Consider the following 57,671-nt stretch of genomic DNA (forward strand, 5'->3'; position numbering starts at 1 on the left):
CTTGATAAAGCTGATGCTGCGGCTGCGGAAAAATTCTTCAACCTTACGATTACTAAAATTGGTTTTGTAGAAAAGGCTGAATTGAATGAAGAGTTCTTCAAAGGCATTTACCCGGAGGGAAATGTAACCAACGAAGAAGAATTCCGCAATGCTGTAAAAGCAGACATCCAGAAATATTACGATGCCCAAAGCAGTAACCAGTTACAGGACCAGCTATATCACCATTTGATTGATCATGTGCAGGTTGAATTTCCTGAGAATTTCCTGAAGCGCTGGCTGGAAGTAGGTTCTGAGAAAGCAAAAACGCCTGATGAAGCCGAAAAAGAATTGCCTTCATTTTTAAACCAGCTTAAATGGACATTGATCAGCAGCAAGCTAATTAATGAGAATGCCATAACGGTTGAACGCGATGAGGTTAAAGATTATGCCATAAGGCAGATAAGCAGTTATATGCAGGGGCAGAGCCTGGGTGATATGCCCTGGCTGGATGAATATGCCAACCGCATGCTGAACGATCAGAAATTTGTAGAGGAAACGTATATGCGCCTTCAAACAGAAAAACTGTTTAAGCTCCTGGAAGAAAAAGCCAGTAAAACTGAAGAACCGATTTCGCTGGAAGAATTTGAGAAAAAGGTGCATGACCACCACCATCATCATTAAAAATATTTTTAGAATTAAAAATCCCCCAGATACAGCTTAAGTATTAGGGGATTTTTTTTATGTATGAATATTTATTATAACAGATTATCTCATCTCCAAAAAACTAATCCGGCAAATATCAATTTGCTCTATAAGTAGGCTTGTCAAATATGAAGCTAGATTATACTTTATAAATTTTTGTTTAGCATTTCTAATATTTCTTTTTCATTTTGGGGTGTTATACCCGTGCCCCTATAAATGATAATCCCTTCTTTATTTATCAGGATAGTTGTTGGAATCGCAGTTACCCCAAATAAATTCGTTATTGCGTCATTTTCATCCCAAATATTTCTCCACTTAATGTTTTTATTTGTAACCGTGTTTTGCAATCCTTTAAAACTTAAATCACGGTTTATGCCAATGATTTCAAGCTTGTTTTCGGAGTAATCATTCCGTAATTTTTTAATAAAAGGTAAAGCTTCCATACAAGGCCCGCACCATGTGGCCCGAAAAATCAAGCAGCACATACTTTCCTTTATAATTGTTCATATCTATAATAGAACCAAATATGTCTTTACCGGTAAAAAGTGGGGCGAATTTGTTTTTTAGATAAGGATGAATTAGCCCGTCTAAATAACTAACAATATACTTACCTCCGGGGCTATTAATATATTTATCCGGGAAAACAGATTCAGCTGTTTCCAACAAATATTTTAAAAAAGCAGAATCGTTTCCAAGCAAGGCAATGGAAGGAGGAATTACGTGGTTGGTAAAATACCAGAAGGAAAAATAATCTTCCGAATAATTTTTTAAAAAAGAAACTGTCCGTTCAGTAAAAGCCTTGTAGGTTTGAGCAAATACATTTTGAAGCGAATCATTGTCATAACGGCCATAACCATTCTTGCTAAAAAAATCATCCACAGCCCGTGCTTCTTTTCTCCTGTACACCAATAATTTCCCAAATAACTTATTGGAACTAGTGTCAAAAACAGGTCTAACATTTTCCATGTTTTTGTATTTTAATTCACCTGTATCATAATAAAACGAGATGCTTGCAGGGCTTTCATTAATAAGGTAAGTATTTGAATATAGGGTATGCCCATCATGATTATACCTTATTTGAAAAGAAGGATATTCTGAAAAAAAATTTTCTTTAAACGCTAACTGACTATTGAAAAAAGTATCGGTAGCAAAAATTTCTTTTACGCCATTGAAATAAACAAAAGATACTTCCTGTGGAACGATTGTAGAATCCAGAATAATTTTTAAGTAGAACGTTTTTTGTGAGTAGCATTTTTGGCTGAAAACTATCGTTGCTAGTAAAAATATTAAACAAACTTTCATGAAAAAAAGATGCACTAAATATGAGGGTTTATTAAGTGTTTTCATCTTATTTTAAAATTTGACAATACGGTGTATCAGCCATAAATCCCATCAATCACCTTCTTAAATTTTTCCAGCACCACTTTTCTTTTCAGGCTCATTTTGGGCGTCATTTCGCCGGTTTCGAGGCTCCACTCGGCGGGCAGCAATTCAAACTTTTTAATTTGCTCCACATGGTTGAATTGCTGGTTCAGTTCTTCCACAACCGTTTCATATTTCTTTAATACTTCAGCATTTTTTACCGTATCGGCATTAGAGGTGAAAGGAATATTATGCAATTCCATCCACGTTTTTAAATAAGCAAAGGCAGGAACAATCAAAGCGCTTACAAATTTTTTGCCTTCACCTATCACCATTATCTGTTCAATAAAAGGGCTGCCTTTAAATACATTTTCAAGCGCCTGCGGTGCCACATATTTGCCGCCGCTTGTTTTAAAGATTTCTTTTTTGCGGTCAGTTATTTTCAGGAATTTATTATCTACCCAGGTCCCGATATCGCCGGTATGCAGCCATCCGTCGATCACAGTATCGGCTGTAAGGTCGGGGCGTTTGTAATATCCCTTCATTACAGTAGGCCCCTTTACGCAAATTTCACCATCTTCAGCAAGTTTTACTTCAATGCCTTCAATTGCAGGCCCAACAGTTCCTATAAGCGAATCTGCCGGCGAACTCCACCGGTTTACAGCAATAACAGGGCTGTTTTCCGTGGGGCCGTATCCTTCATACACGGGTATTTTTGCGGCATTAAAAATGCGCAGCAGTTTTACCTGACAGGCAGCACCGCCGGTAATAATGAATTTGATATTGCCTCCCAATGCTTCACGCCATTTGCTTAACACAAGTTTATTGGCAATGGCCAGCTTAAATTTATAGAATGGAGAATCAGCTGCGGGTGTTGCATATTGTTCGGCAAGGTTTACACTCCAGAAAAACAATTGCTTTTTAATGCCGGTTAGCTGGCGGCCGGTTGTCATAATCCGTTCGAAAACTTTTTCCAGCAACCGCGGCACCGTTGTAAAACCATCGGGTTTAATTTCTTTTAAATTGGCGCCGATGGTATCAAGGCTTTCGGCATAATAAATGCCATTGCCGCTGAACAAATAAATGTAGCTAACACATTTTTCAAAAATATGATTCAGGGGTAAAAAGCTCAGCACCTTGTATTGTGGCGCATCAATAAACGGGAAGCTTTGCTTGCTGAAAATTGCATTGGTATAAATATTTTTATGCGTGAGCATTACGCCTTTTGGCGTACCGGTAGTGCCTGATGTATAAATTATTGTTGTTAGGTTTTCGGGCGAAATGGTTTGCTTAAGTTCTTCCAATCTGGCGCGGGACGCATCTGTAGCCAACGCTGAAATGGCGGTCCATTTTTCAACGCCTTCAATATCATCAAAGCTGTAAATTTTTTGCAAGGATGGAACATTGGGTTTAATGCTGTTGATTTTATCATACAATTCTTTACTGCTTACAAACATATATTTAACCAATGCATCATTCAGTATAAATTGTATTTCGTTTATGCCGGTTGTTGGGTACAAAGGCACCAGTACTGCACCGGTTTGTTGTACGGCCAGATCTGTAAATATCCATTCGGGGCGGTTATTGCTTATTATACCTATTTTATCAGTGCCTTCATCACTGTAATCATTGCCGCCAATGCCCAGTTCAATGAGGCCGGCACTGAATTCATCAACAATATTTTTTACTTCCTGCGTGCTGTAAGTTTTCCATTGTCCATTCTCTTTGGCAGCAAGCATATCCTGTTTGGGAAAATGTTGTAACTGGTGGCCGATGCAATCGAACAAGCGTTTTATTTCCATTCTCAATCGTTGAAAAATAAAAATACAACTTTTGGCCGTTGGAAACAGGGCAAGGCATTTTAATTATGGATGGATGAAAATGCCGGTTTGAAATGCGGTAACCTGCTCGCTGTTAAATAATTATAACATTTTCGCCATTCAAAAAAATTTAAACAGTTGTTTAAATCCATTTCCTATTTTTGCGCCTTATTTTAATTTTCGTTTTATGCTTTTCGGTATAAAACCAAGTTTTACAAAGGGATGGAGTTATGATCAAGCAACCGGTAATAATTTTATTGGCTTTATATTTCTTTGTTAACCCCACGCAGGCACAACAAACACAGGACTCAACTTTAACGGCAGCAACATTAAATGAATGCGTGCAATATGCTTTAGCGCATCAGCCACGCATACAGCAGTCGTTAATTGATGAGCAGATAGTTGATGCCAATATAAAAACAAAACTGTCGGAGTGGTATCCGCAGCTTAACCTTGATTATTCGCTGCAGCATTATTTTAAAACCCCGGTTTCTGTAATAAATGGCACGCCGGTTTCTACTGCACCCAAAAATTTTTCAACGGCTTATTTTTCTGCAACACAGAATATTTTTAACAGGGATGTTTTGCTGGCCAGCCAAACTGCAAAGCATGTACGCACAGAAGCTTCGCAACTTACCACAAACAATAAAATTTATTTGACGCTGAATGTAAGCAAAGCCTTTTATGATGTATTGCTTTCGCAGCAGCAGATTGATTTGGTTGACCAGGATATAGCGCGTTTAAGCAGGAGTGTAAGAGATGCTTATAATCAATATAAAGCAGGCGTAGTTGATAAAACAGATTATAAGCGGGCGCAAATTTTACTCAACAATGCGCAGGCGGAAAAAAAGCAATATGCTGAAGCTGTTAAGGCGAAATTTTCAGTTTTAAAACTGCTGATGGGCTACCCGCAAAACAATGGTTTTTCGCTGGTGTATGACAGTGTTCAGTTAAAGAATGAAATTTTTATCGATACGCTTCAGCAGGTAAATTATGAAACCCGCATCGAGTATCAAATATTAAAAACGGAACAAAGCCTTCTGCAGTCAAACCTCAAATATTATAAATGGGGTTTTATACCTAACATTTCTGCATACGGCAATTATAATTTCTATTATGCCAACAATGATTTTTCCAAATTATATAAGAACGATTTTCCATCTTCTTTTGTAGGCATTTCCTTAGGCTTTCCTATTTTCCAGGGCTTTAAACGTACATCGCAAATACGTAGCGCTCAACTAACGCTCGACAGGCTGCAATATAATTTTCAGTCGCTTCGGGATTCTATTCAATCAGAATATACTCAAACGCTGGCAGCCTATAAGTCTGTTTTAAACGATTACAATGTGCAGCGCGAAAACCTTGACCTTGCAAACGATGTTTATAATACGATCAACCTGCAATACAAGGCAGGGGTAAAAACCTATCTCGAAGTAATTGTGGCGGAAAGCGATCTGCGGGCGGCGCAGGTTAATTACCTGAATGCATTGTATGAAGTGTTGAGCAGCAAACTTGATGTACAAAAAGCACTGGGCATTTTAACTTATTAAGTATGAAACAAGCAGCACAATTTTTAGTTTTTTCGACGATGATGGCAGTTGCAGTTGCCTGCGGCTCAAAGCAAAATAATCAGCCGCCACAGGCTGCGCCGCCTGTATCTGTAAATATTGATACCGTGCAGCAGGCGCCGGCACTTTATTACGATCAATATCCCGCCACCATAAATGCTTTGAACCAGGTTGATATTCATGCACAGGTGAGCGGTTATATAACCGGCATTTATTTTAAAGACGGGCAGCACGTAACCAAAGGCCAGCGGCTTTATTCCATAGACCAGCAGAAATATGCCGGCGATTATAACCAGGCTATTGCTAATTTGAATGTATCAAAGGCAAACCTGGTTAAAGCACAGAAAAACGCCGACCGTTATCTTGAGCTTGATAAAAACGACGCCATTGCAAAACAAACTGTTGATAATGCCTTGGCCGATTTAGAAGCAGCAAAAATGTCTGTAGAAGCTGCAAAGGCAAGCGCCGCTGCCGTTGAAACCAATCTTCGCTATTCAAATATTTATGCGCCGTTCAGCGGCGTAATTGGCATTTCCCAGGTTAAACTGGGTTCTGCTGTTTCGCCGGGCACCACTGTATTAAATACTATTTCAGCAGAAAATTCACTGGCTGTGGATTTTGCTGTGGATGAAAAAGCAATTCCCCGCTTTGTAAAACTGCAGCAAGAGGGCGGCGCTGTTGCGGATTCCATTTTTACCATTGCACTGCCCGATGGCAGCATTTACGATAAGCCGGGCAAGATTGTATTGCTCGACCGCGCCGTTGACCCGCAAACAGGCACCATCCGGGCCAGGCTTGAATTTACCAATCCGGAGGGTGTGTTAAAACCGGGTATGACGTGCAATGTGCGCATTAAAAGCTTTAACAAAAGTGCCATTCTTATACCCACAAAAGCCATTACAGAGCAAATGGGAGAATATTTTGTTTACGTGGTGGGTGACAGTAATAAAGCGCTTCAGACAAAGATTGTTCCCGGCATGCAAATAATGGAAAAGACCGTTGTAAAAGATGGATTAAAAGCAGGTGAAAAGATTATAACGGATGGCGTGCAGAAAGTGAGAAGCGGTTCTGTTGTAAAACCGGCACCTGATTCGGCACAGGCTCATTAAGCTTAACAGGATTATGCAGTACAAGTGATGCGACGCAACCGTGCTTAACCGGCGTACTGCAGCCGGTAACCAAATAATTATTAAGAAGATTAGAAATGATTGCAGATACTTTTATAAAGAGGCCTGTAACGGCAATAGTTATTTCAATTGTGATTGTGTTGGTGGGTTTGCTGGCAATACTGAATTTGCCGGTAAGCCAGTACCCTGAAATTACGCCGCCACAGGTGCAGATAACAGGAAGTTTTACCGGGGCTGATGCGCAAACCGTGGAGCAAACGGTAACCACACCCATAGAATCGCAGGTGAATGGTTCGCCGGGCATGACGTACATGCAAAGCAACAGTACCAGCGATGGCCGCACAACCATTAATGCGTATTTTGACCTGAAAACCGATCCGAACATCGCCACGCTCGATGTGCAGAACCGGGTGAGCATTGCCTCTCCACGCCTGCCGGATGAAGTAAAACAGTTGGGCATAACCGTTCGTAAACGCAATCCAAGCATCCTCATGCTGGTGGCTATGTATTCTCCCCAGAGTACTCACAGCGTGCCCTTTGTTGACAACTATACTAATATTTACATCAGGGATGCCTTATTGCGTGTGCCGGGTGTGGGTGATATTTTTACCCGCGCTGATGATTTCAGCATGCGTATATGGCTACAGCCTGATAAAATGGGGCAGCTTGGTTTAACGGCATCTGATATTACCAATGCCTTAAGGTCACAAAACGTTCAGATTGCCGCCGGCTCGGTAGGTGCGCCACCGCAGCAGGGCAGCCAGGCTTTTGAATACACGGTACTTACCAACAGCCGCTTAAGCACAGAGGAAGAATTTAGAAATGTTATTATAAGAACAAACCCTTCAACCGGTGCTATTACTTATTTAAAAGATGTGGCAAGGGTGCAACTGGGTAAATTCAGCTATACCAGTAATTCTTTTGTTGATGGAAAAAAGGCTTCTTATCTGCTGATTTACCAGGCGCCGGGCAGCAATGCCCTTGATGTGGCCGAAGGTATTACCAAACAGATGGAAGTATTGAAAAAGTCTTTTCCACATGACATAGATTATGTGGTTCCGTTTGAATCCGTATCTGTGGTGAAGGTTTCCATTGACGAAGTGGCGAAGACCTTGTTAGAAGCGTTGGCGCTGGTAACCCTGGTTGTGTTTTTATTTCTGCAGAACTGGAGGGCAACTTTAATTCCCGTGCTTGCCATACCGGTTTCTATTATCGGTACATTCATATTCTTTATTCCGCTCGGATTTACAGTTAATACACTCACCATGTTTGGCTTTGTGCTGGCTATTGGTATTGTGGTGGATGATGCTATTGTGGTGGTGGAAGCAGTGCAGCATTATATTGATTCGGAAAAAATATCCGCCAAAGATGCCACGGCCAAAGCGATGCGGGATATATCGGGGCCTGTTGTGGCAATAGCATTAATATTGGCTGCCGTGTTTGTGCCGGTAGGCTTTATACCGGGAATTGTAGGCCGGTTGTACCAGCAGTTCGCGATCACCATTGCTATTTCTGTATTGATATCGGCATTTGTGGCTTTATCACTTACACCTGCCTTGTGTTCAATAATGCTAAAACCCGAGCATCGGAAAGGCTCCTCCCGCAACTGGTTAAACAGGTTTTTTTATAGTTTCAATAACTGGTTTCAGCGAACAACTTATAAATATTCAAACGGCGTACTAAAATCAATCAAGTATTCACGTTATGTAGTTATAATATTGGTTTGTATTGCAGTTGGCACTGTGTTGCTTTTCAAATCAAAACCCACAGGGTTTTTACCACAGGAAGATGAAGGCCGCCTATACATTACTTACGAATTACCGGAAGCTTCTTCTACGGCCCGCAGCCTGGAAACATTGCAGAAGATGATGGATATTGTTGGCTCTACGCCCGGTGTTGCCCACTTTGCAGCTTTGGGCGGCTTGAACGTAGTAACCTTTTCCAGCAAGAGCAACAGCGGCACCATCTTCACCCAGCTAAAACCTTGGGATACAAGAAAAGATAAGGCGGAACAGTTAAGCGGTATCATTGCATCGCTGCAAAAACAATTTGCCGGAATTAAGGAAGCGAATGTTGTTGTAATACCACCGCCGGCCATACCTGGCCTGGGCCAAACAGGCGGATTTACCTTTGAATTGCAGCAACAGGAAAGCACAGACAGCATCAAGCAATTTGAACAGGTGGTGCAATCTTTTGTAGGTGCCTTGAACCAGCGGCCTGAAATAAGCCGTGCATTTAGCTTTTTCACGGCTAAAACACCTGGTTACCAGGTTAAGGTTGACCGGGAAAAATGTGAAAAAATGGGGATAAACATTTCAGATGTTTACAATACACTTTCCACTTTTTTAGGCAGCAGTTATATAAACGACTTTACCATCTATGGCAGAAATTTCCGTGTAATGGCGCAGGCCGACAGTACGTACCGGGAAAACATCCAGAACCTTAATACCTATTATGTGCGTAACCAACAGGGTACCATGGTGCCTTTAAGCACACTAATCTCTTATACCACGGTTGAAAACCCGCCGCTGATCTCGCATTTTAATATGTTTAGAACGGCTGAAATAAACGGTAATGCAGCGCCGGGATACAGCAGCGGCGATGCCATTACTGCTTTGCGGGAAACAGCCGATAAAGTTTTGCCGGCCGGCTATGGATATGAGTTTGGCGGTTTATCAAGAGAAGAAGTGAATGCAGGCAGCCAGTCAACTTTGATATTTGCCCTGTCAATTGTATTTGTCTTTCTTTTCCTTGCGGCTTTATATGAAAGCTGGAGCGTACCATTTTCCGTATTGCTGGCAGTGCCGCTCGGTGCCTTTGGCGCTATACTTACACTGAAATTTACACCAAGCCTTTCCAATAATGTGTATGCGCAGATCGGGTTGATAACGCTCATTGGCCTTGCAGCCAAGAATGCCATCCTTATTGTTGAATTTGCCAAAGAACGTGTGGACAATGGAATGGAATTAGTTAAAGCAACCATTGAAGCGGTGCGGTTGCGGTTGCGGCCGATATTAATGACGTCTTTTGCATTTATCCTGGGCGTATTGCCGCTGGCATTGGCTACCGGTGCCGGCGCACAGGCCCGTTCTACAATTGGATTTACAGTATTGGGCGGTATGTTTTTTGCCACCCTACTCGGTATTTTTATAATACCTGTATTATATGTGCTGATTACAAAAGTGGCTTACAGGAAGCGTTTAAAACAAAAGCGGGAAATAAGCTTAAGTGAGTAAATAAAAAATAAGAACAGGCCATAAACGTTACCCTTATTTATTGAAAAAACAAGATTGTATAAAGAAGAAGGCATCCGGCGGGATGCTTTCTTCTTTATTTGTTCAGGAAATTTCTATTCAACAGAATTTTGATGCGCTAATTCATTTTCTTTTTCAGGCTGCTAACCTGTTCCTGCAAATTGTTTACGAGGCCTGCAAGCTGGTTTACATCCCAGCGTTGCTGTGTATTAGCTTTTGTAATTACCATCTGCGCTTTCCAAACCTCAAGAATATCATCGGGATTAACATGGTAAGGCTCGTATTGCGGGTTATCGCTCACAAGTGTGAGCTTGTTTTTATAGCGGTTGTTTTTCATAATACGTTTATATACGATGCCTTCGTTTTTAGAAACAACTATATAAGTATTGTTGGCCCTTATGTCATCCATTGCGGCAACCCTTTCACCCACAATTACGCTGCCGCTTGGCGTGGGCAGCATACTGTCGCCGATTATTTCAAAAGCGCGGTATTCGCCGGGCGCCAGCATAGGCAGCGTGAAAGTGTTGAGTTCATCTATAAATTCCGGGTCGGCATAACCGGCAAGATAACCCGCGGCGGCTTTAACCGGCACAAACTGTATTTCATTAATATCACCTTGCAGCTTTAACTGGCGGCGTTTATCAATATAAGAGCCGCCACCCTTAAGCGCTGTAAGGTCTTTAAGCAGCAATTCATCAAGGCTTAATTTGAAAATACTGCATAAATTTTCCAGTACGTCAAGCCTTGGTTCGGCGCGTTCTTCTTCATACGCGCCCACAAGCGAACGCTTAATTTTCAATTTATGCGCAAACTCTTCCTGCGTCCATCCGCGCAGCTTACGCAAATACTTCAGGTTTTTTCCGGCATAACTCATAGCTAATGCATTTAGCATGCAAAATACTAATTATTTTAGTTTAAAATATTGTTTTGATAAAATTTTCATGTTTATTAAAGAAAAAGCCACGTCGTAATAAAACAGACGCGGCTTACGGGCTTAGTGTTCACAGTATTAAGCTTTTGGCTGTTTCTTTTCGCCAAGCATTAATATTTCGTTTACCTGGACTTCGGTAACATATCGCTTGTTGCCCTCTTTATCGGTATAATTCCGGTTTACAAGCTTTCCTTCCAAAGCAATTTCACTGCCTTTAGATAAAAACTGCTCGGCTATTTCTGCCACTTTTCCCCAGGCGATAACATTATGCCATTGCGTTTCTGTTATCTTTTCACCTTTAGCGCTGCGGTAGGTTTCATCGGTAGCAAGACTAAAACGGGCCATTTTTTTGCCGCTTTCTGTAGTGCGGATTTCAGGTTTATTACCCAGGTTTCCAATAAGCTGAACTTTGTTTTTAAGTGCGTACATAAAATAATTTTTACGGTTTTTAATTTGTTTATTTCAATCAGCGGTGGCGCCTTGCCGGTTGACGATACAAAGATGATGTGGGTTAAAAGCCTTAATCCTATTTTATTCGTTTACTCACGGATGTAACCGTTTGTAAACGTTTGTATGTGTGAAGTGATTATCTTTATAATGAATGATTGTATATGGAAGAACCTAAAACCTGCCTGCATTGCGGTAAAACCATAAGAGGCCGCTCTGATAAAAAATTCTGTGACGATTACTGCCGCAACAATTATAATAACCAGCTAAAAGCCTTGCCTAATAATTATGTACGCAACATTAATAACACACTTGGCAAAAACCGGCGGATATTAGAATCATTCCTTAATGATGCAGGAGAAATGGGCAAAGCCCCCAAACAGCATCTGCTGCAGCAAGGCTTCTCCTTTAAATACATTACACATACATACATAAACAAAAAAGGGAACATTTATTTCTTCTGTTACGATTATGGCTACCTGCCGCTTGATAACGACTGGTATCTTATTGTTCACAGAAAGAAGGAATAATGATACAGGCACTTCTTAGGGGAAATACGCTAACTCTGAAAAACAAATGGTGCCTTCAACCAATTTTTACAACCAAAATCTTTCTAATTAATAATGCTGTACGGGCTTAATCAAAGCGCTGGAAAAAATGTGCTGAAACCTAAAGCTCCCGATACATTATAATTCACCTGCTTATCAAGCTTCAAAAATATTTTTCACCTTAAAGCTTATCATTATTTAAAATAATAATATATTTAGTGTCTTCTTCTCAATCTATACAATTTCAAGTACCGCCTTATGGAAACTAATACCAATGATCTTATTGTAGATAATTTAATTATATACTTCCTGAAACTCGAAGGTGTAAAGTACATTTTCGGCGTACCTGGCGGTGGGTTAGTGAATATATTAAACACTCTAAAAAACAGTATAGACGACTTTACATACATCATTGGCCGGCATGAAACAGGCGCTTCTTACATGGCTGATGGCTATTACCGCGCCACAGGTAACCTGGGCGTGGTAATGGTAACAACGGGACCCGGCGCCACCAATGCACTTACCGGCATAATGAATGCACAGGCAGATGGCTCGGCAGTGTTATTAATTACCGGCGAAATAGACCAGCAGTTTTATGGTAAAGGCTATTTGCAGGAAGGCATTGATGCCACGCTGGATATCAAAGCCATTTATACTGCTGCTACAGGTTACAGCTCTGTTATCACAAGTGGTTCAGATGCCGCTACTATTTTTAAGCAGGCCTTACGAGATGCGCTGGGCATTCCGAGACAGGCCGTTCATTTAAGCCTCCCTGTAAATGTCTCACTTGAGCCGGTTACAAATACATTACTTCCTCATAATACCAATGCTTACAGAACCAACCCTAAAGGCGCACCGCTGGAAGATGTAAAAACAGCTATGGCTGCCTTTCTTGCGGCAAAAAGACCGCTGTTATTACTGGGTAATGGCTGCAGGCAGGCACTTTCCGATGCTACCACTTACAAAAGCCTTCTACAATTTGTAGAAACATACAGCATTCCCGTTATAACCACGGCTGATGGCAAAGGCATTTTTTCTGAATTGCATGATCTTTCCTTTCGTGTATATGGCATTGCCGATTGCATGTGGCCTTATTATTATTTTACCGATAAAGAAACACCGTATGATGGCCTGATGGTAATTGGCTCTTCCCTTGGAGAACTATCTACCAATTCCTGGTCACAAATCCTTGTACCGCAGGTTGAAAATGCGCCTTTAATACAGGTGGATATTAACCAGAAAATAATTGCCCGTTCTTTTGAGGTAACACAAGGTGTTGTGGGTGAAGCAGGCGCATTTATTATTGACCTGGCCAGCTTGATTCCTCAATTTCCGCCAGATGAAGAAGCGGTAACATTAAGAAAACAGGCAATTGCTAAAATAAAAAATACCTATTCGCCTTTTGTAGATCCCGGTTTTGATTATAATTCAAACGCAAGCCCCATAAAACCTGCCGCATTAATGCGGGTGCTTCAATCAGGCCTGCCGCCCGACAGTAAAATTTTTATAGACGCAGGTAATTGTGTGGGTTGGTCGGTTCATTTTCTTGCCATCGAACCACCGGCTTCCATATTCACGGCACTTTCCATGGGGCCGATGGGATTTGCCGTAGGTGCTGTTGTGGGCGCCAAAATAGGCTGTCCGGATGTTATCTGTGTAGGTATTGTTGGAGATGGCGCCATGCTGATGTTTGGCGCAGAAGTATCAACCGCGGCGCATTATAAAGCAGGTGCCATCTGGGTTGTGCTTAACGATAATAACCTCAACATGGTTAGCCAGGGTATGGAGCATTTTTATCCTGATAAAACAAATCCTGGCGTATGGACGGAATTATACGAATTGGGCAACCCTGATATTGCAGGCTTTGCCAGGAGTCTCGGTGCTGAAGCTTATATTGTTAATTCACCGCAAGACCTTGAAAACGTGCTGCCAACTATATTAAGCAGGGCAAATAACGATGGCATACCGCAGGTGATTGTTGCCAATATCGACCGTACTGCTATTCCACCTTATTATAATGCTGAATACATCGTAACTGCATCTTCTCAAAATAATTAATCACTTCTCATTTTAAAAATATGACTACGACTTTACCTGATTATGATATTGCCATAGTTGGTGGCGGAACATCAGGAATTTACACTGCATGGCGCATGCTGCTTGAAGCAGACAGTTCGCCAAAACTTAAGGAATGGAAAGAAAAACGTGGCCGGTTAAAGATTGGCATTTTTGAAAAAAGCAAACGCATTGGCGGAAGAATCCTATCGGCAAAAGCACCCGGCTTACCGGATGTTGTATGCGAGATAGGAGGCATGCGTTTTGTTTCTTCGCAACAACTTGTGCAGGGGCTTGTTCAAAACAAACTTAAACTGCCGGTGCATGAACAAACAGTTGACGATCCGCATAACCTAATCCTGCTTCGGGGTAAATACCTGCGCGAAAACCAGCTTTCAGATCCGGATGTGTTGCCCTACCAGTTCACCGATGAAGAAACGCAATGGCTAAAAAGCGGTAATAATAATGCTGCGAGTAACTTTTTAGGTTATGCCATCGAAAAATTATTGCCTGATATTTTAAAACATATCGGGCCTGGTTTGCGCGATTACCTCGATGCACAAACAATTGATGGCATTCCATTATACAAGCATGGTTTCTGGAATGTTATAGCGCCTTATTTAAGTCACGAAGCTTACAGGATAGCTGTAACTACTGTGGGTTATGATTGCCTCGGTTTTAATACCAACGCAGTTGACGCTATTTGTGAATACTTCGATTTTACGCCGGGCGTAAAATATTACTTGCTGAATGAAGGATATGAATCGGTTTTCTGGATACTTCAAAAGCAATTTGTACAGCACGGCGGCGAAGTAATAATGGAAAAATCCCTCACAAGTTTTGACAGCAACAAATTAGAAGATGGTTCTGATGGCGTATGTCTTCATTTCGAAAAACAAACACAACCCATATCCGCGAGGGCGGTTGTGCTGGCCATGCCCCGCCGAAGCCTTGAACTGCTGGAACAGAAAGGGCCTGTTTTAGATCCACAGCTTGCCCCGCATTTCCAGTTCCTGCTTAATTCGGTTGCACCTATTCATTTATACAAAATGTTTATAGCCTATAACGAACCCTGGTGGGAAAAAGAAGGCGTTGCCATCGGCCGTTCCTTAACGGATATTCCAATCAGGCAATGTTATTATTGGGGAACTGAAGGCAAACAAGAAGGCGCAGATCCTAATAATACAAATGCCATTCTTATGGTATATAATGATGCGTTGAGCTCTGATTTCTGGGGCGGGTTAAGGCATATACCGCTTGGCCCCGGCGATGCAAAACTTGAAGATTCTCCAATGGCTTTTAAACCGAAAACCAATTTGCTTCATACAGCGGCAGCAAAACAAAGCGAATGGGATAACAGGCTTAATGCTAACTGGAAAAAATGTGTTGCGCCCAAAGCAATGGTGAAGGAGATGCACAGGCAGCTAATGATATTGCATAATGTAACCGATGCACCGGAGCCACTTGAAGCAGCATTTGTAGATTGGGGAGATGACCCGTTTGGAGGCGCCGTACATTTCTGGAATCCCGGCTATCAGTCTTCAAAAATATTAAAGGAAATGATACAGCCGGTAGAAGGTTGCCCCTGTTATATCTGCGGCGAAGCCTATTCCACCAATCAAACCTGGGTGGAAGGGGCGCTTCAGACTGCCGAACTTGTTTTAAGAAAATTTGATATTTCCGAACCTGACTGGATTACAAAATCATGAGTACTTTAATTCCCCGCATAACCGGTACAGGATGGTCTGTGCCATCTGCCATACGAAAAAATGAAGATCCCATTTTTGACTGGCTGCGCAAAAATTTGCCTGACCAGGATATGTTTGAAGGATATGATGAACGCCATGTGCTTCAGCCTAACGAAGGATTGATTGATATTATGGTTCCTGCAGCAATTATGGCGCTTGAGAATGCCGGTAAAAAACCCGGCGATATTGATATATTGCTGGGCCTTGGCTCCATCAGCGAATACGTTCAGCCGAATATGCTTACGCAGGTGCATAAAGAATTAGGCTTATCCTCCAATGCCTGGGTAATACCTATAGGAGATGATTATTCCAATTATGCTTCCTGCCTTTTATTGGCCGATGCATTGGTAAGGGCCGGAAAAGCAGCGAATGTTCTTATCTGCATTGGCGGCAACTGGACGAGAAATGTGGATTATCACACGCCCCAGTCAATAAGCGCCGCAGATGGCGCCGGTGCAGCCGTTGTAAGCTTAAGCGATGATGCTTCCAAATGGTTTGTGGCAGATTATTGTACGGTAACCAACAGCGCTAATTATGGAACCATGTTTACAAAGGCGGCGGAATATGCTGTTTCTGATTTGATTGGTTATCCTAAAATATATTCAAATCACTTTTTCCAGATAACAAAAGAAGGTTTAAAAGATTTTGGCACATTCGGTATGCAGCAAGCCATTACAGCCGTGCTTGAACTTTTAAAGAAAAATAATCTCTCAGGCGCTGATATAAGTTTTATGCCTCATCAAACATCACAGGTTTTGGTTGATTACTGGTTAAAGCAGATAGTGCCGCAGCCTGCACAATGTTTGAGCACCATGAAAAAATTTGCTAACGTTACGGTTGCAACACATGCTTTAAACCTTGCCTGGTTCGAAGAAAATAAATCAATACAAAAAGATAACCTCGTGATGCTCGCATTAGGCCCCGACATGCATGCCAATGCGATGCTGTTAAAAAGAAACGCTTAAATGTTTTATACAGCAACCTGCTGTTTTAAGTATTCTATTTTTGCGGCAGCGCCCCAGTTTCCATAAGCTTTAAGGGCACGCTGCAGGCTCCTTTTATAATCAAGGTTATGTTTCTTTTGCATACGCATTAAATGCTCCCAGGCCAATGCACTGTCTTGTATAAATCCTGCTTTGTCTGCATTGGCTGCAGCATCGGCAAACATTTTTTCAGCTACATTAAGCTTATTATCTGCTGCAGCTTTTATAGCCTGTAATAATAATGCTTTGTGTAAAAAATTACCAGGGCAATGTTTCATCCATGCATTAAATTTTTCAATGCTTTTATCAGCAGCATCCATCATGGTATCAGCGTCTTCTTTATTATTCATTGCCATATATAAAGCGGCTATTGCGTAATACTGCTCCAGTTCCATATAACCCGGCTGGCTGAAAAATGCAGGTAATAACGGCAGCGCTTTATTTCCCCATTCAATGGCTTCTGTCCAGTTGCCGGCATGCACATGCAACTTTAGTTTTGAAACATAATAATAAGCCACCTGGTTAAACAAATCGGTTTCGCAAATACTTGCAATATCTTTTTCTTCATCATACTTTTCATCAGTAAGCGATGTGAGCGAACTGGTGAGTCCTTTCAAAGCTTTGGCCACCTGTTCTTCATGTTTAAGATGAAATGCTGCATTTACCACCATTTGATTATTTCTTCCGGCATTATCCACAGCCGTTTTAATAACATCATCAAGCACAACGCCTGCTGTGCTTTTAAGCACAACCGTTAGTGATAAATTAAAGCAGGCATAAGTAATATCGCCTGATTTAAATCCTGCATCGGCGCCCTGCTGCGATTGGGAAATAAGTTTTCTTAATGGCTGCATCCACAAAGCAATAAACCAGCAATGAATAAATGTGACCCTCGCCTGCAATGCAAAACCACTTTTTTTATCAACAGCTATTGCCAGGTTGCTCCATGCAAAAGCAGTTTCAGTATCGCCTGTAATTACTTTATGGATTATGGAATACATGGAATAAACTTCCGCTGCAGCATCGCCGTTTCCATTTTCAAGCGTAAGCAATAAACAGGTTACAGATATAAGCGCGAACAATTCGGGTTGCTGGCATTGATGCGCAAAAGGCGCCAGCTCTAAAAGCATCCTGATAATTGTTTCAATTCTTGTGTTCCGCAGCTTTCGCAGGTTGGTTAAATCTTCAATCTTACGATTGGTCATTAGGGCGCTTATAACATTTAGCTGCCTGCCTGTTTTTTGAGAAACAGCATCCTTATCCCGCTCAATTTCCTGGCCAAGTAAGGCCACACCTTCCAGGCCTATATCAAGCGCCTGTTTAACAAACCCAAGCCTGAACAAACGAATAGCTTCCTTTTCAAGATAAATTGCCGCCTTTTCATTTTCATCTGCATTCATCCAGTGGTGCGCAACCTGAACATAAAAAAGATTAAGATTGGCTGAAAAATTTTTTTCATACCATTCTGCGCATTTGCGATGAAGATGCCGGCGCTGTTCACTCAGCGTCATTTCGTATGCCACCTCTGCAGCAACTGCATTGTTAAAGCTATAACCCTCAAGACTGTCAACTACTTCTTTATGCGTGAACCCGGACTCCATCACTTCATTTAAAAAAGAAGGGACTAATTTCTTTTCCGAAGCAATGGGATATATGCTGTTAATGATTTTTTCAGTGAAACGGAAGCCTGCAACACTGCCTGCTTTCATGGATAATTGCGAGCCCGGGTTAAGGCGGTCTATCTTTCTGCGCAATGCTCCTCTTACCGTTTCCGGCAATGATATTTTTTGCGCCGTTATATTTTTATTAATGCTGCAATTATCATTTTCAATCGTTATTAATTCCTGCGCCCGCAACGAATCAGCGAGCTCAATACAAAAGAAAGGATTGCCTTTTGCGATAGCATGCACGCTGTTAAAAACTTCTTCAGATACACCTGCAACACCTAACCTTTCACAAATAAGTTTTTCTTCTTCTTCTTCCGACAAAGCATTTAACACAATTGTTTTGCATCCTTTATTTTTTAATAATTCTGCTTGTGCTATACCTGCTGTTTTTTGAAAAGCGAGTACAATAAAGCACCGGCGGAGATAATTATTAATAGATTCAATTAGCTGCCATGAATTTTCTTCAAGCCACTGCGCATCATCAATAATAATGATTAGAGGATGCTCTTTCGATTTTTCGTTTAGCAGCTCAAGCAAAAAATTATGGGTTGCTAAAACCCTTTGGCCGCCTGTCATAACCTGCACTTCAATACTGTCCGGTATATTTAAAGGCAATATTGCATTCAGCAGGCAGGCACGGTAACCATATTTTTTTATAAGATGATCTGCTGCATCTTCCTGGTATGCATGTAGATCAAGTATCTTAAAAAAGATTTCGCTTAAAGCGCCGTATGGTGTGTTACGCGAAAGAAAATTACCAGCGGCGGAAACAATATTGATGTCCGGCGCTTCCATTCTGGCTTTAAAATCGTCCAGCAATTTTGACTTGCCCATGCCGCTATCGCCTTCCACAATCAAAGTATTGTAGGAGCCGCCATTTAAAGCGTTTTTAAAAGCGCCTGACAATGCCTCAAGTTCTTTGCCGCGGTTAAAAGAGATATAAACATTTTTACCGGAAGGTTTTTTCACATTATTATCGGGTTCATATAATACTACCTCTTCACGGTGACCTTTTAAGCTGTATAAAACAGGCGGCTTAAAGTTGAGAGATTTGTTGGTTGAGCTATAAGTTAACTTATCACATAAAATTTTGTTTTTCGCTTTTTCTGCATAACGTTCACTGAGGTTTACCACATCGCCAATAACGGTATATTGTCTTAAAAGATCATCACCAATTATGCCGCAGTAAGCCATGCCGGTGCTAACGCCAATATTGTTTTCTATGCCTTCGTTTAAAAACAACTGGTTTATCTTCAATGCAAGGTTCACACCCCTTTCAGGATTATCATTATGTGCGGACGGCGGCGGGCCAAAGCAAATAAGCATGTTTGATTCTTTCTCATCCATCCAAACCTGGTTTAATAAAGCATCATATTCATGCACAAGGTTTTTTACCATGGCAACGGTGGCTAACAGTTTGCTGCGGTTTTCTGAAGAATGCATGCTTTCATTGGGAAGCTTTACAAAAACAATTGTAACCGGTCTTATTTCTGCAATCCATTTAAGGTGATCACTGGTAATTGGAAAAGTGAGGGTTTTTGGAACAAACGCTTTGAGCTTATTAACGGCTTCTGCTGTTAACTGCAATTCCTTTACCTGCGGTATAGAAAATTGCTTTGGAATTTCTTTAAGTATATAAGTATTGTATTCAAGCGGGATGGTTTTTAAATTTTTATCCAGGCATGAAAGCGCTTTTTCAGAAATAAGTATTTCATCAGGCGCTTTATTGCGGGATGATAACGTGAGATCATCGAATACCTGGCCTGAAAAATTAAAGAGCCAGTTGCCGTCAACACCTTCCAGTTCCGTCATTTGCCAGTAGCCTGCAGATATAATGGCATGAAGCGACAGCAGTTCATTACGATCGTTACGGGTGCTTTTTTTATCCAGTATCTCCTGTGCGCAGGCAGCCGCAACGGCAACAAATTTCTCTGCCTCCTCTTTATCACCAGGCCAGGCAGACATCAGCCCGTCTCCTGCAAAAAATAACGGCTGCCCGCCAAACCCGGTTATAATTTTCAGTAAGGATGAATAATGGCTTTGCAGTATCTCTGTAATAATCTCCACACCATGCAACTGGTCTTTCATAAGCTTGTTGCAAAGGCTTGAAAAATCGCAGATATCTATCCATAACAGTGTTGCATAATTTTCAGCGGAAGGCGCTCCAAATTCACGCAGCGGGTTTTCAGCAAACTGCTTTCGTAATATATAGGGTACAAAGCTCACTGAAAGCAAATCAGAAGCAATCGAATCTCTGCTCTTCTTCATTCTCGGCACGATTTAAATTACCAATTATTAAGGGTATGAATTGAAATAGCCAGGCATGCAGTCATAAGCATTTTTTTAACGAATAATACTCTGGTTAGCCGGCAGGAAATAAAGCCACACAATATATAAAATTTAAAGCAATTCCTTGTTGTCATTTTATATATTTAGCTCAATGCACCCTAATTAATCATTACCGTTTTAATGTATATCCTGTTTTATTAAATGAGCCGAAATAATTTAAATTTTATTGCATAATACGCGTTGCAATTTTCACTTCATCTGCAACAATGCTGTCGATCATTTCAAACTCATCCGTTACACTTTTTAGATTGCGCAGCGAAATACGAACATCACTTTGAACATCATATAAACCTTCGTCAATTTCCTGTTGGCGCTGTTGCAATAGTTTCTGCACTTTATTGGTTATAGGTGCATTGCGGTTTGAGACCGTGGTTTTTACCGGCTCTCCGTTTAAGATGCAACTGGTGCGTTTAAATTTTTCGTTTATATTACTTATCAAAGTGTCAAAATCATCAGCTTTCATATCTTTTCCAAACCGGGTTATTAATGAAGACAAGGCCGCTATATGCGCCGTTAAAATATAACCGCTGGCAATAAACTGGTGGTAAAATGAAAGCTTTACATCTCTTCTTTTTTCAGAAAGCATACGCTGAAAATTATCGCTGAGGTTGGCCAGCGCCACAAAAGCCTCTTTGCGTACAGGCGTATAATCTGTTTTAAGCATTTCAGGCGTTTTTAATAAACCGGCTGCTACATTAAAATATTTTTTATTGGCATCAACAAAATGTTTTATGAGGTCTTTTGTTTGCTCATGTTCCCATAAAGGAAAGATCATAAAAGATGCAATGAACGCTATTACACAACCAATAGCAGTATCAATAAGCCTGTCGGTAACAACTACGTTGAAATCAGACTGGTTTAAGAAATGAAAGCTGATGATAACATAAATGGTAATACAGGTGCAGCTTATATAATAGTTAAGTTTCAGCAGGCTGTAAGCTATTACCATGGTACACAGCAGCAGCAGAAAGGCCAGCGTATTGTTATTGACAAAATAAATGAAAGCAAATGATATAATTACGCCCGTTATGGTACCCAGCAAACGTTGCTTATTGCGTGTGCGTGAAATGCTGTAGGCGGGTTTTAATATGGTGGCAATGGTTAATAAAATCCAGTACCCATGACCAAGCGGAAAGAATAATGAAACAAAATAACCTATAAGCATTGCGATGGTTACACGCAGCGCATGCCTGAACTGGCTTGACTTAAGCGATATATTTCCAATAAGCAGCGAGGGTGATATTTCCGTATGTTTCACTTTAAGCTCTGCGCCCGGGTAATCTTTATAAAGCCTTGTGGCAATGGTTTCATAACCTGAAAAATAATGAAGCCTTTTTATTCTTTCGCCCACATCCTGCACGGTAAAACGTATTTGCCGCAGTTTGATAAATAAAGGCAGCGTATTTTTATTAAGCCCTTTTTTTCTTTGCAAAGCAAAAACATCGGAAAGCTTTTTTAGCTGGGCATTAATATCTGTATAAGATTTTGACTGCTCATTAAACTGGATGCCATAGCCAATGCTGTTTAACTCCTGTCCAAAGGCGTGCAGCGAAGTTTCTATTTCCTGTAAAATTTCTGTATTATCAAAAGCTGTATGTATGTCGCTATAATCCTGGTGCAGCGAAATAAGATGTTCAAACAGGTCGGCGCTGTCGAGAAACATCATCATTAATATCCTTCCTTTGGCCGTGGAATCAATCACCATTTCCCTTGTGTTCAGCAGCATTTCCCGCAGGCTGTCCTGCTCCTGTTGTATGGTAATTTGTTTCAGGCTGAGTTTATTATACAGGTATTCATCGTTACGCGTTACTTTAAATAAGCCTGCAAGTGTTTCTACATATTCAGCTATGGAACGCAGGCTTTCGCCCAACTGTATTTGTATATAACGATAGGGCCGCAGGCGATGCAGTAATAAGCTCATCAAAAAATAACACATACCACCGGCCGTAAACATCAACCCGTTAAGCCAGGGGCTGCCAAAACTCGACCGGCTGTCGATATTAAAAATAAAAACCAGGAGGGCAATAAGTCCTACTGAGTTGGCACGGTTGCCATAAACACCTATAAGCGAAAAAAACAATCCAAACAATATTATAAAAATGGTGATAAGCACAGGGTTGTGATGCAGTGAAATGGCAACTACCACCACCAGGAAATTAAGGCAGATGCTCGCCAGTATGGTATTGCGCCGGTGGGCAAACGGCCCAGGGCTGTCGGTTGAACCCACTACCAGTGCGCCCAGCGGAATAGCAGACAGCAGGCCCAGCATATCATATTGATATAAAATAAGGGCAGGAATTATAGCCGCGGCCGTTATGCGGAGGCCCGTAAATAAATATTGGCTTGAAAATATTTTTTTGAAAGTAAGCTGGTAATCCATGCAGTTTGCAAACTTAATAAAGTACCCAAAACGCGGGGTATTAAAGATAGCACTAACAAGCGTTTGGTTAGATAAATTGAAGTTGCGTACATTTGCGCCCTTCATGGAAATAGAAATATTAAAATCGAAAATCCACCGGGCTGTGATTACAGAAGCCAACCTGCAATATGTGGGCAGCTTAACACTGGATGAAGACCTGATGGATGCCGCCAACATCATTGAGAATGAAAAGGTGCAGGTGGTGAATGTGAATAATGGTTCCAGGCTGGAAACCTATATTATTAAAGGTAAACGCGGCAGCGGCACCGTTTGTTTAAACGGCCCGGCGGCCAGGCAGGGTGCTGTAGGTGATGTGGTGATTGTGATTTCCTATGCCAGGATGGAATTTGAAGCAGCCAAAAAATTTAAACCCTGGCTGGTATTTCCGAAGGAAGGGAACAGGTTGTAATTTATTCAACCATACATTACCGGCGACATAACTGCAGCCCGTTTGGCCTGTTTATCTAATCCGTTTTCTCCTCAATAAATTAACTGCTTAAACGGGGGAGCTTATCAAAGCAAAAAAAATTTACAAGTTTTTTTTCAACTTTTAATACTCTCTCATACCTTTAAATATATTTTCAAGCTTGTAACACCTTAATGATGAAACCCAGACTTAAACTCTTTTGCTCATTTATTATTATCACGCTTTTTATTGTTTATGCCTGTAACAAAAAAGATGGGCTGCCGGGCGAAGCAGATAAATATGCGGCCTATAAAGAATGGGTTCATGCCCATGCAGGCACGTACAGCAATGAAACGATCAGCATTAAAACAAATGACGGCAGTATTATTACCGGCAGCCTTAACTGGGACAAAGTGGATCAATTAGTGTTTGAAGGGAAAAATTACGTATATGTACCTTTCAACTTTCAGGTTGGGGGCAAATTATGCAATAATCTCCCTTATGACAGCGCTGCTAAAGCCCCGGAGGCGGCCTTTCGCCTCGTACTGCGGCAGAACGATGCCGGCACGTATGATGTGGCATTAAATACAAAGCTGTATGACATTTCTTTAGCCGTAAATGGAACACTGGAAAATTATTACAGCATAGATGGGAGCTGGATAAACAGTTGGTTTTATGAACAGGGTTACGGCGATGCTGAAAAGGTTTATAAGCGCATGGATAAAAGTAAGAAAGATGCAACTAATTTAATGGCGGAGCCTGTTGACTGTGAAGATATACCGGTAACAACGTATGAACAAGAATGCTGGGCCACGGGTGGGCCTAATAACGAAACCGCCTGTACTACTATAATTACAACCAGCTATTTCACCTATTGTTACGATTCAGGAGGAAGTGGTGGTACGGGTGGTGGTTCTACTGGTGGAGGAGGAGGGGGCAGTTACCCGCCGTCCGGCGGGGACGGAGGAAGCACACCAACGCCCCCGGCACAAGACCCTTGCGCAGCAGCAAAACCGGCCTCTCAAAATGCTACCGATATATCAAAAACGGACGGTTATAAAAGCGGGCTAAACAAGGTAAAGAACGCAGTTACCCAAGATGGAAATACACCTAAGGAGCATGGGGTAAGTTTAAACAAAAGCAGCAATGGTGATATTTCTTCCACTTCAGTTTCTAATGGCGGTGAAGGGAGTAATGACCAGCCAATAACTGCGGCCACGGTAGCCACCATACACAATCATCCTAATGGTTTGCCTCCTTCTGCGGGGGATGTTTATGGGTTGATTAGCGGGAATGGACAACACAAATCGTTTACCACAAAATATGTAACGTTACCTAATGGAAATATGTATGCTTTGGTAATTACGAACCCTCTTTGGGCTTCGAGATTTAAGGTAAAATATCCTGCTGAGCAGACTGGTAATAATCCGCCGGATTTTCCAGGTGATTTATTTTATGAGTATAATTACTGTTATTCATATTTTAATCAAACACTTAGTCAAAGCCAGGAAGATGCCAATGTATCAGCGCTTGCCTTTATTTTGGATAAATACAATGCAGGTGTTGCATTGCTAAAGTATGAGGATGGTAGTTTTAACAAATTGGGAACTATTCAAATAAACGGTTCTGATGCCGATGCAACTTACGGTAAAATTAACTGCCCGCCGGTGGAAGGTTATTAATTAAATTAAATAATATGAAAATTCTGTTCAAAATCCTTTTGCTAGTTTTTATACTTATTACAGCTACATCCTGCAGAGCGCAATTAGTGCAAACAGTCATGGATGCAAAAAAACTTGAAATAAATAAAGATAAATTTATAGGAAAACCCTTAAGTAGTTTATTAAAACAAATTAAGCCTCAGATAAAAAGTGTGTTGGTAATTCCAGGCTCTTCAGAACGGCTCAGTACTATCTGTTTTTATTTTTTACCACATAGCGATATTCATAAATTCAAGGAGGAAACTGGCAAAAACCCTGTAGAGATTTGGATCAGGCTAAAAGAATACGATTTTAAGTGGGATCCCTCAACCCGGCCCCAGGACCAACGATATGATTGGACTAAAGAAGATGAAAAGGAATTTGGAAAACTGACAGTAGCAGATGTTAAAGTGAGGTATGCAGATTAAACAGTGATTGTTTCTTTTTGAAATAGCATGTTGCAAGCTGCCTGCCCTGCATTTTAATCGAATAGCGGTTTTATCCTTGGTTTAGATTAAGGTAAACAGTACAGATTGAGTATGAGATAATTCTTTAGCTTGTTTTATTTTCAGTTATGAAAGTTCCATTCAAAACCCTTTTAACATTTTTCGTATTAATTACAGCTACATCCTGTAAAGCACAGTTAGTACAAACAGTTGCTGATGCAAAGAAACTTGAGATCGAGAAAGATAAATTTATAGGTAAACCTTTAAAAGAATTGTTAGCACAAATAAAGCCGCCTGTCAAAAGAATAGCGGCAATACCCGGCGGAACAACGAGTGCAAGTCATATTTTTCTCTACTTTTTAACTGACAGCAGCTATCACCAATATATTGACCAAACCGGGAAGACACCCACCAGAATAGACGTTCAGGTTGCGGAAGGCAATTTTGAATGGAATCCAGTTACAAAGGCAAAGGGACATCAATATGATTGGACAAAAGAAGATGAAAAAAAATATGGCAATCTTACAGTAGTAAACATACGGGTAACAGGATCAAATTAAAAAAAGATTCCTGGTTAACACATTCACTTAGGAATAATGACGCTTTCTGCATCTTAAACAGACCAGGCGGTTTTATTTTAAGCACATGAAAATCCTATCCAAGATTTCTTTAATCTTTTTTCTGATTATTACAGGAATATCCTGCAAAGCACAATTAGTACAAACGACTAATGATGTAAAAAAATTAATTGAAAACAAAACTGTTTTTATTGGAAAACCGCTAAAGGTTCTTCTAAAAGAGGTCAAGCCAGAAATAAAAATGGCGATAGGTATGCCGGGAGGAGGAACATCTCCAAATTATTTTAGATTCTTATTTGTAAACTATAAGTCTTACCTGACATACAAAAATGAAAATAAAACCCCACTGACAGTAAAAGTTTTTTTAAAAGAGCCTTTTTCCTTAAAAAATGAAACCAGTTCAAGCGATTTAAAGTACCATTGGACTGATGCAGATATAAAAAAGTATGGCGATTTAACAGTTGTAGGAATTGATATTTATGGTGAAAATTAAAATACTTTGGTAAAAAGTGCCTGTTCTGCATCTTAGAACAGGCACTTTTATTTTTAGTACATGAAAATTTTATTCAAAACCTTCTTATTTCTTTTTGTATCCCTAACTGCTTTCTCATGTAAAGCTCAATTAGTGCAAACAGTAGATGATGTTAAAAAACTCGAGGTAAATAAAGATAGATTTATAGGTAAGCCATTAAGTAGTTTATTTAAAGAAATAAAACCTGAAATAAAAAGAGTAAGGTTTGTACCGGGTCCTCAGGGTGGGCTTGGTACTTTATATCTTTCTTTTTTGCCAGACAGCTCTTTCCGCAAATCGTCGGAAAAAAATGGGAAAAGTCCTGTTGAAATACGTATGAGAGTAGATCAACATGGTATTAATTGGGATCCTTCCACCCGGCCCCAGGGCCATCGCTTTGATTTTACGAAAGAAGATGAAGAAACATTTGGGAAAATGACCCTGGTTCAAATTAAGATAAACAACGCAGATTGAATAACTGAAAACAGATTGCCAAAACTCCCTATCTCGTAATTAATTGTTGGCCGAAGCCGTTATTTTTGCGCCCAAAATTGAATAGTACTGGCGCGTAATAATGTTAATATAGCTTTGGTTGGTAACCCTAACAGTGGTAAGTCCTCCTTATTTAATGCATTAACCGGCCTTAATCAGAAAGTAGGCAATTTTCCCGGTGTTACTGTCGATAAAAAAACAGGCATATCTAATTTAGATGAAAATGCTTCCGCTACTATTATTGACCTGCCCGGCACTTACAGCCTCTACCCGCGCCGCGACGATGAATGGGTAGCTTACAAGGTACTGCTGCATGCTGATGAAAAAATACATCCGGAAATCGTTTTACTCGTTGCCGATGCCAGTAACCTTAAACGCAACCTGCTTTTCTGCAGCCAGGTGATCGATTTAAAATACCCCGTCGTCATTGCGCTTACCATGATGGACCTGGCCCGCAAAAAAGGGATTGAAATTGATGTGGCGGGCCTTTCAACAGAACTAGGTGTGCCGGTTATTGCTGTAAACCCAAGAAAAAATAAAGGCATTGGCGAGTTGAAAAAAGTGCTGGCGCAAACAGCAAAGCTTCGCCAGCAGCCAAATAAAAGGGATTTTATAGATAACCTGGCCCTGGCGCCTGCCGCTATTGAAAAAGTGAAGCAGACTTTGCCGGGCATCAGCAATTATGAAGGCATTCATTACCTCATTAACCATGAAAATTTCGGCTTGCCCGATACCGTGAACGAAGTGATTGAGCAGGCAGAAATTGATAATAACTTTAATCCATCCAAAACCCAGGCAGAAGAAATCCTGCAGCGTTATACTCGTATTAAACAGGTAATGCAGCAAAACGTGGTAGAGCCCGATCCCCTGCAACGCAAATTATTTACCGAGCATCTTGATAATATTCTTTTAAACCGGGTGTGGGGTTATGTAATCCTGCTGGTGGTTTTATTTGTTTTATTTCAAAGTATATTCTCGCTGGCACAATACCCGATGGACTGGATCGATGGCGGTTTTGCGCAAGTGAGCGGCTGGCTTAGTAACACATTGCCTGCTGCGTGGTGGAGCGACCTGCTTATAAACGGGCTGGTGGCAGGGCTTAACGGCATACTTGTTTTTGTGCCGCAGATCATGATATTGTTCGGATTGATAACCATACTGGAAGATACGGGTTACATGGCCCGCATAAGTTTTCTGAGCGATAAACTCATGCGCAAAGTGGGCCTTAACGGCAAAAGCGTAATGCCCATGATCAGTGGTTTTGCCTGTGCTGTGCCGGCCATCATGAGCACAAGGAATATTGAAAACAAGAAAGAGCGGTTGCTCACCATACTGGTTACACCTTTAATAAGCTGCAGCGCCAGGCTGCCTGTTTATACTATTCTTATTGCGCTGGTAATTCCAAACACTTATTACCTGGGCTTTTTAAGCCTCCAGGGTTTGGTAATGATGGGGCTTTACCTTTTGGGAACAGTAATGGCTTTAGTGGTGAGCTATGTATTCAAGTTCATCATTAAAATGAAAGAGAAAAGCTATTTTATTTTAGAACTGCCTGTTTACCGTGCGCCCCGCTGGAAAAATGTAGGTATTACCATGGTGGAAAAGGCAAAAATATTTGTAAGCCAGGCCGGAAGGGTGATTCTTTTTATCAGCCTGATATTATGGTTTCTGAGCAGTTATGGCCCGCCTTCGCGCATGGATGCGGTGAATGAAAAATATACAGTTCAGTTGCAACAGCAAAATATAAGCGAAGATTCTGTTGCTGAAATTGAAAAGCAATATGCATCAGCAAAACTGCAGAATTCTTTTGCAGGCATCCTGGGCAAAACAATAGAACCCGTTATAGAACCCCTGGGTTACGACTGGAAAATCGGCATTGCATTAATAACATCCTTTGCTGCGCGGGAAGTTTTTGTTGGCACCATGGCAACCTTATACAGTGTTGAAGATAAAGATAACAACACCCGCACGTTGCAGGAGAAAATGGAGAGCGCTGTTCATGAAGATGGCCGTAAAGTTTATACGCTGCCCGCAGCTTTATCGTTAATGGTGTTTTATGTTTTTGCCATGCAGTGCATGAGTACACTGGCGATTGTAAAAAGAGAAACCCGTACCTGGAAATGGCCGGTTGTTCAGTTTGTGTATATGACGGGGCTTGCCTATTTAATGAGCCTTCTTGTTTATAACCTGTTTTAATTTCAGGGGTTTCTGAACAACGCAATCAATATTAAATCTACTATTAAAACAGTAACGATTATAATGCTAAGCCTGTTTTGCAATAGCTTGGCCTGCCTGCTTTTTTCACTTCTTGAATTATAAATATTGTGCTGGCCGAAGTAGAGCCATTTGTACAAACTTTTATTAGTCGTGCTTGAAGAAAACAGCACTGTTTTGAGAACGATTAAAATAAGCCCTATTGCAGTAACTGCATAAATGATGTACTGATAAATCATAGCCATTGAATTTTTTTGTTGCAATGGCAAGCAGGTAATTCAGGCAAATTACAAAAATTTACTTTGTATTAAACCTCCGGTATATCAAAATTAATATTCCATTTTTCTTAGTGTGGGTGCTTTAAACCAGGTCACAATAACTACGGCAATCGTCATACAGCCGCCAAATATTACAGAAGGCACAACGCCTAATAATTTAGCCATTAAACCGCTTTCAAACTGGCCAAATTCATTACTGGAATTAATGAACATGGAGTTTACGCTCATTACGCGGCCACGCATATTATCCGGTGTCTTTAACTGCATAATGGTGCCGCGTACAACAACACTTATTCCATCAAGCATGCCACTTATGAGCAGCGCAATAAAAGAAAGTAGAAATAATTTTGATAAAGCAAAGCATACGATGCATACGCCAAAACCAAAAACGGCGAAGAGTAACTTATAACCTTGTTTTCTACGCATGGGAAAAGCCGTGAGCAGTATTACGCTGCAAATGGAACCCATATCCGAAGCGCCGTTCAATATGCCAAAGCCTTCTGAACCAACCTTCAAAATGTCACGGGCAAAAACCGGTACCATAGCAACAGCGCCGCCAAAAAGCACAGCAAATAAATCAAGTGATAACGCTCCTAAAATTACTTTGGTTTTAAAAACAAAGTTCAAGCCTTCCTTTACGCTGTCCCATGTTTTCTTTTCAGTTTTTTTATTTATAGGAGGCTTGGGTTTTATGAAGAAAAGAATGGTAAATGCAATGATTATAAATGCTGCAATTACGCCGAATGTGCCGGTGTTGCCCAGCATAGCAATTAAAAAACCGCCCACGGCATGGCCGGTAACAGAAGCTGAGAGATAAGCGCCCTGGTTCCAGGTGGTGGCATTTTGCAAAACGTTTTTAGGAACCACCTGCGCCAGGATAACATTAAACACCGGCCCGGCAAATGAACGTACAATGCCGGTACCAAAAACAATTGTATAAATTAAAACAGCAATTGTATGGTTTGTAAAAAAACCGCCTGCATGCCTTGTTGAAAGCAATAATAAAATTACTACTGCCAAAAAGTATAATGCTATGCCGCGCAACAGCAATTTTCGCTTTTCACTCAGGTCGATAACGTGGCCCGCATACAAGGCCAGCGAAACAGCGGGCACTACTTCTGATAGCCCTATTAAACCAATAGCGAAAGGTGCGTTGGTTAAATTATAAATCCACCAGCCAAGTAATGTGGTGAGCATTCTTAAGGCCATTACAAAGGCAAACCTTCCCATTACAAGGTTTCTAAATTCGGGAATGCGTACAGCTATAAAAGCACCGGGAGATGTTTGTTGTTCGTCGGTTGTTATTAAGCTCATGCGAAATTCAATAAAGCCGCAACGGCTTTAAAGCAGGCAAAAGTATTTCAAAATTATAATAACCTGCGAGGTCCCGGGGCCTGAAAATTATTTAAAACTGCAGTATAAACGCAGTGCCTTCATCCTTTACACTGTTTACATGAATATTGCCTTTGTGCAGCATCATTATTTGTTTGCATAAACTTAAACCAATGCCGCTGCCGCTTTTTTTGGTGCTGAAGAAAGGAATGAAAATCTTGTCCAGCACTTCGTCTTCAATGCCGCTGCCGTTATCAATAACTTTTATGGCAACGCGGTTATGATCGCCGCGGGTTGCCGTGAGAATAATTTTAGGTTCGGGCGTTTCCTTTACGGCTTCCATGGCATTCAGCAAAAGATTAATAAGCACCTGTTCAATTAAATTAATATCTGCTTCCACCTGCAGCTCCGGGTCTTTTAAAATCACTTCAAGTTCTATATTTTTTTGCTGCAGGGTTGGCTGCATTAAACGATGCTGTGTTTTAAATAAATCCTTCACATAAAACTTCTGTAAATTGGGCGCTGTTATCATGTTAAGGTTGCGATAGGTTTGCGCAAACTTTAATAAGCCCTCGCTCCTGCGCTTAATGGTTTCCATGCCAAGCGAAAGATCTTCCAGCGTTCCGGTTTCATCATCTACTAATTCACTTGAATGCTGCAGCCTGTTTTTTAATGTATCGGCCAAAGATGATATTGGCGCCACAGAGTTCATTATTTCATGCGTCATTACACGCAATAATTTTTGCCATGCCTTGCTTTCGGTTTCATCCAATGCCTCATTCACATTTTGAAAAGCTATCAGCTTATACCTTTTATTATTGGTTTGAAATGCTGTTGCCGAAACAAGTATCTTAAGTACATTCCTGTCAATGTGAATATCTGTAATAGCACTATCGCCGGGTTTAAGGTCCACCACCTGGGCACACAAAACTGCATCGCGTTTATCTAAAGATTGTATGGTTTTGAGATAAGGAATTTTCAACAACTTTTTCAGCGATTCATTCATCCACATCACGTTACCTGTTTCTATTTCATAAGAGAGAATGCCTGTATCCACAAGTTCCAGTATCTTTTGTAGATATTGGTATTGCGTTTCCCGCTCATGGCTGATGAGCTTGAATGCGGAATTAATATCATTAAAACCCTGTCGCAGGTTCTGCACTTCAGCAGGTGCATGCTTTACATCAAAATGCCTTGAAAAATCCCTGTACTGAACGCCCTCCACAAACTGCTGTACTTCAATCTGCGATTTTTTCAAGAATTCATACAACCCATAAGATACGTAAGCTGCACCCAGCAGCACAATAAAGCCAAACAAAAATTGTGACTGCAACAGCAGGTAACAGGCTGCAAATATGAATGCTGAAAGCAGCGAAATGCGGATGATTAACCTTAATCCCGGTCTGTTATATATCATATTTACTTAGCCTCCTGTATAATGCTGTTCTTGTTAAACCCAATTCTTTGGCTGCTTTGGTAATATTGCCATTATGTTTTTCAATAACGTGCAGAATAGTATTTTTTTCGATCGTGCTTAATTTATTATCGTCATGTTCCGGTGTTTGCGTTATGGCGCTTTCAATGGGTGAGAAAAGTAAATCCTTTTCGGTTAGCACTTCGCCATCACTCATAATTATAGCACGTTCCATGGTATATTGAAGTTCCCGCACATTGCCCGGAAAAGGATATTTCATTAGTTTTTCAAGCGCCGACTTATCTAATTCAATTGCGGCTTTCCTGTATTTGGCTGCATATTGTTTGGCAAAATGTTTGGCCAGTAAAATAATATCTTCTTTACGCTGCCGCAAAGGCGGCAGCGTTATTTCAACCGTATTAATGCGATAGATCAAATCTTTCCTGAAACGGTTTTCATTTGCCAGTTCCTGCAGCGGAACGTTGGTGGCACACACCAACCGTATGTCAACTGGAATTGGCTGGTTCGTTCCCAGGCGGGTAACCTGCCTGTTTTGTATAACGGTGAGCAGCTTTGCCTGCTGCTGTAAAGTTATATTGCCTATTTCATCCAGGAATAATGTGCCGCCGTTGGCTGCTTCAATACGGCCAACACGGTCTTCCCGCGCATCTGTAAAAGCGCCTTTTTTATGGCCGAATAATTCACTTTCAAACAAGGTTTCGGTTAAGGCGCCCACATCCACTTTTATAAATGGCTGTTTGGCTCTTAACGATTTTTGATGAATGGCTTTTGCCGTTAAATCTTTACCGGTACCGTTCTCTCCCAGAATTAAAATATTGGCATCGGTGGGTGCTATTTTTTCAATCTTGAAAAAAATATTCTTCATGGCCTCGCTTTCAGCGAGCAGTTCTGTGCCAATTAAACTTTCTGCGCCTTCTTTATGAGCGGCTTCACCCGCGGCGCGTTTGGTTTTTTTAATGATGTCTGAAATGTTTGATATCAGCTTTTCATTATGCCAGGGTTTCAAAATAAAATCTGAGGCGCCTTCCTTTAACGAACGAACCGCAAGGTCTATATCGCCGTAAGCTGTTATCATTATAACGGAAACGTCCTTGTTCAGTTCTTTAATCCTTTTGAGCCAATAAATGCCTTCGTTGCCGGTGTTGATGGATGACTTAAAATTCATGTCGAGCAATACGAGGTCGAAAGTGTTTTCTCTTAAAAGGGCCGGAAGGTTTTCAGGATTCTTTTCTGTTACCACCTTTTTCACTTCTGTTTTTAATAATAGCCTCACCGCAATTAAAACGTCCGGATCATCGTCAATTACAAGTATAGATGTATTTTTCAAGCTCATTTTCCTGGTGCAATTTTTAAATTAATTAAAGTAGGACTGTACAATTTATTTACTGCGGCATTTAAAACATTTGGCATACCACAACGCTAAAATATTGGTTTTTAACTACTGACTGGTTTTTAGCGCTTTTTACCTGTATCAAAACCGGACAGTTTTTGTGTCACAAGCGAACAACAGCGTTAAGACAGTTTGGTATAAGGTATTGTTTTTCAACGGGATTTTAAAATTGGCACTTCGCTTTCTTTGCTATTGGCACAAAGATTTTTTATGCAACCGAAAAAAGAAAATTATTGGTTTATGTTCAGGTGGCTGTTGTTGCTGAATGTGGTTTTAATAACTGCCATTGTGCTGGCGCACCCGGCTAAAAATAATACCGTGAAAAACGATGAGCCTTGTTGCAATTCAAAAAAAATAAAGGCTGAAGTGCTTAATGCAATAACCGTAAGATTAATGTAATAAAACAAATTTTAAAGTGGACAGAGTTATACAAAAGAAAAGATGGACAACTAAGAGAATTCTCACTATTGCGGGAATTGCAGCTATTGTGCTATTAATTGCAGGCAGCATTTATTTTACCAGCGGTGGTAATAAATTAAATGTTGATACGGAACGCATTACCATAAGCGAGGTAACCAAAGGCAAGTTCCAGGAAAATATTCCGGTTAATGGCGTGGTGCTGCCGCAAACAACTATTTATCTCGATGCGGTTGAAGGCGGCCGCGTGGAAGAAAAATATGTGGATGATGGCGCCATGATGAAAAAAGGCGAGCCTATTCTGCGTTTATCCAACACCGATTTGATGATGAACATGATGACCCAGCAAAACCAGGTGTATAATACGTTAACCCAAATGCAGATTAACAATAATGCAGCCTTGCAGAATACGGTAAGCAAGCAAACGGCTATGGCAGATGTGGAAAGCCAGTTTAAGGAAGCCGAACGCATTTATAACCTGAACAAAGACCTCTACGCTAAAAAGGCAATTGGTTCACAGGATTTTAAAAAGGCAGAAAACGACTATAATTATTATTTGCAAAAAAAGAAGCTTACTGAACAAATTCTGCAGCAGGATTCTGCTTCCAGGGAGCAGCAGGCAAAACAAGACAGGCAATCTTACAAAGGTTCTCAGGAAGCCCTGGAAATAATGCAAAAAAAGGTGGGCGATTTAATTGTGCGTGCCCCGGTTGATGGCCAGCTAACATCTTTAGATGCAGAAGTGGGCCAGAATAAAAACAAAGGTGAACGTTTAGGCCAAATTGATGTAATGGGTGGTTACAAAGTACGTGTGGATGTAGACGAACATTATATCTCGAGGATTTATACCGGCCTGCGCGGCACCTTCACTTTTGCCGACAGCAATTATGTGCTCGAAATAAAAAAAGTTTATACACAGGTAACGAATGGCCGCTTCCAGGTAGATATGGAATTCGTGGGCAAAGTGCCAAAAGGCATCCGCCGCGGGCAAACGCTGCAGATATTACTGGCATTGAGCGATGAACGTACAGCCATACTGTTACCACAGGGTGGTTTCTACCAGCAAACCGGCGGTAACTGGATATTTAAAGTGAGTGCAGATGGCAGCAGGGCTTACCGCGTAGACATTCAGCTTGGCAATAAAAACACAGATTATTATGAAGTACTAAGCGGTTTGCAGCCCGGCGATAAAGTGGTTACATCAAGCTATGAGAACTATGGCACGGATATGCAGGAGCTGGTGCTGAAAGGCAAGTAACTATCAGCCATCAGAAATCGGCTATCAGAGGAGCAACTCCTTAATTGATTTTTTTTTCTGATAGCTGATGGCTGACATCTGATAGCCGGTAACCCGTTACAGCTTGTCGTGATAAGAATAAATCATCTTTCTTATTTCAATGATTTCTGTAACAAGTTCTTTGAACAAACGTTCATCAATAAAACTTAAATCTTTACTTAAGATTAATTGATAGTGGACCTCTGAAGAGGAACCTGCTGCTATAGTTAAAACCTTTTTAATTCGGCTACAGATTCCCTGCCGCAACCTTCAGCAATATTTGTAGGAACGGACGATGCGGAACGCTTCATTTGGGGTACTAATCCAAATAATTCATCTTTTGGAAAAGACTGGGTTAACTTATAAATTTTAATTGTAAATGCATGACTTTTTTGCCAGAAATTAAGCGATTCAAAATTTCGCATAAACAGATAGTTTAAAAGGTTAAAAAAATTAATTAAAAATAAATATTATTAAAGTCTTCTTAGGCTGATTTCTGATAGCTGAAAGCTGACAACTTCTAAAACAACCAAACATGATAAAGATTTCAGAACTCGAAAAAGTTTACCGCACCGAAGAAGTAGAAACCGTTGCGCTGAATAAATTATCCTTCGAAGTAAAGGATGGAGAATTTGTTGCCGTAATGGGCCCTTCCGGCTGCGGCAAATCTACACTGCTTAATATTCTTGGCCTGCTCGATGACCCTGATGCCGGGAGCTTTCTTTTTAATAATATTGAAGTAGCGCATTTCAACGAACGCAAACGTGCCGACCTGCGCAAGCATAACATAGGTTTCGTATTTCAGAGCTTTAATTTGATTGATGAATTAACGGTATTTGAAAATGTGGAGCTGCCATTGATTTACACAGGCGTTAAAACCGCTGAAAGAAAAAAACGGGTAGAAGAAGTATTGGATAAAGTGCAGATCATGCATCGCCGCAATCACTACCCGCAGCAGTTATCAGGCGGTCAGCAACAGCGTGTGGCCGTAGCAAGAGCCGTTGTAAATCATCCTAAATTAATTCTTGCGGATGAGCCCACCGGTAACCTCGATTCAAATAATGGTAATGAAGTAATGCAGCTGCTTACAGAATTAAATGAACAGGGCACAACCATCGTAATGGTTACACACAGCGAACACGATGCACGTTACAGTCACCGCATCATCCGCATGCTGGATGGACAAACGGTTACAGAGAATATATTGATATAAAAGCCCATCCAAACCTTCCCTTTGGGAAGGCTTTGCAAGCCACAGAGTATCTAACAAGGTTAAATTATTCACGTTCTAAAAAGTCCGCTCTTTTGGAGCGGATTTAGGAAAGGCTGGCTGTCATGTTTAACAATTATCTTAAAATAGCCTGGCGCAATTTACGGCGCAGTAAAGGCTTTACGGTTATTAACATCCTTGGGCTTACCATTGGTATTACCTGTACTATACTAATTTTATTGTGGGTGCAGGATGAACTTACGTATGATAAGTTTCAAAAAAACTATGATAATATTTACCAGGTTATTGCCAACCGCGATTTTAACAACCAGGTTTTTACAGACAGGAGTATGGCGTTGCCGCTTGCCGATGCACTTGAAAAAGACCTGCCGCAGATAAAACATGCAGTAGTTACAACATACCCCCAACAAAACCTGCTTGCTTATAATAATAATAAAATAAAAAAAGAGGGCTACTACGTAAGCGATCATTTCTTTGATATTTTTTCCTGGCAGTTTGTAAAAGGCAATGCTGCAACAGCCTTAAAAGACCCTAACTCCATTATACTTACCGAAGATGCTGCCAAAGCATTTTTTGGTGATGCGGACCCTATTAACAAAGTACTGACAATTGACAATAAACAATCGGTTAAGGTGGCTGCAATAGTTAAACAGGCGCCCGCCAATTCTACTTTCGCGTTCGACTGGATAATGCCTTTCAACTATAACGATCCGGGTACAAAAGCTTCTATGAATGAATGGATAAATTCTTCATGGAATGTGTTTATACAGGCAATGCCGAATGCCGATACCGCCCGTTTAAACAAAGACATTACCAGGATTAAAAGGTCGCATGGCAATGATAAAATCAGCAGCTATTTTGTTTTTCCCATGAGCCGCTGGCATTTGTACAGCGATTTTGAAAACGGCAAAAACACCGGCGGCATGATTGAATACGTGCGGCTGTTTTCTATTATTGCGGTTATTATCCTGCTGATTGCCTGCATTAATTTTATGAACCTTTCTACCGCAAGAAGCGAAAAGCGGGCAAAAGAAGTTGGCATAAGAAAAACGCTGGGTTCAAACAAAAAACAATTAATCTTCCAGTTTTACTGTGAGTCATTTATTATAACCCTGATTGCTTTTGTTCTTGCACTTATTGCAGTTGTCTTATTACTACCATCATTCAACGTGATGATTGATAAACATCTTTCTTTAAATATCATACAGCCTGCATTCTGGATAATGGCCTTCAGCATTATTTTGTTTACTGCTTTTATTGCCGGCAGTTATCCCGCATTATATCTTTCTTCCTTCAATCCGGTAAAGGTTTTAAAAGGCACCGTCATTTCCGGCAAAAAAACAATTTTGCCAAGGCATATACTTGTTGTTTCGCAGTTTGTAATCTCTATATTACTTATATCTGCTACTATTATTGTTTACCAGCAGATACAACATACAAAAGACCGTGATATGGGTTATAATCCCAACGGACTTGTAATGATTTCTTCCACACCTGATGTTGACAAAAACTTTGCTGTTATAAAACAGCAGTTACTTGCATCCGGTATTATAACGGGCGTTACAAGAACATCATCGCCGATCACTGAAGTTTGGTGGAATACAGGAGCGCCGGATTATGATGGAAAACCTGCGAATGCCAATATTATTATGGGCGGCCTGGCAACCGATGTGGATTTTGCCAAAACAATGAACGTAAAGCTGTTGCAGGGGCACGATTTTACAGGAACGCCGGCCGACTCAACCTCGATGATATTGAACAAAGCGGCAGTAGAAGCAATGAAGCTGAAGAACCCGGTTGGCATGCAAATGCGTTATGGTAAAACCTATACGGTAATTGGTGTAACAGATAACGTAATTATGACATCGCCGTTTGAACCGGCGTTCCCGATGCTGACGGTTTATGATGGAAGCAGTTCCGGCATGGTTACAATGCGTATAAAAAGCGGCGTGCCTGCACAAAAAGCGATAGCCTTATTGGAAACAGTGTTTAAAAAAAATAATCCTTCGGTGCCGTTTGAATACCAGTTTGTGGACCAGGAGTTTCAAAAGAAATTTATAACGGAAGAATTAATTGGGAAGCTCTCTAATATTTTTTCCGTGCTGGCCATTTTTATTTGCTGTCTTGGGCTTGCAGGGCTGGCGTCATTTACCATAGAAAAACGTTTTCGCGAAATAGGCGTGCGCAAAGTGCTGGGCGCAAGCCTTCAGCAATTGCTGGTGCTTATTTCAAAAGAATTTTTAAAGCTTGTTGTAATTGCTTTTGTAATTGCTGCACCTCTTACCTATTGGCTGATGAGCAACTGGCTGCATAATTATAATTATCGCATTACTATACACCTGTGGCTTTTTGCTATAGTTGGAATTGCCATGCTGGCATTAACCTTAATTGTGGTGAGCTTAAATACAATAAGGGCGGCGATGGCCAATCCTGTCAAGAGTTTGCGAACGGAATAATAAACGGCTATGGCTGATAGCCAAAAGCAATTGCCTTTTTATAAAAATGTAAAACCATACAAAGTGCTTAATAACTTTTTCAAAATTGCATTGAGAAACCTTTGGAAAAACAAGGGTTTTTCGTTTATCAATATCGCGGGCCTTGCTGTGGGCATGGCAAGCGCCATACTCATTTTATTATGGATACAAAATGAAATGAGCCACGATAAATTCTATGCAAAAGCAGACAGGATTTACACCTTAAACAACCGCGATAAATTCAATGGTGAATTATGGGCCTGGAATACAACGCCTAAAATTCTGGCACCTACCATAAAGCTCGAATTCCCCGATGTTGAAGAGGCCGTTCGTTATAACCAGGCAACTTTTCTGTTTACCGTTGGCGAAAAACACCTAAACATCCGCGGTGCATTCAGCGATTCCGGCTTTTTCCGGGTGTTTGATTTTCCTTTTATAAAAGGCAATGCCAACCATGCATTGGACAAAATCAACAGCATTGTTATTACAGAAGATCTTTCCAAAAAATTATTCGGTAACGATGATGCATTTGGCAAGGTTATTAAAATTGACAGCTCCGATTATTTTACAGTAACCGGTGTAATGAAAAACCTCCCTAATAATACAAGCTTCGATTTTGAATACTTATTGCCCTGGGCTTACATGAAAAAAATTGGCTGGAGCGATGAATACTGGGGCAATAATTCGGTAAGAAGTTATGTATTGTTAAAGCCGAATGTAAAGCAGGCCGATTTTGACAGGAAGATTAAAAATGTAACCATCGATCACACAAAAAACGGTGAAGACCCGTCTACCACGCAGGTGTTTACACAGTTGTTTAAAGACCGTTGGCTATACTCCAAATCAGTAAATGGCCAGTATGTAGGCGGCAGGATTGAAACAGTGAAATTGTTCTTTATCATTGCCGCATTCATTCTTTTAATTGCCTGCATCAACTTTATGAATTTAAGCACGGCACGCAGTGAAAAGCGGGCGAAAGAAGTAGGCATACGCAAGGTGGCCGGCGCTTATAAATCATCGCTGGTAGGCCAGTTCATCGGCGAAAGCATTTTCCTCGCTTTCCTGGCATTTATATTGGCGGTTATTATTGTTGAAATAAGTTTACCCGGTTTCAACCATCTTGTTGATAAAAAATTATATATCGATTTCAGTAATGCTTACTTCTGGTTGTTTGCGGTTGGCTTTATTATATTCACCGGCGTACTGGCAGGCAGTTATCCTGCATTTTATCTTTCTTCATTCAAACCTGTAAGTGTCTTGAAAGGCACATTTAAAGCCAGCCATGCGTTGGTAACACCGCGAAAAGTATTGGTGGTTTTACAGTTCACTTTTGCCATAGCCTTAATTATATGCACCATTATAGTTGGCCGGCAGATAAACTATGCGCAGGCCCGCGACGCGGGTTATGTACGTGATAAACTGGTTTATACTTTCATACAGGGTGATGTTGAAAGGCATTATGATTTGATAAGAAATGATTTGCTGAGCAGTGGCGCCGCTGTGGCTGTTACAAAATCCATGAGCCCGATCACGCAACGATGGAGTGATAGCTGGGGCTGGAAATGGGATGGCTCTACGGGCGCAGATGATAAAACAGATTTTGTGATGATGGCTGCCGACGCAGATTTTGCAAAAACAATGGGCATTAAATTAGTGGAAGGCAGGGATATAGATGTGTATAAATACGCCACAGATTCCACGGCTGCTTTGCTTAATGAATCTGCAGTTAAAATCATGCGGTTAAAACATCCTGTGGGCGCTGTAATTAAAGGCCAGGGTGTAGACTGGCATGTGGTGGGTGTAATGAAAGACTTCATTTATGAATCACCTTATGAAAAGGTGAGCCAGTTAATTGTGATGGGACCAAAATCATGGTTCAATATCATTCACTTTAAATTAAATCCTGCCAATTCCACAGAGAAAAATTTAAAGCTGGCAGAAGACGTATTTAAAAAATATAACCCTCAATATCCTTCCACATTCAATTTTGCAGATGAAGGGTATGCTTTAAAATTCCAGGAAGAAAAACGCATTGGCACATTGGCAGCTTTGTTTGCAGGCTTAACCATTTTTATTTCATGCCTGGGTTTATTTGGCCTTGCAACGTATATGGCCGAAAACCGCATAAAAGAAATTGGCGTACGCAAAGTATTGGGCGCATCGGTAGCAAGTATCACCACTTTATTATCCAAAGACTTTTTAAAGCTGGTTATTATTTCAATAGTGATTGCAACACCAATAGCGTGGTGGGCTATGTATGAATGGCTTAGCAATTACACTTATAAGATTGGCATTGAATGGTGGGTATTTGTGGCTGCAGGTTTGTTATCTGTTGTTATTGCATTGCTCACAGTGAGTTACCAGGCTATAAAAGCGGCGGTTTCAAATCCGTCAAAATCATTGCGCACAGAGTAGTTTGTATGAACGGGATTTTGGCAGATTAAAAAAGATTCTTAGGGTTATAAAGTACATAAAAAAGAACCCGGCAGATGCCATGAAAATATACAGCAGAAGGGAGTGACACAACCGGCGATGCCAAGAAGAACATAGCTGATAACAAAAAATTAAAACCGCATTGGTTCCAGATGTAAAATTAAAATTCAAATAGTTGTCCCGCCTTGACTTTTGAGTTTTGATTTACAATTTAAAATGTTTTTATGTTTAAAAATTATCTCACCATTGCGTGGCGCAACCTGAAGCGCAACAAAATCTATTCATTTATCAACATTGCGGGTTTAAGCATAGGCCTGGCTTGTGCCATGCTCATTATTTTATATGTTAAGGATGAAGTAAGCTTTGATAAATTTCATCATAACGTAAACAACATTTACCGCATTGTTTCCAAAAACAAGCATAACGGCCAGGAATATAAAAGCAGTAACACGGGTTATTTGCAGGGACCGCGGTTTGCTCAAAATGTGCCGGGCATAGAAAGTTTTGTGCGCGTGCAAAGCGGCAGGGAAGACATACAATTGGGCAATGATGTTAAGAGCCAGGATGTGTTATATGTTGATTCAGTTTTCTTCAATGTATTTACTTTTCCGCTGCTGCATGGCGATGCCAAAACCTGTTTAAAAGACCCTTCTTCCATTGTTATTTCAGAAGATGAAGCAATAAAACATTTTGGTACCAAAGATGCTGTTGGTAAGATATTAATGTTGAAAAATGATTCAGCATTTACACCGCATAAGGTAACAGCTGTTGCCAAACGCAGCCCGCAAAACTCATCCATACGTTTTGATATTTTATTACCATTTAAAGTATCTGATGCTGATGCACAGAACAACGATAACTGGTACAGTTTCTTTTTAAACACATTTGTTGTGGTCAATCCCAACAGCAATGTTGCAGCTATTGACAGCAACATGCAAAAGTTTTATGTGGCAGATGCTTCTAAAACTTTTAAAGCCATGATTGAAAAATATGGCGGCGGCCCGGATGCATCAATGGGCACTTATTACCTGCAGCCCTATACGGATATTCACATGAACAAGGAGCTGTCTGCACAAAACGGCATGGTGCATGCAAGCAACCCTACCTACTCTTATATTCTTTCAGGCATTGCCTTGTTCGTATTGCTCATAGCCTGTATCAATTTCGTAAACCTTACGGTGGCCCGTTCTGTAAAACGCGCCAAAGAAATAGGTATCCGCAAGGTGGTTGGCGGCGGCAGGAAGCAATTGATATTCCAGTTTCTCGGTGAATCATTTTTGCTTTGTTTTATTGCTTTTGCATTTGCCTTATTGCTGGTGCAATTAATATTACCTGTATTTAATGATCTCGCCAATAAAGCCTTATCCGTTGTTTATTTGTTTGATACCAAACTGATAGCCGGTTATATTGTTCTATTCTTTTTAACGAGTTTGCTGGCCGGTTTTTATCCCGCTCTTGTATTATCAGGTTATAATCCTGTTGAAACATTATACAGCCGTTTTAATATTAAAGGGAAAAGTTATTTGCAGAAATCATTAGTGGTTTTGCAGTTTGCACTTGCATCTTTTTTAATTATTGCAACGCTCACTATTTACCGCCAGTTTAATTTTCTTACACATACAAATCCTGGTTATGATGACAGTAATATTATTGAAGTGCATAAAGACAATATAAAGCGCGACGAAGCGGTTGTTTTTAAAAATGAGTTGCTGAAGAATCCAAATATTATTGGTGTTGCCTTAAAGAACGGCGGCCAATGGATGACAGGCGCCAGGACAGGTACCGATTCCAGTATTCAGTTTGATTATGAAACGGTGGATGAATCGTACATACCCATGATGAATATCCCAATAATTAAAGGAAGGAATTTTTCAAAAGATTATCCTGGCGATGCTGCCAATTCAGTACTCGTAAATGAATCTTTTGTGCAGAAAGCCGGCTGGAAAGAGCCGGTTGGCGAAATCGTAAATTTCTTTTATAACAACAATGAAATTTATCATGTGGTTGGCGTGGTAAAAGATTACCATAATAAATCGCTGTATCAAAAAATAGGGCCGCAGTTATTCACCATGAAGAAGGATAACTCTTATGGCTTGTATGACATAAAATACAAACCCGGCACTGAAACGCAAACATTAAATTTTATACGGAAAACATTTAAACAGGTCTATCCTTTAAGCCCATACGATTATGTTTTTAAAGATGAGCAACGCAGAAACGAATATGAATCAGAAGCTAAATGGAAACAGATTATTTTGTTTGGCGCTGTGCTCACCATATTCATTTCCTGTATTGGATTATTTGGCTTGTCTGTACTGTCGGCTGAAAAACGTACAAAAGAAATTGGTATAAGAAAAGTATTGGGCGCATCTGTAAACGTCGTTGTTATCATTCTTTCAAAAGACTTTTTAAAACTGGTGGCCATTGCACTCGTTATTGCAATACCGGCGGCCTATATGGCAAGCGATAAATGGCTGCAGAATTATCCATACCGCATTACACAAAGCTGGTGGTTATTTACTGGCGCTGCATTCCTTGTGATATTAATTGCATTGATAACCGTAAGTTTCCAGGCGGTAAGGGCGGCAGTGGCGAACCCGGTGAAGAGCTTGCGGACGGAATAGCAATAAAATTTACGGTCAGTTATAAACAGGCTCCTGAGGTTTCCGGGAAAAGCCTTCAGGGGGTTACTGTCCGCTCCTAAGATTGAAACCGTACGTTATCGCACAGTTTCTATACCGGATTGTATTTCAACTTATTGAGAATTAATTTTTTATCCCTTGGCATAGCTGTTGAAAGCTGAATTAGGCCTGTTTGAAAGAATACAGAATTTGTATACGGACAGCGATAAGCAAATTCCAACATCATGCTACAGAATTATTTCAGAACCGCCTGGCGAAACCTCACCCGCAATAAGGTGTATTCATTTATTAATATCGCCGGCATTACTATAGGCCTTGCCGCTTTTTGGTTAATTGCTTTATATGTGGGTGATGAATTGAGCTACGACCGCTCGTTTACCAATGCTGATCGTATTTACCGCATAGCTCAGCATGCCAACTGGGAAGGCGGGAGTATGAACCTCGCATTAAACCCGCCGCCACTCGGCCCTGCAATAACAGAAAAATTTCCGGAAGTGGAACAGGTTGTCCGCATAGATGCAGAAGGCGGCGGTGTAATAAAATTTAATAAAGAAGCCTTTAAACAAAACGATATTCTCTTTGCCGATAACAACTTCTTTAAAATATTCAGCTATACCTTTTTATATGGCGATGCGGCTTCGGCCTTATCCCAGCCAAATTCAACGGTTATAACAGAAAGCCTTGCAAAGAAAATATTTGGCGGTGTAGCACAAGCCCTTAATCAAACTATATATTTTGGCGACAGCGAGCCTGTAAAAATTACCGGCGTTATAAAAGATGTTCCGCAGAATTCACACCTGCAGTTCAGCGGCATCCGTTCCATGTATGTTGTTTCAAACGATCAGAACACCTGGCAAAACCTTTACATGTATGATTACATACTTTTAAAGAAGGGTGTTGATGTAAATGCGTTTGGGAAAAAACTGAATGCATTCGGCATGCAGACAATTGCCAAAGAAATGGGCATTAAGGATTATCGTATGGAACTGCAGCCATTAACTTCTATTCACCTTCACTCCAACCTTCAATATGAGTTAAGCACTAACAGCAGCATGAGCCGCGTTTACATTTTCATTGCTATCGGTATTTTAATTTTATTGATTGCACTTATTAATTACATGAACCTTTCCACAGCACGTTCTGCAGTGCGGGTAAAAGAAATTGGCATAAGAAAAGTCATCGGTTCATCCCGCGGTAACCTTGCCGGTTTGTTTATTGCAGAAGCTTTGCTGGTTACATTCATTGCAGCTTTTATTGCAATATTCCTTGTTGAAGCAAGCATGCCCTTCTTTAATAACATAGCGGGCAAAGAGTTAGATATATGGCGCTTCGGAATATACCCTACTATCGGGTTTGTAATTGTATTTGCTTTGCTCGCCGGTCTTATAAGCGGCAGTTATCCTGCATTGTTCCTGTCACGTTTTAAAATGATACCATCATTAAAAGGCCAGTTGGGCAATATGCAAACAAGTGCATTGCTGCGCAAATCCCTTGTAGTATTCCAGTTTGTAATAGCAGTATTTCTTATAAGCGGCTCCTTTATTATTTACAAACAAATGCAGTATGTAAATAATAAAGACCTTGGCTTTAATAAAGCGCAGGTATTAACCTTTCATATTGATGATATGAAAGTGCGTAGTGAAATTCCCGCCCTTAAAAATGCATTGCTTCAAAGCCCGCTTATTGAAGATGTTGCCGTTGCGGGAAATGCTATTGGCGATAACTATCTCGGCGGCCACGATTTTGCATTTGAAAAGAATGGCGTGATGCAATCATCATCCACCATGGCAAAACAATTATATGTGGATGATGATTTTCTAAAGACCATGAATATTCAATTATTGCAGGGCAGGAGTTTTTCAAAAGATATGCAAACGGATCAATATGGCACTATGCTTATTAATGAAACATTAATGAAGCAACTGGGCTATACAAATGCCGTTGGGAAAAAATCTGAATACCGGGTAAACCGGTTTACAGAAATGAGCCATCGCAATATTATTGGTGTTGTAAAAGATTTTCATTTTTCATCGCTGCAACATAAGATAGAGCCGATGGTATTAATGCTGCCGCCGGCAGCCAATGAACAGGATAACCTTTATGTAAGAATTGCGAAAGGTAAAATTGCAGCGGGGCTTGATTATCTTAAAAAAACATACGCAAAATTTGATCGCCAGAATACGGCTGATTTTAATTTCCTTGATGAAGCTTTTGCCAAACAATATGCGGCAGAACAAAAACAGGAACAGCTTTCATTTGTATTTACCCTGCTTGCTTTTATAATAGCCTGTTTGGGTTTAACAGGACTTGTAATGTTTACAGTGTCGCAGCGTGTAAAAGAAATCGGTATAAGAAAAGTACTGGGCGCATCGGTTAGTTCTGTAACCCTCATGCTTGGTAAAAGCTTTATGCAACTGGTGTTGGTAGCAACTGTAATTGCAATGCCGGTTGCCTGGTTTGCCATGCATAAATGGCTGCAGGATTTTGCTTACAGGATAGATATTAAATGGTGGATGTTTTTAATACCGGGATTAATGGCCGTAGGCATAGCATTAATTACGGTTTGTGCACAGGCAGTAAAGGCGGCATGGGTAAACCCGGTGAAGTCGTTGCGAACTGAATAAAAACTTTCGGAAACCCTGTAAATTTTCCAAAAGCTAAAAGCAGCCGCTAACTAATAATTAAAAAATAAAATGTTTAAAACATATTTAAAAACAGCGTGGAGAAACCTGCAGCAGCATAAAAGCAATTCTTTTATAAACATTGCAGGCCTTACGGTTGGCTTTGCTGCTTTCCTGCTTATTTTCCTGGTAATTCAATATGAGCAAAGCTTTGAAGATTTTCACGAAAACAAAAATGAAATATACCGCGTGGTGCGTATTGGCCGTGCCAAAGAAAACCGTGAATACAGAACCGGCGTTCCTCTCCCGGTAACGCAGGCTATCCGCTCCAATTTCCCGCAACTTAAAAATGTAGCAGCTATCTCCGGCGATAATGATGTACAGGTAAGTATAACGGGCACAGATGGATCAGTGCTGAAAAATTTCAAGGAACAGCATGTAATGATTGCAGAGCCGTCGTTTTTCCAGATGTTCAATTTTCCGTTTATTGCCGGCAACAGTAAAACAGCGCTGAACGATGTAAATACAATACTGCTTACAAAGGACGTTGCAAAAAAATATTTTGGAGACTGGCATGCTGCAATGGGGAAAACGGTGAAAGTGTACGGCGAAATAATGAAGGTAACGGGCGTTTTGGATAACCTGCCTGTCAATACAGACTTTCCATTAAGCGTTGTTGTATCTTATGCAACGCTGATGAAATTTTCAGATCCCAATGACTGGGGCAGTATTTCAGATGAGAATTATTGTTTTGTGCAGCTTAATAAAAACGCCTCCAGAGAGCAGTTCGATAAATTATTAAGCCAGTTTACTGATAAATATATCAAGCCTGTTAATCCCGGTTATTTTCTTTCATTACAACCATTAAAAGAAATTCATTTCGATAACCGGTATGGCAATTTTACAGGCAGAACATTTAGCGAAGACCTTATTCTTGCGCTAAGCATTATTGGTATTTTTTTGCTGGTAATTGCCTGTGTAAACTTCATTAATGTAACTACGGCCCAGGCAATAAACCGGGCGAAGGAAGTGGGCGTAAGAAAAGTATTAGGCAGCAGCCGCAAGCAACTTGTAATGCAGTTTTTGGGCGAAACAGGCATTACAACATTCATTGCTTTACTTGGGTCCGTTATTGTTGCACTGGCTTGTTTATCGTTAGTAAATTCTCTGCTCGGCGTTCATATTACTTCTGCCAGTTTATTTACCTCAAAATTTATTACGGGCATACTGGCTGCATTTGTTGTTGTTACATTTTTATCGGGGTTCTATCCTGCATTGGTTTTATCAGGATTTAAGTCGGTTAATGTTTTAAAAAGCGCGGTAACCGTGAGCGGCAATAAGGGAATTTCATTAAGACGGGGGCTGGTTGTATTTCAATTTGTAATAGCACAATCACTTATTATCGGCACCCTGATCGTTGCATCGCAAATGAATTATTTCCGCAATGCAGATTTAGGTTTTGATAAGCATGCGGTTATTAATGCCAGCTTTCCAAAGGACAGTATCAGTAAAACAAAAATGGATTTTATTAAAAATGAAATAGGGAAAATAAACGGTGTGCAGCAGGTAAGTTTTAGTGTATTTATGCCTTCAGGCGGTGGCGGCTGGGCCACTGATTTGCGAACGGTTGAAAACACCGACATGCAAAAACCAAATATGATTGTGCAAATGAAACCGGCAGATACAGCCTTCTTTAATTTGTATGATTTAAAACTGGTTGCGGGCAGAAAATATTTTGCATCGGATACAATTCGTGAATTTGTAGTAAACGAAACAGTAGTAAGAAACCTTGGATTGACTTCTCCCGATAAAGCTATTGGTAAAATGATATCTGTTGCAGGAAAGCTTGCACCCATTGTTGGCGTGGTGAAAGATTTTCATACCTTCTCATTGCGCGATGCCATCAGCCCAACCGTTTTAACTGCAATGAAGCCGCAATACGGTGTTGCCAACATTAAGATTGATATGCAAAAAGCAAAATCGGTGATTGGTGATCTTAAAAAATTATGGGGCAAATATTATCCTGATTATGTTTTTGAATATGGCTTTCTTGATAAAACTTTAGAATACTATTACCAACAGGAAAATGAGTTAGCTGTTTTGTATAAAATATTTTCAGGTATTGCCATTGTTATTTCCTGTCTTGGCTTGTATGGTTTAATTTCTTTTATGGCAGTTCAGCGCAGGAAGGAAATTGGTATTCGCAAAGTACTTGGTGCGCCAGTACGTGATATCGTGGTGATGCTTTCAAAAGAATTTACGTTTTTAATTGTTATTGCATTCCTGATTGCATCGCCAATAGCATGGTATTACATGCATCAATGGTTGCAACAATATGCTTATCGTATTGATATTAATTATTGGTTTTTTATTGCCACTATTTTTTGCTCATTAATTATAGCATGGCTTACTGTTGGCTACACAGCAATAAAAGCTGCATTGGCAAACCCGGTGAAGAGTTTAAGAACAGAGTAAAAACTTTTGGAAGCTTAAGACTTTTCAAAAGTTATAATGATGAAGGTAAGTGCTAAATAAAGAGAATGCTAAATTAAATAACGTGAAGTTAAAAGCCTGCAGCTCAAAGCTTGCTGCCAATAAAATATATTAATAGAAATTAAAAGCATGCTTAGAAATTATTTCAGGATCATCCGTCGTAACATGGCCCGCAATAAAGCGGTTACTTTCATCAACATTGCGGGGCTCGCATTGGGAATGGCCGTAACCATCATTATAAGCTTATGGATATGGCGGGAATTATCGTTCAATAAAAACTTTTCTAATTATAAAAGCATTTCGCAGGTTATGCTTACAGGCACTTTCAGTGGTGAAGTAAGCACAGATGTGGGTTGTTCAATACCATTGGCTGCCGAACTAAAAAACAGGTTTGGTTCAGATTTTAATCAGGTGGCGCTTACATCGAAAGCAGAGGATCATATCATTGCAATCAACGATGCGAAACTCAGTGCCAATGGCATTTTTGCGCAGCCCGGATTTCTCGATATGCTGGGTTTCTCTGCCTTGAAAGGTTCTGTAAAAACACTGGATGACCCTTCATCAATTATCATTAGCGCCTCGCTTGCAAAGGCCCTGTTTGGCGATAAAGATGCCGTTGGAAAAATCATTAAAATTGACAATAAGAGCAACCTGGAAATAACAGGCATTTATAATGATCTTCCTTCAAACTCTTCTTTTGCCAATCTGAAATATATCGGGTCCTGGAATTATTTTATGCCAAAAGGCGATGAAAAAAATGATGCCTGGAATGTTTGCTGGTATAATTTATATGTGCAATTGAATAAGGGTATTCATAACGATGATGTATCCCAAAAAATAGCCGGTTTGATGAGCGAGCATCTTACAGATATCAAACCTGTGTTATTGCTTCACCCGATGGAAAAATGGCATTTGTATTCAACTTTTACAAATGGTGTAAATACAGGCGGCCAGATTCAGTATATATGGATGTTTGGTTTGATAGGATTTTTTGTGTTGCTGCTGGCATGCATCAATTTTATGAACCTTTCTACAGCACGCAGCAGCAAGCGTGCAAAGGAAGTAGGTATTTTGAAAACAATTGGTTCGGCAAAAAAACAATTGGTACTCCGCTTCCTTGGCGAATCAATTATTATAACAATTATTGCATTTATTATCAGCCTTGTTTTAGTACAAATTAGTTTGCCCTGGTTCAATACACTTATCAGCGCTGATATTGCAATACCATTCAATAATATTTATTTCTGCATTGCCTGCATTTCATTTGTATTAACCACGGGCATTGCAGCGGGCCTCTATCCTGCATTTTATCTTTCATCTTACAAGCCTGCTAAAGTATTGAAAGGTGGTTTCCAGGCCGGAAAAGCCGCAGCTACTTCACGAAAAGTATTGGTAATAGTGCAATTCTTTACCTCCGTCTTTTTAATAACTTCAACACTTATTGTTTTAAAACAGTTGAATTATGCCAGGAACAGGCCGTTAGGTTATTCAGCAAATGGGTTAATAAATATTGCAATTAAAACGCCTGAATTGCAAACACATTATAATGCTTTCAGAAATGACCTGTTGCAGTCCGGTGCTGCTGTTAATATTGCAACATCTTCAGCGCCTGTAAACCAGTTAAAATTATCAGCAGGTGGATATTCATGGGATGGATTAGATCCCGACGTGCAGCCGGTTTTTGGCACCGTATCAGTTACAGAAGATTTTGCCAATACGGTACAATGGCGTTTTATAAAAGGAAGGAATTTTTCACGCAGCTTTATTACAGATTCATCGGGTGTTATACTCAATAAAAAAGCGCTGGATTATATGAATATCCGGGATGCTGTTGGAAAACAACTCGATTTCCGTGGCAACACTTTTACCATTATCGGCTTAATTGATGATGCCATAATGGGCTCACCGTTTTCCTCTGTTGTTCCTACGGCTTTCTTTCTTGCACAACAGCCGATGAATTACATGACGGTAAAGCTTTCTCCTTCAATAAGTGCACAACAGGCATTGCAAAAAGTGGAGAAAACTTTTAAACAATACAGCCCTGCGGCGCCATTCGTTTACAGCTTTGTTGATGATGAATATGCGAAACAATTCAGTACTGTAGAAACAACCGGAACGCTTGCAGGTGCATTTGCGGTGCTGGCAATAATTATATCCGGCCTTGGTTTATATGCACTGGCTTCATTCATGGCCGAACAGCGCATAAAAGAAATAGGCATCCGCAAAATACTGGGCGCTTCGGTTACAGGTTTATGGAGGTTACTTACCGGCGAATTTATGCTGCTGAACTGCCTTGCTTTTTTACTGGCTGTTCCCGCTGTATGGTGGAGTATGAATGCATGGCTGAATGGTTATGTATACAGAACAACCATATCATGGCAGGTGTTTGCTTTTGCCGCAGCCATAACTATTATAATAACGTTACTCACGGTAAGCTTCCAGGCAGTTAAAGCTGCATTGACAAACCCGGTGAAGAGTTTACGAACGGAGTGAAACTCTGGAAGATTATGAATTTTCCAAAAGGTTATAATGAGAGATAAATGATAAATAAAGTAGTGAATTAAATAACGCAAGTTAAGAGCCTGCAGCTTGAAACTCGCAGCTAAATAAACAACTATATGTTTAAAAACTATTTCAAAACCGCCTGCCGGAATCTGATGAAGAACAAGGTTTTTTCTTTCATTAATATTCTCGGCTTAACCATTGGCATAACTGTTTGTATGATGATCTTCCTGTTCATCATGAATGAATTTAGTGTTGATAATTTTCAAAAGGATAGTAACCGCATTTACCGGGTGATGCGTGGCTTTGAAAAAGACGGGCAGTCACACGGTGTAGCCTATTTATCCGGTATGTATGCGCCTGCTTTATTGAACGATTTTAACGGACAGGTTGAAAATGTAGTCCGCATAAACCAGAATGATAATCTTATTACTATCGGCAACCGTTCCTTTCATGAAAAGAAAATAATTGATGCCGACAGTAATTTTTTCAGCTTCTTTTCTTTCCCTTTATTAAAAGGTAATCCGCAAACCGCATTACAAAATCCGCATAGCGTTGTGCTAACCGAAACTACAGCAAAAAAATATTTCGGAAGTATTGATAAAGCTTTGGGAAAAACAATCTTGCTTGATAAAGACACACCGCTTAAAGTTACCGGCATAGCAAAAGATGTTCCCTCCAATTCCCATCTCTCATTTGACCTGGTGCTCCCGCTTGAAAATTATAAAGACAGAAGCTGGATGACCACCTGGATCAATAACGGCATATTTACTTACGTCCGGCTAAGTCCGCATACAACGCAGGCGCAGATAGAAAAGCAGTTGCCGCAGTTTATAGAAAAATATATGGGCAGTGATATGCGTAAATACGGCCTGCATTTCACGCTCTCGCTTACACCTTTAAAAGATATTTATTTCGAAACGCCTTCTGAATTTGGCGGTGTTGTTAAGCATGGCGATAAAACTGTTGTTTACATTTTTCTTTCCATCGCCGTTTTAATATTATTGATAGCCTGCATCAACTTTATGAACCTATCTACCATTCGTGCAGCAGAGCGTTCAAAAGAAGTTGGGTTAAGGAAAGTATTAGGTGCATTGCGTAACAGCCTTATATGGCAGTTTATTGGTGAAAGCGTTTTGCTCACCACTGTTGCATGCATACTTTCTGTTGTGCTATTATTACTGGTAATGCCCTGGTATAACCAGTTACTTGGTTATTCATTAACTGTTTCATGGAATGCTTTGCCCGTCTATGCATTCCTCACCGGCATTATTATCGTCGTTGGAATCCTGGCAGGCAGTTACCCGGCATTTGTGTTGTCGGCGTTCTCCCCTGTAAATGCATTAAAAGGTAAATTAAAACTGGGTAAGGGCGGTGCTTCCTTCAGGCAAGCACTGGTAATAGTGCAGTTCAGTATTTCTGTATTCCTTATTATTGGCACCATAATCATTATGAAACAAATGAGCTATGTAAAAAACAAGCAGCTGGGTTATAACAAAGAACAAACCGTGATTGTTCCGATTGACAACAATGACATTTATAACAACATGAATGTGTTTAAAACAGAACTGCAAAACAAAAGCGCTGTGCAGTCGGTATCGTTAATGTCTGGTGAGCCGGGCGGCTTTTTTGATGGCCATGTGTTTGATGTGGAAGGGCACAGTGAACGATGGAATGCAAGAACAGAATTTGCCGATTTTGAATTTGTAGAAACGCTTGGATTGAAAATGATTGCAGGCAGGGACTTTTCGGCGCAGTTTCCAACAGATACAACCGATGCGGTATTAATAAATAAAACGGCTGCAGCAAAGCTTGGATGGACACCGCAGCAAGCCGTTGGTAAATGGATACAGAATACTATTCGCGATAATGCAAAGCGAAGAATAATAGGTGTGGTGGATGATTTTAATTTTCAAACATTAAAAGAAAATATAGAGCCGCTGGTTATTTCTCCTGCAGATGACAGAAGAGCTATCCTGGTAAAGTTAAAACCGGGGAATGTTCAATCCGGCATCAATCTCATAAAACAGGAATACAGCAGGGTAGCACCCGCTTATCCGCTTGAATATAAATTTTTAGATGAGCAGTTTAATGATATGTACAAAAAAGACCTGCGACAGCAAACCATATTAACCGTATTTGCCGGCCTCGCCATATTTGTTGCATGCCTTGGCTTATTCGGACTTGCCTCATTCACAGCTACCAAACGTTTTAAAGAAATTGGTGTAAGAAAAGTGCTGGGCTCATCGGTGCAGAACATTGTTGTATTACTTTCAAAAGATTTATTAAAACCCGTACTGATCGCCACCTGCATTGCATTGCCGGTGGGTTATTGGGCCATGAATAAATGGCTGCAAAATTTTGCTTATAAAACTTCAGTGAACTGGTGGGTTTTCCTGGTGGCAGCGGCAATCACCTTTGGCATTGCCTTTATCACGGTAAGCATAAAAGCAATAAAGGCAGCAACAGTAAACCCGGTAAAAAGTTTAAGAACAGAATAGTCGTTAAAAGATTATAATTTAAAAATTATTGTGGTATACATGAGCATCTGTAATGAATAATGAGATAGTAAATTAACTAACGTAAAGTTGAAGATCTAAACTCACTAAACAAACCATCTTGTTATGTTTAAAAATTATATCAAAACAGCATGGCGCAGCTTATGGAAAAATAAGTTTTATACAGCCATTAATATTCTTGGTTTATCAATCGGGCTAACCACCGCCATCTTATTACTGTTATGGATACAGGATGAAAGCAGCTTTGATAAATTTAATAAAGATTATAACAGAATTTATAACCTGAGCGCTCATTTTGATGCCAACGGAAAAGAACAGGTTTGGGGCGGTGTGCCGGGGCCTTTATACAAATATGCACGTTCATTGTCGCAGGTAGAAGCGGTAACAAGAGTGAATGATGACTGGGGCATCACTTTTCGTCAGCCAAACGATAAGAAGCTTATTTCGGGACTGCATGTAGCATACATTGACAGCAGTTTTTTTTCAATCTTTAATTTCAATACCATTAAAGGCGCAGCCAATAATTTATTTACTGCTACCAATAATATTCTGCTTACAGAAGAAACGGCAAAAAAGATTTTCGGAACAGACGATGTTGTTGGCAAAGTAGTAAGCTGGGATACGGCAAGCTTTATTGTTACAGGCGTATTGCACAATTTTCCTCAAAATTCTTCCCTGCGTTTTGATGCTTTATTCCCCATGAGTTTATATGCCAAAATGTTTACAGCCTGGGGTGGCAATGGCGACTGGAAAACCATTGATGAAGACCTCGGCAATTATGCTTACGACACCTATGTAAAACTGCAGCCCAACACAAATTTTGCAACTTTAGAAAGCGCTTTAACCAAAGCGTACAAAGATGCCCGCAATGGCGACAGCAAAACAAAATTTATGCTGCAACCTTTGTCCGAAAAACATCTCATATCGGCTGATGGCAATAAATCGGGTTTGCGTATTGTGCAGGTATTTACAATCATCACTATTTTATTACTGGCTATTGCTGCGGTTAACTATGTAAACCTGTCAACTGCACGTGCCATGGCAAGGGCAAAAGAAGTAAGTGTGCGTAAAATAATCGGCGCGAATAAATGGCAGTTATTTATACAGTTTGTTGCAGAAACGGTTATCATATTCGTTATTGCCGCAGCATTGGCGCTTGTGTTTGCAGGGCTGCTTATACCTGCTTATAATAACATATCCGGTAAATCGCTGGAATTTTCACTTGCCAATCCTTCTGTGTGGATGCTGGTGGGCGTTGCCGTTTCAGGCACATTAATTTTAGCGGGCGTATATCCTGCCATATATCTTTCGTCTTTCGACCCCATCAATTCGTTAAAGGGAAAAATAAGTCAAAGCCTCAGCAGCATTGTGCTGCGTAAAGTGCTGGTGGTTTTTCAGTTCTCTATTTCAGTAATACTTATTATTTGCACACTGGTTATCGGCCGGCAAATGCAATACATAAGCAAGGTAAACCTGGGTTATAATAAAGAATATGTTTTTACGGTGCCACTTAGCGATGAAGCCATTAATCATATTGATGCCGTAAAGGCAGAGCTAAATAAAACACCGGGCATATCAGCTACTTCTTTATCCAATGTTTATAACATAGCCGATTATGGCAACTCAACAGGCGACATTGACTGGCCGGGAAAATTGAAAGATAATAGCATGATCGTAAGCAGCGCTAATATTGACAAGGATTTTCTTCCTTTAATGAATTTTACATTTATTGAAGGCGGCAATTTCACGGGTATGCCATCTGACACTTCTGCCTATATCATTAATGAAACAATGGTAAAACAAATGGGCATTAAGCCGCCTTATGTTGGCCAGCAAATGAGCCTGCATGATGTGCCCGGAACAATAATCGGCGTAGTAAAAGATTTTCATTTTAAATCTTTAAAAGATAAAATCAGCCCGTTTGTTTTCTGGACGCACCGCTGGAAAAATATGCTTTATGTAAAAACAACGGCTGCCGGCGCACAACAGGCAATAAAATCGGTAGAAAAGATATACAATAAATATCCCGGTGTAAACCCTTTCACTTACAGTTTTGTTGATTCAAAGTTTGATGAGCTGTATAAAACAGATAACCGCACCAAATTGCTGTTCAACATTTTTGCAGGCATTGCCATTTTTATTTCCTGCCTCGGTTTACTGGCGCTGGCAACGTATTCAGCACAGTTGCGCACCAAAGAAATTGGCGTAAGAAAAGTGCTGGGTGCAAGTGTTACAAATATTGTAAGCCTGTTGGGCAAAGATTTTATTGTGCTGGTTGTTATAGCCATTGTTATAGCCATCCCGGTTGCCACTTACAGTATGAATAAGTGGCTGGAGAATTTTGCGTATAAAACAGATATAAGTTTTTGGCTGTTTGTGTTGGCGAGTTGTATTGCAGTAGGAATAGCGTTGTTAACGATTAGCTTCCAGGCAATAAAAGCAGCGCTGGCCAACCCGGTGAAATCGTTGCGAACGGAATGACAGCGCATACAAACCTTCCGAAGGGAAGGCTTTGTAAGCTGCAAATTATATAAACAACATTCAATTAGCATGCTCTTAAATTCCCTTCCTTTAGGGATAGCAACTTACAGCTAAACAAACCATCTTCTATGCTTAAGAACTATTTAAACACCGCCTGGCGAACCATTTCGCACAACAAAATTTATTCAGCCATAAACATACTTGGCTTAACGATAGGTTTATGCGCTTGCATGCTGGTGGCTACTGTTGTGCTGGATGATTTGTCGTATGATAAACAATGGAGCCGGAGCAACGATCTCTACCGCATTATTTCAATAAATAAAATGGGCGATGGATTGTATGACCGCTCTTCATCCTCTTTAACAGGGCTGGTAACGGCATTAAAAAATAACTTTCCTGAAGTGGAAGCCGCCGCAGGTATCAGGAATACAGATACAAGATTAAAGCTTGATAACAGTGACGCAAACGGCATTGAAGTAACCGCATTATCAGCCGACACTACTGTATGGCAAATGCTGGATTTACATGTACTTTCCGGCAACCCACGACAATATATTGCCGGCGATAACAGGAACCTGATCATCACCGAAAGCTTCCGCAAAAAATTCTTTCCACATGAAGACCCTGTTGGCAAAATCGTTTACAGCGTACCTGTATATTCCGACAAGCCAAGCCCTTATATTATTACCGGCGTAATTAAAGATTTGCCTGCCAATTCTGTTATGCGTGCTAATGCAATTGTTGTAGTTAAACCCCGTAACGATGAATTATTGAAAGAGCAATACGGCACTTTTTCTGAAAACTATATTTTATTAAAGCCAGGCACAAACATTAAGCAATT

37 protein-coding genes and 2 pseudogenes (1 of these 39 running past the window's edge) are annotated in these 57,671 nt (G+C 40.4%); 27 read left to right on the plus strand and 12 right to left on the minus strand.

The annotated features are described in order from the left end of the window. Positions 1-660, plus strand: a pseudogene (locus ACTHN6_RS09450) (trigger factor); the annotation flags it as partial. A gap of 167 nt (positions 661-827) precedes the next feature. Here the strand turns inward: ACTHN6_RS09450 and ACTHN6_RS09455 are convergent. From ACTHN6_RS09455 to ACTHN6_RS09465, 3 genes are all read right to left on the minus strand, one after another. Further along, positions 828-1,124 (minus strand): TlpA family protein disulfide reductase, encoded by a 297-nt coding sequence (locus tag ACTHN6_RS09455; protein ID WP_440435509.1) that lies wholly within the window; start codon positions 1,122-1,124, stop codon positions 828-830. After that, a complete protein-coding gene (locus ACTHN6_RS09460; protein ID WP_440435510.1) occupies positions 1,102-1,647 on the minus strand; it encodes a hypothetical protein in 546 nt (181 codons plus the stop codon). The genes ACTHN6_RS09455 and ACTHN6_RS09460 overlap by 23 nt, the downstream gene beginning before the upstream one ends. 410 nt (positions 1,648-2,057) lie before the next feature. Then, positions 2,058-3,845, minus strand: coding sequence for an AMP-dependent synthetase/ligase (locus ACTHN6_RS09465; RefSeq protein WP_440435511.1), 1,788 nt, complete (start codon positions 3,843-3,845; stop codon positions 2,058-2,060). 248 nt (positions 3,846-4,093) lie between these two features. Between ACTHN6_RS09465 and ACTHN6_RS09470 the strand changes: the two genes are divergently transcribed. The 3 genes from ACTHN6_RS09470 (at position 4,094) to ACTHN6_RS09480 (ending at position 9,794) form a co-directional block, all read left to right on the plus strand. After that, a complete protein-coding gene (locus ACTHN6_RS09470; protein WP_440435512.1) occupies positions 4,094-5,413 on the plus strand; it encodes a TolC family protein in 1,320 nt (439 codons plus the stop codon). A 2-nt stretch (positions 5,414-5,415) separates the two neighbouring features. Then, on the plus strand, positions 5,416-6,540 hold the full coding sequence (locus ACTHN6_RS09475; RefSeq protein WP_440435514.1) for an efflux RND transporter periplasmic adaptor subunit: 1,125 nt from the start codon (positions 5,416-5,418) through the stop codon (positions 6,538-6,540). A gap of 95 nt (positions 6,541-6,635) precedes the next feature. Beyond that, a complete protein-coding gene (locus tag ACTHN6_RS09480; protein WP_440435515.1) occupies positions 6,636-9,794 on the plus strand; it encodes an efflux RND transporter permease subunit in 3,159 nt (1,052 codons plus the stop codon). A 136-nt stretch (positions 9,795-9,930) separates the two neighbouring features. Here ACTHN6_RS09480 and ACTHN6_RS09485 read toward each other — a convergent pair whose 3' ends face one another. Together ACTHN6_RS09485 and ACTHN6_RS09490 are read right to left on the minus strand one after the other, a co-directional pair. Beyond that, a complete protein-coding gene (locus ACTHN6_RS09485) occupies positions 9,931-10,704 on the minus strand; it encodes an XRE family transcriptional regulator (RefSeq protein ID WP_245751349.1) in 774 nt (257 codons plus the stop codon). A 117-nt stretch (positions 10,705-10,821) separates the two neighbouring features. Beyond that, complete coding sequence (locus ACTHN6_RS09490; RefSeq protein ID WP_440435516.1) at positions 10,822-11,172, minus strand: single-stranded DNA-binding protein; 351 nt, start codon at positions 11,170-11,172, stop codon at positions 10,822-10,824. Positions 11,173-11,354: 182 nt separating this feature from the next. On the opposite strand from ACTHN6_RS09490, the gene ACTHN6_RS09495 reads away from it, so the two are divergent. The 4 genes from ACTHN6_RS09495 to ACTHN6_RS09510 all read left to right on the plus strand — a co-directional run bounded on the left by ACTHN6_RS09495 (position 11,355) and on the right by ACTHN6_RS09510 (position 16,506). Next, positions 11,355-11,720 carry a hypothetical protein gene (locus tag ACTHN6_RS09495; protein WP_440435517.1) on the plus strand — a complete coding sequence of 122 codons (366 nt, stop codon included), beginning with the start codon at positions 11,355-11,357 and terminating at the stop codon, positions 11,718-11,720. A 276-nt stretch (positions 11,721-11,996) separates the two neighbouring features. Beyond that, positions 11,997-13,796, plus strand: a complete 1,800-nt coding sequence (locus ACTHN6_RS09500; protein WP_440435518.1) for a thiamine pyrophosphate-binding protein — start codon at positions 11,997-11,999, stop codon at positions 13,794-13,796. Between the two features lie 20 nt (positions 13,797-13,816). Next, entirely contained in the window at positions 13,817-15,502 is a 1,686-nt protein-coding gene (locus ACTHN6_RS09505) for a flavin monoamine oxidase family protein (RefSeq protein ID WP_440435519.1), read from the plus strand. Beyond that, positions 15,499-16,506, plus strand: coding sequence for a 3-oxoacyl-[acyl-carrier-protein] synthase III C-terminal domain-containing protein (locus ACTHN6_RS09510; RefSeq protein ID WP_440435520.1), 1,008 nt, complete (start codon positions 15,499-15,501; stop codon positions 16,504-16,506). The genes ACTHN6_RS09505 and ACTHN6_RS09510 overlap by 4 nt, the downstream gene beginning before the upstream one ends. A gap of 5 nt (positions 16,507-16,511) precedes the next feature. Here ACTHN6_RS09510 and ACTHN6_RS09515 read toward each other — a convergent pair whose 3' ends face one another. Together ACTHN6_RS09515 and ACTHN6_RS09520 are read right to left on the minus strand one after the other, a co-directional pair. Next, complete coding sequence (locus tag ACTHN6_RS09515) at positions 16,512-20,459, minus strand: AAA family ATPase (RefSeq protein ID WP_440435521.1); 3,948 nt, start codon at positions 20,457-20,459, stop codon at positions 16,512-16,514. A 244-nt stretch (positions 20,460-20,703) separates the two neighbouring features. Further along, the gene (locus ACTHN6_RS09520) at positions 20,704-23,025 is read right to left on the minus strand and encodes an FUSC family membrane protein (protein WP_440435522.1); all 2,322 of its coding nucleotides are present in this window, start codon (positions 23,023-23,025) and stop codon (positions 20,704-20,706) included. Between ACTHN6_RS09520 and panD the strand changes: the two genes are divergently transcribed. From panD to feoB, 7 genes are all read left to right on the plus strand, one after another. Next, positions 23,024-23,368 (plus strand): aspartate 1-decarboxylase, encoded by a 345-nt coding sequence (panD, locus tag ACTHN6_RS09525; RefSeq protein ID WP_440435523.1) that lies wholly within the window; start codon positions 23,024-23,026, stop codon positions 23,366-23,368. The two genes, ACTHN6_RS09520 and panD, sit on opposite strands and share 2 nt — an antisense overlap. Before the next feature lie 191 nt (positions 23,369-23,559). After that, a complete protein-coding gene (locus ACTHN6_RS09530) occupies positions 23,560-25,047 on the plus strand; it encodes a hypothetical protein (protein WP_440435524.1) in 1,488 nt (495 codons plus the stop codon). A gap of 14 nt (positions 25,048-25,061) precedes the next feature. Beyond that, positions 25,062-25,493, plus strand: a complete 432-nt coding sequence (locus ACTHN6_RS09535) for a hypothetical protein (RefSeq protein WP_440435525.1) — start codon at positions 25,062-25,064, stop codon at positions 25,491-25,493. A 146-nt stretch (positions 25,494-25,639) separates the two neighbouring features. Then, positions 25,640-26,071 (plus strand): hypothetical protein, encoded by a 432-nt coding sequence (locus ACTHN6_RS09540; RefSeq protein WP_440435526.1) that lies wholly within the window; start codon positions 25,640-25,642, stop codon positions 26,069-26,071. A gap of 85 nt (positions 26,072-26,156) precedes the next feature. Beyond that, positions 26,157-26,582: a hypothetical protein gene (locus ACTHN6_RS09545; protein WP_440435527.1), complete on the plus strand. Its 426-nt coding sequence runs from the start codon at positions 26,157-26,159 to the stop codon at positions 26,580-26,582. A 60-nt stretch (positions 26,583-26,642) separates the two neighbouring features. Next, positions 26,643-27,074, plus strand: a complete 432-nt coding sequence (locus ACTHN6_RS09550) for a hypothetical protein (protein ID WP_440435528.1) — start codon at positions 26,643-26,645, stop codon at positions 27,072-27,074. Positions 27,075-27,188: 114 nt separating this feature from the next. Further along, the gene (feoB, locus tag ACTHN6_RS09555) at positions 27,189-29,288 is read left to right on the plus strand and encodes a ferrous iron transport protein B (RefSeq protein WP_440435529.1); all 2,100 of its coding nucleotides are present in this window, start codon (positions 27,189-27,191) and stop codon (positions 29,286-29,288) included. A 2-nt stretch (positions 29,289-29,290) separates the two neighbouring features. Here feoB and ACTHN6_RS09560 read toward each other — a convergent pair whose 3' ends face one another. From ACTHN6_RS09560 to ACTHN6_RS09575, 4 genes are all read right to left on the minus strand, one after another. Further along, a complete protein-coding gene (locus ACTHN6_RS09560) occupies positions 29,291-29,551 on the minus strand; it encodes a hypothetical protein (protein WP_440435530.1) in 261 nt (86 codons plus the stop codon). 84 nt (positions 29,552-29,635) lie between these two features. Further along, positions 29,636-30,898 (minus strand): MFS transporter, encoded by a 1,263-nt coding sequence (locus ACTHN6_RS09565; RefSeq protein WP_440435531.1) that lies wholly within the window; start codon positions 30,896-30,898, stop codon positions 29,636-29,638. Positions 30,899-30,989: 91 nt separating this feature from the next. Next, a complete protein-coding gene (locus ACTHN6_RS09570; protein ID WP_440435532.1) occupies positions 30,990-32,333 on the minus strand; it encodes a sensor histidine kinase in 1,344 nt (447 codons plus the stop codon). Further along, on the minus strand, positions 32,323-33,684 hold the full coding sequence (locus ACTHN6_RS09575; RefSeq protein WP_440435533.1) for a sigma-54-dependent transcriptional regulator: 1,362 nt from the start codon (positions 33,682-33,684) through the stop codon (positions 32,323-32,325). The genes ACTHN6_RS09570 and ACTHN6_RS09575 overlap by 11 nt, the downstream gene beginning before the upstream one ends. A gap of 267 nt (positions 33,685-33,951) precedes the next feature. Between ACTHN6_RS09575 and ACTHN6_RS09580 the strand changes: the two genes are divergently transcribed. Continuing rightward, positions 33,952-34,140, plus strand: a complete 189-nt coding sequence (locus ACTHN6_RS09580) for a hypothetical protein (RefSeq protein ID WP_090657897.1) — start codon at positions 33,952-33,954, stop codon at positions 34,138-34,140. Positions 34,141-34,156: 16 nt separating this feature from the next. Beyond that, positions 34,157-35,416 (plus strand): efflux RND transporter periplasmic adaptor subunit, encoded by a 1,260-nt coding sequence (locus ACTHN6_RS09585; RefSeq protein WP_440435534.1) that lies wholly within the window; start codon positions 34,157-34,159, stop codon positions 35,414-35,416. Between the two features lie 96 nt (positions 35,417-35,512). Here ACTHN6_RS09585 and ACTHN6_RS09590 read toward each other — a convergent pair. Beyond that, positions 35,513-35,859, minus strand: a pseudogene (locus ACTHN6_RS09590) (four helix bundle protein). Between the two features lie 110 nt (positions 35,860-35,969). Between ACTHN6_RS09590 and ACTHN6_RS09595 the strand changes: the two are divergent. From ACTHN6_RS09595 to ACTHN6_RS09640, 10 genes are all read left to right on the plus strand, one after another. Next, on the plus strand, positions 35,970-36,647 hold the full coding sequence (locus ACTHN6_RS09595; protein ID WP_440435535.1) for an ABC transporter ATP-binding protein: 678 nt from the start codon (positions 35,970-35,972) through the stop codon (positions 36,645-36,647). A 122-nt stretch (positions 36,648-36,769) separates the two neighbouring features. After that, a complete protein-coding gene (locus ACTHN6_RS09600) occupies positions 36,770-39,121 on the plus strand; it encodes an ABC transporter permease (RefSeq protein ID WP_440435536.1) in 2,352 nt (783 codons plus the stop codon). A 9-nt stretch (positions 39,122-39,130) separates the two neighbouring features. Further along, on the plus strand, positions 39,131-41,554 hold the full coding sequence (locus tag ACTHN6_RS09605) for an ABC transporter permease (RefSeq protein ID WP_440435537.1): 2,424 nt from the start codon (positions 39,131-39,133) through the stop codon (positions 41,552-41,554). Positions 41,555-41,796: 242 nt separating this feature from the next. Continuing rightward, positions 41,797-44,196, plus strand: a complete 2,400-nt coding sequence (locus ACTHN6_RS09610; protein WP_440435538.1) for an ABC transporter permease — start codon at positions 41,797-41,799, stop codon at positions 44,194-44,196. Positions 44,197-44,438: 242 nt separating this feature from the next. Next, positions 44,439-46,838, plus strand: coding sequence for an ABC transporter permease (locus ACTHN6_RS09615; RefSeq protein WP_440435539.1), 2,400 nt, complete (start codon positions 44,439-44,441; stop codon positions 46,836-46,838). A gap of 69 nt (positions 46,839-46,907) precedes the next feature. Continuing rightward, positions 46,908-49,310, plus strand: coding sequence for an ABC transporter permease (locus ACTHN6_RS09620; protein ID WP_440435540.1), 2,403 nt, complete (start codon positions 46,908-46,910; stop codon positions 49,308-49,310). 147 nt (positions 49,311-49,457) lie between these two features. Beyond that, a complete protein-coding gene (locus ACTHN6_RS09625; protein ID WP_440435541.1) occupies positions 49,458-51,821 on the plus strand; it encodes an ABC transporter permease in 2,364 nt (787 codons plus the stop codon). A 164-nt stretch (positions 51,822-51,985) separates the two neighbouring features. Then, the gene (locus ACTHN6_RS09630; protein ID WP_440435542.1) at positions 51,986-54,331 is read left to right on the plus strand and encodes an ABC transporter permease; all 2,346 of its coding nucleotides are present in this window, start codon (positions 51,986-51,988) and stop codon (positions 54,329-54,331) included. A gap of 123 nt (positions 54,332-54,454) precedes the next feature. Continuing rightward, on the plus strand, positions 54,455-56,830 hold the full coding sequence (locus ACTHN6_RS09635) for an ABC transporter permease (protein ID WP_440435543.1): 2,376 nt from the start codon (positions 54,455-54,457) through the stop codon (positions 56,828-56,830). Between the two features lie 128 nt (positions 56,831-56,958). Then, positions 56,959-57,671: the beginning of an FtsX-like permease family protein gene (locus ACTHN6_RS09640; RefSeq protein ID WP_440435544.1), read on the plus strand. 1,726 nt of this gene lie beyond the right edge of the window; 713 of the gene's 2,439 nt are visible here — the first part of the coding sequence; it begins with the start codon at positions 56,959-56,961; its stop codon lies beyond the right edge, outside the window.

The organism is Parafilimonas sp., from assembly GCF_051953455.1.
Lineage (GTDB): Bacteria > Bacteroidota > Bacteroidia > Chitinophagales > Chitinophagaceae > Parafilimonas.

Excerpts from the sequence above, each read along its gene's own strand:
- ACTHN6_RS09560 (WP_440435530.1), bottom strand. The coding sequence starts at position 29,551 with ATGGCTATGATTTATCAGTACATCATTTATGCAGTTACTGCAATAGGG.
- ACTHN6_RS09595 (WP_440435535.1), top strand. The coding sequence starts at position 35,970 with ATGATAAAGATTTCAGAACTCGAAAAAGTTTACCGCACCGAAGAAGTA.
- ACTHN6_RS09505 (WP_440435519.1), top strand. The coding sequence starts at position 13,817 with ATGACTACGACTTTACCTGATTATGATATTGCCATAGTTGGTGGCGGA.
- ACTHN6_RS09515 (WP_440435521.1), bottom strand. The coding sequence starts at position 20,459 with ATGAAGAAGAGCAGAGATTCGATTGCTTCTGATTTGCTTTCAGTGAGC.
- ACTHN6_RS09520 (WP_440435522.1), bottom strand. The coding sequence starts at position 23,025 with ATGAAGGGCGCAAATGTACGCAACTTCAATTTATCTAACCAAACGCTT.
- ACTHN6_RS09620 (WP_440435540.1), top strand. The coding sequence starts at position 46,908 with ATGTTTAAAACATATTTAAAAACAGCGTGGAGAAACCTGCAGCAGCAT.
- ACTHN6_RS09455 (WP_440435509.1), bottom strand. The coding sequence starts at position 1,124 with ATGGAAGCTTTACCTTTTATTAAAAAATTACGGAATGATTACTCCGAA.
- ACTHN6_RS09605 (WP_440435537.1), top strand. The coding sequence starts at position 39,131 with ATGGCTGATAGCCAAAAGCAATTGCCTTTTTATAAAAATGTAAAACCA.
- ACTHN6_RS09580 (WP_090657897.1), top strand. The coding sequence starts at position 33,952 with ATGCAACCGAAAAAAGAAAATTATTGGTTTATGTTCAGGTGGCTGTTG.
- ACTHN6_RS09540 (WP_440435526.1), top strand. The coding sequence starts at position 25,640 with ATGAAAGTTCCATTCAAAACCCTTTTAACATTTTTCGTATTAATTACA.
- ACTHN6_RS09625 (WP_440435541.1), top strand. The coding sequence starts at position 49,458 with ATGCTTAGAAATTATTTCAGGATCATCCGTCGTAACATGGCCCGCAAT.
- ACTHN6_RS09610 (WP_440435538.1), top strand. The coding sequence starts at position 41,797 with ATGTTTAAAAATTATCTCACCATTGCGTGGCGCAACCTGAAGCGCAAC.
- ACTHN6_RS09510 (WP_440435520.1), top strand. The coding sequence starts at position 15,499 with ATGAGTACTTTAATTCCCCGCATAACCGGTACAGGATGGTCTGTGCCA.
- ACTHN6_RS09615 (WP_440435539.1), top strand. The coding sequence starts at position 44,439 with ATGCTACAGAATTATTTCAGAACCGCCTGGCGAAACCTCACCCGCAAT.
- ACTHN6_RS09495 (WP_440435517.1), top strand. The coding sequence starts at position 11,355 with ATGGAAGAACCTAAAACCTGCCTGCATTGCGGTAAAACCATAAGAGGC.
- ACTHN6_RS09475 (WP_440435514.1), top strand. The coding sequence starts at position 5,416 with ATGAAACAAGCAGCACAATTTTTAGTTTTTTCGACGATGATGGCAGTT.
- ACTHN6_RS09465 (WP_440435511.1), bottom strand. The coding sequence starts at position 3,845 with ATGGAAATAAAACGCTTGTTCGATTGCATCGGCCACCAGTTACAACAT.
- ACTHN6_RS09535 (WP_440435525.1), top strand. The coding sequence starts at position 25,062 with ATGAAAATTCTGTTCAAAATCCTTTTGCTAGTTTTTATACTTATTACA.
- ACTHN6_RS09470 (WP_440435512.1), top strand. The coding sequence starts at position 4,094 with ATGATCAAGCAACCGGTAATAATTTTATTGGCTTTATATTTCTTTGTT.
- ACTHN6_RS09545 (WP_440435527.1), top strand. The coding sequence starts at position 26,157 with ATGAAAATCCTATCCAAGATTTCTTTAATCTTTTTTCTGATTATTACA.
- ACTHN6_RS09490 (WP_440435516.1), bottom strand. The coding sequence starts at position 11,172 with ATGTACGCACTTAAAAACAAAGTTCAGCTTATTGGAAACCTGGGTAAT.
- panD (WP_440435523.1), top strand. The coding sequence starts at position 23,024 with ATGGAAATAGAAATATTAAAATCGAAAATCCACCGGGCTGTGATTACA.
- ACTHN6_RS09485 (WP_245751349.1), bottom strand. The coding sequence starts at position 10,704 with ATGCTAAATGCATTAGCTATGAGTTATGCCGGAAAAAACCTGAAGTAT.
- ACTHN6_RS09550 (WP_440435528.1), top strand. The coding sequence starts at position 26,643 with ATGAAAATTTTATTCAAAACCTTCTTATTTCTTTTTGTATCCCTAACT.
- ACTHN6_RS09480 (WP_440435515.1), top strand. The coding sequence starts at position 6,636 with ATGATTGCAGATACTTTTATAAAGAGGCCTGTAACGGCAATAGTTATT.
- ACTHN6_RS09575 (WP_440435533.1), bottom strand. The coding sequence starts at position 33,684 with ATGAGCTTGAAAAATACATCTATACTTGTAATTGACGATGATCCGGAC.
- ACTHN6_RS09530 (WP_440435524.1), top strand. The coding sequence starts at position 23,560 with ATGATGAAACCCAGACTTAAACTCTTTTGCTCATTTATTATTATCACG.
- ACTHN6_RS09500 (WP_440435518.1), top strand. The coding sequence starts at position 11,997 with ATGGAAACTAATACCAATGATCTTATTGTAGATAATTTAATTATATAC.
- ACTHN6_RS09565 (WP_440435531.1), bottom strand. The coding sequence starts at position 30,898 with ATGAGCTTAATAACAACCGACGAACAACAAACATCTCCCGGTGCTTTT.
- ACTHN6_RS09570 (WP_440435532.1), bottom strand. The coding sequence starts at position 32,333 with ATGATATATAACAGACCGGGATTAAGGTTAATCATCCGCATTTCGCTG.
- ACTHN6_RS09630 (WP_440435542.1), top strand. The coding sequence starts at position 51,986 with ATGAAGAACAAGGTTTTTTCTTTCATTAATATTCTCGGCTTAACCATT.
- ACTHN6_RS09635 (WP_440435543.1), top strand. The coding sequence starts at position 54,455 with ATGTTTAAAAATTATATCAAAACAGCATGGCGCAGCTTATGGAAAAAT.
- ACTHN6_RS09460 (WP_440435510.1), bottom strand. The coding sequence starts at position 1,647 with ATGGAAAATGTTAGACCTGTTTTTGACACTAGTTCCAATAAGTTATTT.
- ACTHN6_RS09600 (WP_440435536.1), top strand. The coding sequence starts at position 36,770 with ATGTTTAACAATTATCTTAAAATAGCCTGGCGCAATTTACGGCGCAGT.